This is a genomic window from Leuconostoc sp. C5 (assembly GCF_056530425.1).
In genome coordinates, this window is record NZ_CP134351.1 from 1897844 (window position 1) to 1955514 (window position 57671).

56 protein-coding genes (1 of these 56 cut by a window edge) are annotated in these 57671 nt (G+C 37.3%); 11 read left to right on the plus strand and 45 right to left on the minus strand.

What is annotated here, in order from left to right; all coding sequences use genetic code 11:
- Window positions 1-629: 629 nt before the first annotated feature.
- The 9 genes from RHP56_RS09645 to RHP56_RS09685 all read right to left on the minus strand — a co-directional run bounded on the left by RHP56_RS09645 (window position 630) and on the right by RHP56_RS09685 (window position 10253).
- Window positions 630-1769 (minus strand): S1C family serine protease, encoded by a 1140-nt coding sequence (locus RHP56_RS09645; protein ID WP_102753628.1) that lies wholly within the window; start codon window positions 1767-1769, stop codon window positions 630-632.
- A 60-nt stretch (window positions 1770-1829) separates the two neighbouring features.
- Window positions 1830-2633 (minus strand): two-component system regulatory protein YycI, encoded by an 804-nt coding sequence (gene yycI, locus RHP56_RS09650; RefSeq protein ID WP_010289058.1) that lies wholly within the window; start codon window positions 2631-2633, stop codon window positions 1830-1832.
- A 56-nt stretch (window positions 2634-2689) separates the two neighbouring features.
- The gene (locus RHP56_RS09655) at window positions 2690-3982 is read right to left on the minus strand and encodes a hypothetical protein (RefSeq protein ID WP_011680489.1); all 1293 of its coding nucleotides are present in this window, start codon (window positions 3980-3982) and stop codon (window positions 2690-2692) included.
- The gene (gene walK, locus RHP56_RS09660; RefSeq protein WP_041775208.1) at window positions 3972-5837 is read right to left on the minus strand and encodes a cell wall metabolism sensor histidine kinase WalK; all 1866 of its coding nucleotides are present in this window, start codon (window positions 5835-5837) and stop codon (window positions 3972-3974) included. The genes RHP56_RS09655 and walK overlap by 11 nt, the downstream gene beginning before the upstream one ends.
- A gap of 67 nt (window positions 5838-5904) precedes the next feature.
- Window positions 5905-6612, minus strand: coding sequence for a response regulator YycF (gene yycF, locus RHP56_RS09665; RefSeq protein WP_010281559.1), 708 nt, complete (start codon window positions 6610-6612; stop codon window positions 5905-5907).
- A 108-nt stretch (window positions 6613-6720) separates the two neighbouring features.
- Window positions 6721-7701, minus strand: coding sequence for a ribose-phosphate diphosphokinase (locus RHP56_RS09670; protein ID WP_011680491.1), 981 nt, complete (start codon window positions 7699-7701; stop codon window positions 6721-6723).
- A 104-nt stretch (window positions 7702-7805) separates the two neighbouring features.
- A complete protein-coding gene (gene tpx, locus RHP56_RS09675; protein ID WP_050884456.1) occupies window positions 7806-8303 on the minus strand; it encodes a thiol peroxidase in 498 nt (165 codons plus the stop codon).
- 100 nt (window positions 8304-8403) lie between these two features.
- A complete protein-coding gene (locus RHP56_RS09680; RefSeq protein WP_014325196.1) occupies window positions 8404-9216 on the minus strand; it encodes a Cof-type HAD-IIB family hydrolase in 813 nt (270 codons plus the stop codon).
- Between the two features lie 107 nt (window positions 9217-9323).
- Window positions 9324-10253, minus strand: coding sequence for an isocitrate/isopropylmalate family dehydrogenase (locus RHP56_RS09685; RefSeq protein ID WP_462794697.1), 930 nt, complete (start codon window positions 10251-10253; stop codon window positions 9324-9326).
- 99 nt (window positions 10254-10352) lie between these two features.
- On the opposite strand from RHP56_RS09685, the gene RHP56_RS09690 reads away from it, so the two are divergent.
- Entirely contained in the window at window positions 10353-10745 is a 393-nt protein-coding gene (locus RHP56_RS09690; RefSeq protein ID WP_002815709.1) for a RidA family protein, read from the plus strand.
- A 34-nt stretch (window positions 10746-10779) separates the two neighbouring features.
- Here the strand turns inward: RHP56_RS09690 and ilvA are convergent, their stop codons facing one another.
- From ilvA to ilvB, 4 genes are all read right to left on the minus strand, one after another.
- Entirely contained in the window at window positions 10780-12045 is a 1266-nt protein-coding gene (gene ilvA, locus RHP56_RS09695; protein WP_102753630.1) for a threonine ammonia-lyase IlvA, read from the minus strand.
- A 72-nt stretch (window positions 12046-12117) separates the two neighbouring features.
- A complete protein-coding gene (gene ilvC / locus RHP56_RS09700) occupies window positions 12118-13161 on the minus strand; it encodes a ketol-acid reductoisomerase (RefSeq protein ID WP_011680494.1) in 1044 nt (347 codons plus the stop codon).
- Window positions 13162-13197: 36 nt separating this feature from the next.
- Complete coding sequence (locus tag RHP56_RS09705) at window positions 13198-13443, minus strand: ACT domain-containing protein (protein WP_010296022.1); 246 nt, start codon at window positions 13441-13443, stop codon at window positions 13198-13200.
- Entirely contained in the window at window positions 13443-15155 is a 1713-nt protein-coding gene (ilvB, locus tag RHP56_RS09710; RefSeq protein WP_102753631.1) for a biosynthetic-type acetolactate synthase large subunit, read from the minus strand. The genes RHP56_RS09705 and ilvB overlap by 1 nt, the downstream gene beginning before the upstream one ends.
- 318 nt (window positions 15156-15473) lie before the next feature.
- On the opposite strand from ilvB, the gene RHP56_RS09715 reads away from it, so the two are divergent.
- On the plus strand, window positions 15474-16265 hold the full coding sequence (locus RHP56_RS09715) for an ABC transporter ATP-binding protein (RefSeq protein WP_102753546.1): 792 nt from the start codon (window positions 15474-15476) through the stop codon (window positions 16263-16265).
- A 412-nt stretch (window positions 16266-16677) separates the two neighbouring features.
- Here RHP56_RS09715 and RHP56_RS09720 read toward each other — a convergent pair whose 3' ends face one another.
- Together RHP56_RS09720 and RHP56_RS09725 are read right to left on the minus strand one after the other, a co-directional pair.
- Window positions 16678-19119, minus strand: coding sequence for a phosphoketolase family protein (locus tag RHP56_RS09720; RefSeq protein WP_014325202.1), 2442 nt, complete (start codon window positions 19117-19119; stop codon window positions 16678-16680).
- 186 nt (window positions 19120-19305) lie between these two features.
- Window positions 19306-20034 (minus strand): GntR family transcriptional regulator, encoded by a 729-nt coding sequence (locus tag RHP56_RS09725; protein ID WP_011680498.1) that lies wholly within the window; start codon window positions 20032-20034, stop codon window positions 19306-19308.
- 77 nt (window positions 20035-20111) lie between these two features.
- Here RHP56_RS09725 and RHP56_RS09730 point away from each other — a divergent pair, with 77 nt between their 5' ends.
- On the plus strand, window positions 20112-20612 hold the full coding sequence (locus RHP56_RS09730) for an aminoacyl-tRNA deacylase (RefSeq protein WP_179876312.1): 501 nt from the start codon (window positions 20112-20114) through the stop codon (window positions 20610-20612).
- On the plus strand, window positions 20605-21147 hold the full coding sequence (locus RHP56_RS09735) for a hypothetical protein (RefSeq protein WP_014325204.1): 543 nt from the start codon (window positions 20605-20607) through the stop codon (window positions 21145-21147). The genes RHP56_RS09730 and RHP56_RS09735 overlap by 8 nt, the downstream gene beginning before the upstream one ends.
- Window positions 21148-21285: 138 nt before the next feature.
- On the opposite strand, the gene dnaB is transcribed toward RHP56_RS09735, so the two are convergent.
- From dnaB to ulaG, 22 genes are all read right to left on the minus strand, one after another.
- Window positions 21286-22749, minus strand: a complete 1464-nt coding sequence (gene dnaB / locus RHP56_RS09740) for a replicative DNA helicase (RefSeq protein ID WP_462794698.1) — start codon at window positions 22747-22749, stop codon at window positions 21286-21288.
- A gap of 1 nt (window position 22750) precedes the next feature.
- Window positions 22751-23203, minus strand: a complete 453-nt coding sequence (gene rplI / locus RHP56_RS09745) for a 50S ribosomal protein L9 (RefSeq protein WP_042251058.1) — start codon at window positions 23201-23203, stop codon at window positions 22751-22753.
- Window positions 23204-23219: 16 nt separating this feature from the next.
- Window positions 23220-25247, minus strand: a complete 2028-nt coding sequence (locus RHP56_RS09750; RefSeq protein WP_011680502.1) for a DHH family phosphoesterase — start codon at window positions 25245-25247, stop codon at window positions 23220-23222.
- 169 nt (window positions 25248-25416) lie between these two features.
- Window positions 25417-25701 carry a 30S ribosomal protein S18 gene (rpsR, locus tag RHP56_RS09755; RefSeq protein WP_004911134.1) on the minus strand — a complete coding sequence of 95 codons (285 nt, stop codon included), beginning with the start codon at window positions 25699-25701 and terminating at the stop codon, window positions 25417-25419.
- Between the two features lie 32 nt (window positions 25702-25733).
- On the minus strand, window positions 25734-26300 hold the full coding sequence (ssb, locus tag RHP56_RS09760) for a single-stranded DNA-binding protein (RefSeq protein ID WP_002815494.1): 567 nt from the start codon (window positions 26298-26300) through the stop codon (window positions 25734-25736).
- A 33-nt stretch (window positions 26301-26333) separates the two neighbouring features.
- Window positions 26334-26630, minus strand: coding sequence for a 30S ribosomal protein S6 (gene rpsF, locus RHP56_RS09765; protein WP_011680503.1), 297 nt, complete (start codon window positions 26628-26630; stop codon window positions 26334-26336).
- A gap of 257 nt (window positions 26631-26887) precedes the next feature.
- Entirely contained in the window at window positions 26888-28318 is a 1431-nt protein-coding gene (gene pepV / locus RHP56_RS09770; protein WP_011680504.1) for a dipeptidase PepV, read from the minus strand.
- Window positions 28315-29142, minus strand: a complete 828-nt coding sequence (locus RHP56_RS09775) for an energy-coupling factor transporter transmembrane component T family protein (protein WP_011680505.1) — start codon at window positions 29140-29142, stop codon at window positions 28315-28317. The genes pepV and RHP56_RS09775 overlap by 4 nt, the downstream gene beginning before the upstream one ends.
- A gap of 1 nt (window position 29143) precedes the next feature.
- Complete coding sequence (locus RHP56_RS09780; RefSeq protein ID WP_462794699.1) at window positions 29144-30820, minus strand: ABC transporter ATP-binding protein; 1677 nt, start codon at window positions 30818-30820, stop codon at window positions 29144-29146.
- Between the two features lie 31 nt (window positions 30821-30851).
- Complete coding sequence (locus RHP56_RS09785; RefSeq protein WP_002815489.1) at window positions 30852-31415, minus strand: ECF-type riboflavin transporter substrate-binding protein; 564 nt, start codon at window positions 31413-31415, stop codon at window positions 30852-30854.
- Between the two features lie 25 nt (window positions 31416-31440).
- Window positions 31441-32301, minus strand: a complete 861-nt coding sequence (locus RHP56_RS09790; protein WP_014325209.1) for an SAM hydrolase/SAM-dependent halogenase family protein — start codon at window positions 32299-32301, stop codon at window positions 31441-31443.
- Between the two features lie 352 nt (window positions 32302-32653).
- The gene (gene recQ / locus RHP56_RS09795) at window positions 32654-34462 is read right to left on the minus strand and encodes a DNA helicase RecQ (protein WP_102753544.1); all 1809 of its coding nucleotides are present in this window, start codon (window positions 34460-34462) and stop codon (window positions 32654-32656) included.
- A gap of 46 nt (window positions 34463-34508) precedes the next feature.
- On the minus strand, window positions 34509-34967 hold the full coding sequence (locus RHP56_RS09800; protein ID WP_014325211.1) for a hypothetical protein: 459 nt from the start codon (window positions 34965-34967) through the stop codon (window positions 34509-34511).
- 394 nt (window positions 34968-35361) lie between these two features.
- Window positions 35362-35982, minus strand: a complete 621-nt coding sequence (locus RHP56_RS09805; RefSeq protein ID WP_462794700.1) for a helix-turn-helix transcriptional regulator — start codon at window positions 35980-35982, stop codon at window positions 35362-35364.
- Window positions 35983-36648: 666 nt separating this feature from the next.
- On the minus strand, window positions 36649-37017 hold the full coding sequence (locus tag RHP56_RS09810; protein WP_102753570.1) for a hypothetical protein: 369 nt from the start codon (window positions 37015-37017) through the stop codon (window positions 36649-36651).
- A gap of 345 nt (window positions 37018-37362) precedes the next feature.
- Entirely contained in the window at window positions 37363-38091 is a 729-nt protein-coding gene (locus RHP56_RS09815; RefSeq protein ID WP_102753569.1) for an L-ribulose-5-phosphate 4-epimerase, read from the minus strand.
- Window positions 38092-38093: 2 nt separating this feature from the next.
- On the minus strand, window positions 38094-38957 hold the full coding sequence (locus RHP56_RS09820) for an L-ribulose-5-phosphate 3-epimerase (protein ID WP_102753568.1): 864 nt from the start codon (window positions 38955-38957) through the stop codon (window positions 38094-38096).
- Window positions 38958-38959: 2 nt separating this feature from the next.
- The gene (locus RHP56_RS09825; RefSeq protein ID WP_011680517.1) at window positions 38960-39598 is read right to left on the minus strand and encodes a 3-keto-L-gulonate-6-phosphate decarboxylase UlaD; all 639 of its coding nucleotides are present in this window, start codon (window positions 39596-39598) and stop codon (window positions 38960-38962) included.
- 10 nt (window positions 39599-39608) lie between these two features.
- Window positions 39609-39914, minus strand: a complete 306-nt coding sequence (locus RHP56_RS09830; protein WP_102753567.1) for a PTS sugar transporter subunit IIB — start codon at window positions 39912-39914, stop codon at window positions 39609-39611.
- Window positions 39915-39950: 36 nt separating this feature from the next.
- The gene (locus RHP56_RS09835; protein ID WP_102753566.1) at window positions 39951-41462 is read right to left on the minus strand and encodes a PTS ascorbate transporter subunit IIC; all 1512 of its coding nucleotides are present in this window, start codon (window positions 41460-41462) and stop codon (window positions 39951-39953) included.
- A gap of 13 nt (window positions 41463-41475) precedes the next feature.
- Window positions 41476-41952, minus strand: a complete 477-nt coding sequence (locus tag RHP56_RS09840; RefSeq protein WP_011680520.1) for a PTS sugar transporter subunit IIA — start codon at window positions 41950-41952, stop codon at window positions 41476-41478.
- Between the two features lie 12 nt (window positions 41953-41964).
- Complete coding sequence (gene ulaG / locus RHP56_RS09845; RefSeq protein WP_102753565.1) at window positions 41965-43038, minus strand: L-ascorbate 6-phosphate lactonase; 1074 nt, start codon at window positions 43036-43038, stop codon at window positions 41965-41967.
- 220 nt (window positions 43039-43258) lie between these two features.
- On the opposite strand from ulaG, the gene RHP56_RS09850 reads away from it, so the two are divergent.
- The 3 genes from RHP56_RS09850 (at window position 43259) to RHP56_RS09860 (ending at window position 46677) form a co-directional block, all read left to right on the plus strand.
- Window positions 43259-44770 carry a BglG family transcription antiterminator gene (locus RHP56_RS09850; RefSeq protein WP_102753564.1) on the plus strand — a complete coding sequence of 504 codons (1512 nt, stop codon included), beginning with the start codon at window positions 43259-43261 and terminating at the stop codon, window positions 44768-44770.
- Window positions 44760-45581: a Cof-type HAD-IIB family hydrolase gene (locus RHP56_RS09855; RefSeq protein WP_102753563.1), complete on the plus strand. Its 822-nt coding sequence runs from the start codon at window positions 44760-44762 to the stop codon at window positions 45579-45581. The genes RHP56_RS09850 and RHP56_RS09855 overlap by 11 nt, the downstream gene beginning before the upstream one ends.
- A 139-nt stretch (window positions 45582-45720) precedes the next feature.
- Window positions 45721-46677 (plus strand): DMT family transporter, encoded by a 957-nt coding sequence (locus RHP56_RS09860; protein WP_084014679.1) that lies wholly within the window; start codon window positions 45721-45723, stop codon window positions 46675-46677.
- 123 nt (window positions 46678-46800) lie between these two features.
- Here RHP56_RS09860 and RHP56_RS09865 read toward each other — a convergent pair whose 3' ends face one another.
- The 3 genes from RHP56_RS09865 to RHP56_RS09875 all read right to left on the minus strand — a co-directional run bounded on the left by RHP56_RS09865 (window position 46801) and on the right by RHP56_RS09875 (window position 49638).
- Window positions 46801-48156: a PH domain-containing protein gene (locus RHP56_RS09865; protein ID WP_223317065.1), complete on the minus strand. Its 1356-nt coding sequence runs from the start codon at window positions 48154-48156 to the stop codon at window positions 46801-46803.
- 88 nt (window positions 48157-48244) lie between these two features.
- Window positions 48245-48736 carry a PH domain-containing protein gene (locus RHP56_RS09870; RefSeq protein WP_011680524.1) on the minus strand — a complete coding sequence of 164 codons (492 nt, stop codon included), beginning with the start codon at window positions 48734-48736 and terminating at the stop codon, window positions 48245-48247.
- A 473-nt stretch (window positions 48737-49209) separates the two neighbouring features.
- Window positions 49210-49638, minus strand: a complete 429-nt coding sequence (locus RHP56_RS09875; protein WP_011680525.1) for a MarR family winged helix-turn-helix transcriptional regulator — start codon at window positions 49636-49638, stop codon at window positions 49210-49212.
- A gap of 119 nt (window positions 49639-49757) precedes the next feature.
- Here RHP56_RS09875 and RHP56_RS09880 point away from each other — a divergent pair, with 119 nt between their 5' ends.
- Window positions 49758-50246 carry a GNAT family N-acetyltransferase gene (locus RHP56_RS09880; RefSeq protein ID WP_050884524.1) on the plus strand — a complete coding sequence of 163 codons (489 nt, stop codon included), beginning with the start codon at window positions 49758-49760 and terminating at the stop codon, window positions 50244-50246.
- A gap of 6 nt (window positions 50247-50252) precedes the next feature.
- On the opposite strand, the gene RHP56_RS09885 is transcribed toward RHP56_RS09880, so the two are convergent.
- The 3 genes from RHP56_RS09885 to RHP56_RS09895 all read right to left on the minus strand — a co-directional run bounded on the left by RHP56_RS09885 (window position 50253) and on the right by RHP56_RS09895 (window position 53555).
- Entirely contained in the window at window positions 50253-51608 is a 1356-nt protein-coding gene (locus tag RHP56_RS09885) for a Na+/H+ antiporter NhaC family protein (RefSeq protein WP_011680527.1), read from the minus strand.
- Between the two features lie 357 nt (window positions 51609-51965).
- Window positions 51966-52217 (minus strand): hypothetical protein, encoded by a 252-nt coding sequence (locus RHP56_RS09890; protein ID WP_011680528.1) that lies wholly within the window; start codon window positions 52215-52217, stop codon window positions 51966-51968.
- A 147-nt stretch (window positions 52218-52364) separates the two neighbouring features.
- Window positions 52365-53555, minus strand: a complete 1191-nt coding sequence (locus RHP56_RS09895) for an NADH-dependent flavin oxidoreductase (protein WP_010292669.1) — start codon at window positions 53553-53555, stop codon at window positions 52365-52367.
- A 141-nt stretch (window positions 53556-53696) separates the two neighbouring features.
- On the opposite strand from RHP56_RS09895, the gene RHP56_RS09900 reads away from it, so the two are divergent.
- Entirely contained in the window at window positions 53697-54077 is a 381-nt protein-coding gene (locus RHP56_RS09900; RefSeq protein WP_462794701.1) for a winged helix-turn-helix transcriptional regulator, read from the plus strand.
- 160 nt (window positions 54078-54237) lie between these two features.
- Here the strand turns inward: RHP56_RS09900 and RHP56_RS09905 are convergent, their stop codons facing one another.
- Entirely contained in the window at window positions 54238-55212 is a 975-nt protein-coding gene (locus RHP56_RS09905) for an aldo/keto reductase (RefSeq protein ID WP_462794702.1), read from the minus strand.
- Window positions 55213-55304: 92 nt separating this feature from the next.
- Between RHP56_RS09905 and RHP56_RS09910 the strand changes: the two genes are divergently transcribed.
- Window positions 55305-55775 (plus strand): MarR family winged helix-turn-helix transcriptional regulator, encoded by a 471-nt coding sequence (locus RHP56_RS09910; RefSeq protein ID WP_010285549.1) that lies wholly within the window; start codon window positions 55305-55307, stop codon window positions 55773-55775.
- 10 nt (window positions 55776-55785) lie between these two features.
- Here RHP56_RS09910 and RHP56_RS09915 read toward each other — a convergent pair whose 3' ends face one another.
- The gene (locus tag RHP56_RS09915) at window positions 55786-56763 is read right to left on the minus strand and encodes an aldo/keto reductase (RefSeq protein ID WP_011680531.1); all 978 of its coding nucleotides are present in this window, start codon (window positions 56761-56763) and stop codon (window positions 55786-55788) included.
- 543 nt (window positions 56764-57306) lie between these two features.
- On the opposite strand from RHP56_RS09915, the gene RHP56_RS09920 reads away from it, so the two are divergent.
- On the plus strand, window positions 57307-57671 hold the 5' portion of the coding sequence (locus tag RHP56_RS09920) for a phosphoribosylanthranilate isomerase (RefSeq protein WP_114665936.1). The gene runs 148 nt beyond the window's last position; only the first 365 of its 513 coding nucleotides appear in the window; the start codon lies at window positions 57307-57309; the stop codon falls past the right edge of the window.

Sequence of the window (57671 nt, forward strand, 5' to 3'; positions counted from 1 at the left end):
TCAAACCTACTCTTTACAATTTCTTAATATTTTTGGTTGATTACCTATATTCATTATATCCGATGTTATCCACACGAACAAAAAAAATATTTTTTTCTGAAAAAGCTTTTATACCAACTCTTTTCGCTGTTCGCTTTTTAAGTTATCCACTGTTTTTTTTAATTTCAAAAAAAATGTGGATAACTTTATAAACGTTATTTTACTCTTATTTAGACAAATTATAGATATTTTCCCGCAAGTTATCCACAGTTATCCACAAAGTTGTACACAATTGTGGATAAGCACACGCGTTCGACTAATGTTTAAAGTAAATTTTCTTTACATTGTTCGGAAAATATATTCTAAATAGCATTGCATCAGTGTTATTTCTTTAATCGCTTCAATACACGAACATTGCTGATATGCGTCTAAAAACTGCCCATTTTTCCCTAAATATTGCCTAAAATTACCAATATTTATTATTTCTTATAAAAACAAAGCACTTATCCACGTATTTAAACGTCTTTTCCACATTTTCTGGTATTTAGTCCACAAATTGTCAACATTTTCAGCTTGTTTTCAACATTTACAGAAAATACATATTTTTTAATAAAAGTCAAACAAGAGTAAAGAAAAAGCTAACATTTTTGTTAGCTTGCTAATTTCTGTGTTAATTTAACCTTGACGTTTTGCTTAGTATCCTGATGATAATAAGTCAATGTTATTGTGTCCCCAAGCGAATGCTTGTAGAGTTCTTCTCGCAGATCAGCCTGTGAGCTGACCTTTTTACCATTAATGCCAACAATAACGTCGTACTTCTTCAATCCAGCTTTATCTGCTGGGCCATTGTTAGTCAAACTCATTACAACAACACCACCAGTAACGCTATCTGGAATTTTCAATGTTGATTTTTGCTCAGAAGCTGTTACTTCTGACAAATTAATCAAACTAATGCCAATTGCTGGTCGTGTGACTTTACCATCTTTGACTAATTTGTTAACAATGTCAACGACTTGATCAGAAGGAATTGCAAAACCCATCCCCTCAACGCTCGTTCCAGAAGAAGATGTTGATAACTTCATTGAGTTAATACCAATAACTTGTCCTGCAAAGTTGATTAATGGTCCACCTGAGTTACCAGGATTAATAGCAGCATCCGTCTGAATAACCGTGGATCCACCATAATTTTGACCATTTTCAGATGTTGCCTCAACTAACCTTTTCTTGGCCGAAATGATGCCTTGCGTCACTGACGAAGCATACTCAGATCCCAGCGGCGAACCAATTGCCAAGACGTTTTCACCAACAGTTATTTTACTTGAATCGCCAAATTGTGCAGTTGTTGTAACGTCTGTGCCGCCGATTTTCAGAACAGCTAAGTCAGTCATCGCATCTTTGCCGACTAATGTAGCGGTCACTTTCTTCCCACTGTGCAGCATAACTTGAATTTTAGCCGCTCCAGTGATTACGTGATTATTGGTTACAATAAATGCCGATCCATCCGTTTTTTTATAGATCACGCCAGAACCTTCTGACGATTCTTGATAACTACCTTGACTGGATTTAGTAAAGTTCAATACAGATACAACTGCATCTGATACCTTATTATAAGCTGATGTAGCAGTTGCATTCTTGGCAATCGTTTTTGTACTTGTTGCTGTCGTACTCACTTTTTGATTTTGATTTTGTAACAATTGTACACCCTGCTGCCCATACAAAATTGCTCCTCCACCAACAACACCAGCAATGACGCCAGTTAACAACGTTTTTGTTAATGCTGATTGTACCATTAGTCACCTCTCGACTATATTTATTTTATTTTATCAATTTGAAGTTAAGCAAAAATTAAATTATTCTGATAAATTGTCGCTCGTAAAGGCATTGATTTTCAAAATCCCTGTGCTGCCATTTGCGTGTGTTACAACAAATACCCATACCGGTAAATAAATGTCATAGCCATTAACCTTTACCGATGTATCATATGATAGAGCGCCCTTTGATAATTTATCACCACTATTTAGCTCATTGAATTTATAGAGAGCGACAATTGCGGCTTCCTCTGTAATTGTTGCACGTTCATCGCGCAATACTGTAACCTTAGTTATTTTAGTTTGTGTAAAATCAGTTACCTTACGGTCTTTATCTTTGTTAAAGATCATCAGCCCTTGTTTAGCGATGACCGGCAAATTATCAATATACTGAGAATAGGTTACACGATTTTTCACATTAACTTTAGACAGAATAGGATTATATCGATATCCTGCATTACGTGCTATCTTTGACGCCTCAACGTCATCCGCCGCAGCTTTCTTACCACTACTGCTACTACTAGTATTCCCTCTACCTAGTTGCGATGTTTTATTGAAAGTCACGTAGAGCGTCTGATTATTAATATTTGCATTGAAGTTTGACAACTTATCAATCGTTGACATTAAACTATTTGATCGTTTACCAGCTAAATAACTAGCATAAGTAACCGAAGTACTAAAGTTAGCTACTTTTATTTTTTGATTTTTAATCTCACTAATGATATTCGCATTGGCGTCGGTTACTTTAATACTTGGTCTCTGATTACTACGCCACCAAAAAAAGAGAAACACGTCCAAAAAGATGAATAACATCGTCATTAATATTTTTAGTCGTCTAAATTGCATAAAAACGTATTTCTCCTTTCATAGTTTTCAGAACCCTGAATCATCCTGATTGGAAACTATTCTCGATTAGCTAGAAACGTATTGACGCTCATCCAACCCGTTGGCGTTTCAATCATCCATGTAGGATTCATGTTGACTGAAACGTTATTTTCTTTGTTAGCCAACCATTCATAGCCTGGTGCAATAGAATAATACTCACTACTTTTGACACCAGCTTGTTGTAACTTAGCCAAAACATCTGCTGCTTTTGGTAAAGTAACATCTTCTTGCGTATTAGGAACCGGCACACCCAACTCATTTAGCGAATAGGTACTTGTTAGGTTACCGTATTTATCTAACGTCATATGAATAGCACCAGTTTTTGATTGGTAATAAACTGGTAGCCCTTCAACAAACGTTCGATAAGTAATATCCTTCCCATTATCACGGCTCTGGTAAAAGCGCGTATCAGAGAGATCTAACTGTAACAAATTAATTTGCGAAAAACCGACATTCAACCGATTGTAATAGCTGCGCTGTAATGTACCAGTCGTTCGATTATCTGTAAAGGTCACTGTTTCTAAATCTGGATCATAAATGATTTGTTGATTACTGTATTTATTAGTATAAATTTTTTTATTGTTCTCAGTGGTCTGGGTTAACTGATTTGTAGTCCCTAAGAGTGCTGATACATAAGTCGTTGGATCACGATGATTCACTAAATAAGAGTACACAGGTAATTTAAACTCTTTTGGGTAGTTCAACATCACATGTCCGTTAACCACTTTAAAGTTTACCGTTAAAGCTTTGGGCAACCGAGCAGCGACCTTCCATGCCTCAGTTGTATCAATTTTGCTAATAGTAACTGTCGTAATCGTTTTAGACTGTGTATTCACAAAATATGCTTTTTTAGAATGGTTAAGTGGCACAACAACATAGTTAAAGTTAAAACTTTTATGCGTTGATACACGCTGAGAATAATAAGAATTAAAATATTCAATTGGCACAACGTCTGGATAGTGATACAAGGCAGTTTGCGTTTTATCCAGTAATTGACTAATCTGCTTATTAGTTGCTTTTCTTTGCGTAGGATTCGTCATTCTAGAATTTGCTAAATACTGATGAATACTTTTATATTGCGCATTCGTGGTGTGCATAACCATATGCTGTTTGCCACTTTTATCATTCACAATGTAGTTCGTAGGTCTAAACAACTCGGAAGCTTGTTGCGATTGTTGATCCGTTTGTGTCGGCGCCTCTTGACTGCCTGCTGAAATGAATATTAATGCAGTTAGTACAATAGAAACAATAATAGCAATCGTCAATAAAATATTGATCATAACACCTTGGACTGATCGATTATTCTGCATCCCAATCGTCCTCCGGTTCTTCGTCAACATAAGCTAACGAAATATAGAAGGTAGAGCCCTTATTTTCAACTGAATCAACCCAAATACGACCATTAAACTTTTCAACCACTTCCTTAGAAATAGCCAATCCTAGCCCTGTTCCACCCTGCGCACGGGACCTTGATTTATCAACTCGGAAGAAACGATTAAATATATTATCCAAGTCTTTTCTTGGAATGCCTAGCCCTTGATCAGAGATGCTTAAGATTGCACGTGTTTTTGTCTTAATCAGTCGGGCTGTTATGGTTCCGCCGTCTGGTGAATATTTCACCGCATTATTCATGATATTGTCTAATACCTGAGTAAACTTGTCCGGATCAACTTCAACCCAAACATCTTCCTTGGTAAATTCACGCAAAATATTATAGTTTTTAGTGATTGTGTTTTCGTTTTTAGCGTCACTTTCCAAAATCATATCAAAACGATTCAAAACAAAGTTAAACAAACTGTTTAAATTAATAACTTCTAGCTTGACCTCCATCGTGCCTTGATCTAGACGCGATAGCTCCAACAAATCATTAATCATTCGAATCATACGCTGTGTTTCATCTTGAACAACACCCAAAAAGTTTTGCGCCATTTCTGGGTCATCAATAGCGCCTTCTGCCAAAGCATCCACATAGGATCGAACTGAAGTCAAAGGTGTTCTTAATTCGTGCGATACATTGGAAACAAACATACGCCGTTCAGAATCTATACGTTGTTGCTCGGTAATATCATGTAGGACCACAACTAATCCAGAAATAAAACCAGATTGGCGTTTAATCAAAGAAACATAGGTCTGGACTAACAGTTCTTTACTATCATCTGATAAGTCTACTCTAAAATCATTTAGATTTTCCAATATATCACGTAATGTACGTTTGCCCTCCAAACGTAAGAGACTAACAACATTTTGTCCAAGGGCATCTTCCCGGTTAACCCCTACAAAATCTGCTGCAGCCTGATTAATAATGGTGACTTCACCACGGCGATTAGCCGCTAAAACACCATCCGCCATATGTGTCAAAACGGAATCCAAACGATTACGCTCCGCATTGACTGTTTCTGTTGACTCTTCGATACGCGTAGATAGATCATTAACCGATAATGCCAATTGGCTTAACTCATCAGAACCATAAATGTGATTCACCATCGAGTAATCACCTTCAGCAATTTTAGTCGTCTGTTCACTGATTTGTTCAATTGGTCTTGTTAAGGTTCTTGCTAAAAATAGGGCCAGCGCCACACTGGCAACTAGTGCAATCAAGCCAGCAATAATAAACAGTCGCATGACACTGTTAATATTCTTATATACTGGCAATAAACTGGCTTTTACAACAATAACACCGGAGACGTCTTTTAATCTCCCCGTAGTCACCCCTAGAGGTGTCGTCATGATTTCTTTACGCTCGCCGTTTTCATTGATCGTTCGAGTGGCAACATACGACTGGTCCCCAGCAAGCGCCTTTTGTGCATTAATGTCGGTCGTTTTTTGGCTGATCGTTTGCTGACCTGATACAGAAGTCGTTCCTCGAATTGTTCCAGTTTTATCAATAACTTGTACTTCTTCAATGTTGGTATTGTTTAATCCTGACAAAACGTCTTGGATTTCATGATTGCCTTCATCAGAGTTACTATTACGTAAAGCAGTGTTAATTGGATCAGTAACATATTTAGGTAAGGTGATCTGTTGTTGGAATGTCCTTAAGTTCTGACGTTCCATTTGGCGTACGAAAAAAGCACCCAAAAGTTCGAGTGCGATAATCATTAGCAGCACAAAAACAAGTGTGATGCGAAAACGAATAGATTGGAAAAATTTAGTAATTGACGTCATCTTCATTATGCTCAATGGCGAGCATTCTTCCCCTCATTATGTACGCGTAAACTTAAATTTCATTCATTTATTCTTCTGATGGGCGTAAATAATATCCGACGCCACGACGTGTTGCTAGCCAATTAGGATGGCTAGGATTGTCTTCAATTTTCTCACGTAATCGTCGAACCGTAACATCTACTGTACGTACGTCACCAAAATAATCATAGCCCCAAACTTGCTGTAACAAGTGTTCACGTGTCATCACCTGTCCAATATGTTGTGCTAAATAATATAATAATTCAAATTCACGATGCGTTAACTCAATATCAGCACCATCCTTTGAAACCATATAGGCTTGGGGATGGATTACTAAATCACCTAAGTGAATATCTTCTGTACTATTAAAAGTCTCTTCAGAAGTTTGCGAAACAGACTTTCGACTTCGCAAATTAGCCTTAACTCGTGCAACCAATTCACGATTAGAAAATGGTTTAGTTACATAATCATCGGCTCCCATTTCTAAACCAAGAACCTTATCAATCTCACTATCCTTAGCGGTCACCATGATGACAGGCACATCTGACTTAGAACGGATTTGACGCAAAACCTCGATACCATCTACTTCTGGTAACATCTGATCTAGTAAAACCAAATCAGGATTTTCATCATTATACATATCTAATGCTTCTTGCCCATCCGCAGCGGTGACTACATCGTAGCCTTCTTTGGTTAGGTTAAATTTAATAATATCAGAAATCGGTTTTTCATCGTCCACAACTAATACTTTACTCATGGCAGAACTCCTATCGTATATGTGTCGTTTCTTTTCATTATAACATTTCGGGTAAACGAAAAGAACAAGCAATGTCACTTGTTCTCATAAAAATGCAACAATATTTTATTAATGTCCACGTCGGTAGAAGCGATTTTTAAACAAAGAACTAATCGCCTCATTTTTGCTAATACGGGTAATTGCCTCACCAATCAGCTCTCCAACAGAAACAATTTCTAATTTCTCAAATTTCTTATCTTCTGGTAAATTGATTGAATCAGTTAGAATAACTTTTTTAAACACTGAATTCTGTAGACGTTCAATGGCTGGCCCGGAGAAAACAGCATGCGATGCTACTACATAAACCTCTTTGGCACCGTGTTCCATAACAAGTTGAGCACCTTGCGTTATCGTTCCAGCAGTGTCAATCATATCATCAATCATGATAGCCGTTTTACCTTCAACATCACCAACAATGCTGCCAACTTCAGCCACGTTTGGTTTTGGACGGCGCTTATCAATCACTGCAACTGGTGACTCAAGTTCTAACATATTATTCAAATTACGCGCGCGTGTCATCCCACCGTGGTCAGGGGAAACAACAACCGCATTTTTTTTATCAGCAATGCCTGATTCAATCAAATAATCTGCTAATAATGGGGCGCCTTGTAGGTGATCCATTGGAATATCAAAGAAACCTTGAATTTGAGCGGCATGAAGGTCTAATGCTAATACACGTGTAGCTCCGGCACGTTCTAACATATTAGCTACCAACTTAGCTGTGATTGGCTCACGAGAACGCGCTTTGCGATCTTGACGTGCGTAGCCATAATACGGCAGAACAACATTGATTTGATTTGCACTTGCACGACGCAATGCATCAATCATAATCAATAGCTCCATCAAATTATCATTCACGGGTGCTGAAGTCGATTGAATAACAAAAACATTATCGCCACGAATACTTTCCTCAATGTTAATTTGCACTTCACCATCAGCAAAGCGTTTAACGGAAATACGGCTCAACGGAACACCAACCGAATCGGCAATCTTTTGCGCAAGTGGTTCGTTTGAGCTGAGTGAAAAAAGTTTCAATTTAGGTTCTGGCATGTCTAACTCCGAGTTTTTATAGGTAGCTATTGTAGTATTACTGTATTCATTTTACCAAAAAAAACATTTAAATACAGGTCTTATTACAAGTTTTAAATAAGATATTATGCTATGACATTTGATAATGCTGTCAAAGCTGCATCATAATCAGGTTCATCAGAAATTTCTGGTACAATTTGCGAATAAAGGACCACGCCTGCCGCATCGATAATGTAAATCGATCGTGTGTCAAAACCAGTGTCTGGTACATATAACTTAGTTGCGTATCCAAATGATTCTTGCTCATCTGAAAGCATACGCATGTTGTGTACCCCTTCAGCTGCGCACCAATCACGTTGCTCTGCTGCTGTATTTGTGGAGATAGTCACAAAATTAACATCTGTATATTGATCCACAGCTTGGTTAAATCGACGTGTCTGTAATGAGCAAATATCTGTATTTAAATCCGGAACGACAGAAAGCAACATCACTTTTCCTAACAAATCGGCCGTCTTAACTTTTTCATTGTTTTGGTCAACTAATTTGAAATGAGGCACCTCATCACCAACTTTAAGGGGATCGCCTTCCAATGCAACTTTATTACCATTTAACAGAACGTTCATCTTTTTTTGCCTCCTTGGCTTATATATCGGAATATTTTAAATTAAGTAATCTACACAGATTATAACTGCAGCTGTGTCAAAACTAAAATATAACTGTCTTTTAAAGAACATATTCTTCTAAGACCCGCGCTACACCGGAATCATTGTTTGTTGCTGTCTCGATGTCAGCTATTGTTTTAATTTTTTCAATTGCATTACCCATGGCAACACCTAATCCTGCGCGCTCAATCATTGAATAATCATTTTCTTGATCACCAATTGCCATTGTGTTTTTAATATCAACATTTAATGCTTTTGCCAGAGCTTCAAGTGCATTGCCTTTCGAAGCATCTTTGTTGATAAACTCTAGGTTATTGGCAGTTGACCGAATCACTGACATTTTGTCAGAAATACTTGTTGGCACATTCGCTTGTACGTTATCCAAATCGTCAGATTCAGCGTTGGCAATGCCCTTAATAATTTCAACATGCTCCAGCTCATTGTCATTATTAACAATATGTAACGGCAAATTTACAAGAGAATTTTCAAAACTAGCCCAACGATGAATTAAACGATTGGTCGTATAAGCCGCGAACTGATCCTCAGCTTGAATATACGTCTTTTGCTCACGCATAAAGGTATTTAGCTCTTTATACTCTGCCAAATCTAGTGCAGCATGAAACAAAATTTGAGAGCCATCAGCAGTTTGCATTAAGCCACCATTATGTGTAATGACATACTGTTCGCTGCCTACAATGCCTAACTCGTCTAATATATTGCGAACACCAGGAAGTGGTCGACCGGTTGTAATAACAACTTTGACATCTTGTGCAAGTGCCTGTTGAACTGCAGATTTTACATCTAACGGAATTTGACGCTCATCGTTAATCAATGTGCCGTCAATATCGATAGACACAATTTTTATCTCTGACATGTTTTGACTCCATTTTTAGGGATACTATTATTATACCAAACAGCAGCGCATTCAAAACATTAATTTGTATATTATTAATTGCATTATAAACAACAAAAAATTGGTGATTAGACACCAATTTTTTGCAAATTATCATAATGATTAAAACATTCTTTTAAAATAAGCTTAGCCGTATCTTCTCCAACTGCCATCATCAAATTCTTATCATCTACATTGATTTGTGGTAACTGATATAGCATTTGCCCGCTATTATTTTTCATAGATACCGGCACTGTTTCAGGTAGACCCGTAATTTTTTGGCTTTCTTCATTTAAAATCTGGTCAACCCATTTAGGAGCAACAACAACATCTAAGCTAGTTGGTTGCTGAATAACAGTTGATATCACACATGATAATGATACGTAGTTTACAACAACATCGGGATATATTTTAGCAATTTTTTCAGCAGTTAGTGCCCATATTTTTGATGTATAAAACGAATCAAAAGGGGTGACGATTGTGACCGCCCTTTTTCGATTCATCGCTCGCTCAAACCCCGCCGTGATAACTTGCTCAACTTCACGTTGTTCATGCGTTATTGTGTCTTGTGCGAAATCATCGACCGAAATATTACCATCCACGTGATCATTAGCCCTCTTAGCACTTTGTACAATTATAAAATCCGTATCCCTGACTATTTGATTCTTGAGTGGTGAGGCATCAACATTATTATCAGAAATTTGAACTACTTTGCAAGCAAGTGTGATGTTTAAATATTTTCTCAATGCCACAAGCGATTCTTGTACGCTTAGTAAACTATCCGTCCCTACCTCTTGGTTCAGTGCGCCAACCAAAATGCCATCATAATTCTTCAATTCGCGAAGCGTCTGGTTTGGTAACGGTTCATTAAATGAAAGTGCTGCGTTGACACCAAAAGGAAGTTCCGTCACCTCGAATGCAGTTGAATCATTTACAGATGACTTAACGATTCCCAAGGCTCTGTCAATTACACTGCTAGATTCTTTATCGCCTTTTAATATTGCTAATTTATACATCATAATTTTTCCTTCTTATTCTCATCTTTTCGTTTTTTTATTCTACAAAGATTGCATAATATAGATTTTTAGATTAAAATATCAACCAGGAGGACATTATCCATGTCAAAGAAAGTCGTTTCAACAACTACAGCGCCCAAAGCACTCGGACCCTATTCGCAAGCTATTCTAAATGACAATACATTGTACATTTCTGGACAAATTGGTATTGATCCAGAAACCGACGAATTTGCTGGCGCTACGACAGCCGAACAAGCACATCAAATTTTTGATAACATTGATAACATCTTACACGAAGCTGAATTTTCACGAAATGATATCGTAAAAGCTGCATTATTTTTTGATGATATTGCAGACTTTGCATTAGTTAATGATATCTACGCACAATACTTCGATACAACTTCTGTTGAGGAATTTCCTGCCCGTTCAGCCGTTCAGGTAGCTGCTTTACCTAAAAATGCTAAATTAGAAATTGAAATTACCGCGATGAAATAAAAACTTGATTTAATAAATCAAGTTTTTTCTTTTCCTAAACTAACATATTGAAAAGCACAGTATTTTCTTGCAAATTGATATATTTTGGAAAAAAAGCTGCTAAACGGGCTGTTAAGTCATCTACTTTCGTAACAGGATCCAGCAGAATACCAACCATGACAGAGCCTGTTTCAGAGTTTATTTTTTTAGTATATTCAAAACGAGTAATATCGTCGTTTGGTCCTAAAACATCATTTACAAATTGCCGTAATGCCCCGGGTCGTTGCGGAAACTCAACTAAGTAAAACTGTTGGCGACCCTTATACATTAATGCCTTTTGTTCCATTTCTTGCATACGGCCGATATCATTGTTTCCACCAGAAACAACTAGAACGACGTTTTTCCCTACGATATCACTGGCCATAAAATCCAAACTAGCGATAGGCATCGCTCCAGCTGGTTCGGCAACTATCGCCTCATAAGTGTACAAGTCTAATACTGCTTGAGCAACCTTTCCTTCAGGGATAGCCAGCAGTTTGTCAACATACTGCTGTGCTTGATTATAGGTAAACTGACTGACACGCGCAACGGCAGCACCATCAACAAAGTGATCAATATTCTCGACGGTGGTAGGTTTTTGAGCTTGAAAAGCCGCTTTCATTGACTGTGCCGTTTCTGGTTCGACACCTACTACTGTGGTTTGTGGTGATACCTTTTTAGAATAGGTCGACAGACCACCGATTAAACCGCCACCACCAACAGAAGCAAGCAAATAATCAACATTAATATTTTGCTCTACAGCATCTTCAAATACCTCAACCGCCACCGTGCCTTGCCCAGCCATGGTACGCCGATCATCAAATGGTGCTACAAAGAACATATTATGTTTTTCAGTGTATTCAAACGCTGCACTTTGTGCTTCGTCAAAGGTATCACCGACTAGGATTACCGTAACATATTGACTACCAAAACGTTTAACCGCTTCTACTTTTTGATTTGGTGTAGTGACTGGCATAAAAATAGTTGCTTGTATCTTTAAATTATGACATGTATCGGCTACGCCTTGCGCGTGGTTTCCAGCTGAAGCAGCAACAACCCCATTATTGAGTTTTTCTTTCTCTGCCTTAATGATATTGTAGTAGGCACCACGAATTTTGAACGAACGAACCCGTTGCATATCTTCTCGTTTAAGATACACATTAGCTCTATATTTTTTTGATAGATAGTCATCATACGCCAATGGCGTATGCGTTACTACCTTTGACAAGACTCGATGCGCCTCATCTATTTCTTCAGCCGTTAGCTTTCCCTCAGTCGTCATGTATTCATCTCCAATTACTAATTTATTTTATGTACGAAAAGCACGCCATTTCGGTCAATGCTTCTCATTTTGTTACTTTGCTGCTGAGAATTGCTCAGTATCCGCTGCTGTCGAGTACTTATCTGCATCTGAAATCCATGGCATCATAGCACGAACCTTCTTACCTGTTTGCTCGTACAAACCGCTCTTATACTCTGTCCGCATCTTTTCCAAATCCTTCAAACCAGAATTGTATTCTGCCAACCACTTCTTAGCATAAGTACCATCTTGGATATCCTTCAAAACATCACGCATTCCTTGCTTTGATTCTTCAGTGATGATACGTGGTCCGTTCAACATTTCACCATATTCACAAGTATTTGAGCAATCGTGTCTCATCTTCTCGAAACCACCTTCAAAGATCAAATCAACAATCATCTTCATTTCATGAGATGTTTCGAAATAAGCCAATTCAGGTGAGTAACCTGCTTCCACCAATGTGTTAAATCCTGCCTCAATCAATTGTGTTAAGCCACCACAAAGTACAGCTTGTTCACCAAACAAGTCTTCTGTTGTTTCTTCTTCAAAAGTCGTTTCCAAGATACCTGCGCGACCTGAACCAATACCTTTCGCATAGGCCTTGGCCACTTCAGCTGTATCACCCGTAGGATCTTGATGAACACCATACAAAGAAGGAATCCCACCCCCTTCAACGAATTGGCGACGTTCAATGTTTCCTGGACCCTTTGGCGCAATGATCATGACATTAATATCAGCATTGGGCTTAATCAAACCATAAACAATGTTGAACCCATGAGAAAATCCAAGGTAAGAACCTGCCTTAAGGTTAGGCTCAACTTCTTTCTCCCAAACTGCCGCTTGTAATTCGTCAGGGGTTTCCATCATAACAACATCCGCTTGTGCCGTTGCTTCAGCAGCTGAGTAAACTTCGAACCCATCTTTTTTAGCACTATCAAAAGATTTTCCTGGGCGCAATCCCATGATGACATCAAATCCTGAGTCGCGTAGATTATTCGCTTGAGCATGCCCTTGTGCACCATAGCCAATAACTGCAATCTTTTTGTTTTCCAATGGTGTTGTATCAATATCTTTATCATAAAACATTTTTGTAGTCATAATAAAATCCTCCGTGATTTTAAATTCATTTTCTAATTAATAATGGCAAAAACCATCATTTACCGTTAATACATCTAATTGCTTCAATAAGTTACGTCGTACCGTTGCTGTTTGTTTGTCATTTTGAGATTCAAAGATAAATGAAATTGTCGAAATCTTTTGATCTTCATCTGGCGTCACCATTAGTGATTTAATGTTCAGATTTAACCGTGTCAACACACTCGCAAACCTTACTAACAATCCAGGACGATTGTACACACGTGTTATAAATGTTTTATCCATTAAGCATCCTCCTCGGTAATCATGTCACGATAAGGCGCACCCGCATTAACCATTGGCAAAACCTTTATATCATCAGGAATAATTATTTCAATTAGTACTGACTTGTCCGATTGAAAAGCTAATTGCAAATCTTCAAGCATTCGCTCAGGTTTCTCAATTCGAACATAATTAATACCATACGCCTGTGCTAACTGATTAAATTGTGGTTGTGATTTGAAAACTGTACTAGATAATCGACCATTATAAAATAGTGTTTGCCATTGTCTCACCATTCCTAATGAATGGTTGTTGAACAATATGATCTTAATATTTAAGTCATTATCGTTTAAAATTGCTAGCTCTTCTGACGTCATTTGAAAACCGCCATCACCAACAAAAAGTACCACCTCTTTGTCCCGTCTTGCAAACTTCGCCCCAATCGCTGCCGGAATACCGTACCCCATTGTCCCTAAACCACCAGAAGTCAACATCTGGTAATTATTCTGGAATGGATAATACTGTGCTACCCACATTTGATGTTGACCAACATCTGTGACCACAACCGCCTCACCTTTAGTAACTTTGCCAACCGCTTGAATCACTGCTTGTGGCATAATCGCTGTTTCTGACTTCTGATAGTAAAACATTGAATCTCTTTTCGCTTGACGAATACTTTCTTGCCATTTTGACGTATCTGTCATTTTGGCATTTTTAATTTCCGTCAAGATTGCATTTAACGCATCGTCAGCACTAGCATGTATAGCGTGAGCAGTTGGTAGCACTTTCCCTAATTCCGTTTCATCAATATCAATATGAGCGATGGTTGCATGTTTTGCAAAATCATCAACATTCGTAACAACACGATCATCAAATCTCGAACCAATATTTAAAACAAAGTCGGCCTGGTCAACAGCTTGATTGGCTGCTATGGATCCATGCATGCCCACCATTCCCAAAAATAGTGAGTTTTCTGATTCAACTGCTCCGAGTCCCAATAATGTTGAAACAGTCGGTATGTGGTAGTGCTGTATAAGTGTGCGTAGTAAGTCTTGTGCATTTGATTTCAAAACCCCTGCCCCAGTAATAATAAGTGGCTGACGAGCTTTAGACAAAGCCGCTACTAATTGATGAATCTGAACAGCATCAACATCCGGTTTTTGCGTATCAATTTGACGTAGCCAGATATCAGCTTGACTTTCTTCAGTGTCCTTTGCCAACATCACGCTCTTTGGCAAATCAATTAACACTGGGCCCGGACGACCAGAAACAGCCACCTTAAATGCTTCTTCAACAATTAACGGCAATTCGCCAACTGTTCTAACTTGGTAACTCATCTTAGTTATTGAACTTGTAATTGACAAAATGTCTAACTCTTGAAAAGCATCTGAACCAATAGCTGCCGATCCTACTTGGCCGGATATCACAACAAGCGGTACAGAGTCACAAAACGCATCTGCTATACCAGTGACGGTATTTGTCGCTCCCGGACCAGACGTGACTAGAACAACACCTGGTTTCCCTGTAGCTTTAGCATAGCCTTCCGCAGCGTGAGCAGCTGCTTGTTCATGTCGAACAAGTATGTGCTTGATGTGCGATGATTCATATAGTGCGTCATATAGCGGTATAACAGCTCCACCAGGGTATCCAAAGAGACTCTTAACACCTGCTTTCTCTAAAGAATCTAGTAGTATGTGTGCCCCATTTTTACCTTCGGTTAATACTACATTTTTCATAGCTTACTCCCTTCTTAAATTTATCAGCCACTTCGAAAATTAGTAAAATTAGATTTTGATTAACAAAGCAACAAGTGTATTGTGACAAATCGAATTAGTGCTGTCAACGTTAAAAACGGAAAAACCATGAAAAGAGAATGATATTAAAACTAATTATCACTTGGCACAACAGTATTTCTGAAATGAATATATAACTTTGGAATATTTAAGCCTATATAAAAACGGAATATTTTTAATAATCACAGCAACTAACTAATTATAAAAATGATATTCTGAATCTATAATTTCATTTATTTTTAATACAAAGGAGAGCAGTATATGACAAATAATGCTGTATTATCGATGAAAAATGTTTCGTTTGAACGAGACAAAATAATATTAAAAAATATTAATTGGTCTTTGCATAGCGGCGAAAATTGGGTGCTGATGGGGCTAAATGGTGCTGGAAAAACCACACTACTATCATTGATTTATGGTAATCATTGGGCAACAACCGGAAGCATAGAAGTTCTCGGAGAAACTTTTGGGAAGACAAATGTTTTAGCGTTGAAAAAACGCATTGGTCTCATTTCTACTGCCGTACAATCCCGATTTCCAGAACATCATCTAGCCCAATATATTGTATTGAGTGGAAAATTTGGTACCATTGGTATTCACAATGATTTTGAAAAAAATGACTTGAACGAAGCCATTGGACTATTAAAGAAACTAGGCGGGGATGAGTTAATTAATAAACCTTATCGTGTTCTATCCCAAGGCCAACGACAGTTGGTGCTAATTGCCAGGGCTTTGTTAGGAAAACCTGAACTGCTTATACTTGACGAACCATGTAATGGTTTAGATTTATTCTCCCGCGAATTATTGTTGGAACAAATTAATAAGCTCGCTCAATTGCCTAATCACCCAACCTTACTATTTGTCTCCCACTACACCGAGGAAATTTTACCGATCTTTAAAAACATTATGTTGCTTAAACAAGGTGAAATTTTTGCACAGGGAACGCGTGATAAGATATTAACAGAAAACGTACTTTCTAATTTTTATCCCAAACCCATCAAAATATTGCCCATAACTAATAATCGTTTCGCAGTATATCCAGCCGAATTATGAAATTTAAATGTGAAGTTGACATTATATTTCTTATATGATTTAATTTAAGTTAAATAAAACGTCGGAGAAAATGCTATGAATAAGATCATATCAGCAACTACAAAACTCATTCTCAGCGTCATCGTCATTATTACCTAATGACAATGAGCTGATGTTTGTGCTGCTTATTGTCGTCTAAGACTATGAGCGGCTGATATGGTGATTTACAAAACCCCCAATTAGCTAACTAATTGGGGGTTTTTATTATTCATATTACGCTTACAATTTTGCATTGCAAATCAAAAAATAAAAGGAACTTATTAAGTAAAACTATGTGGCACTTTTACATGGTTTCGTTTAGTATGTAGTCAATTTAGCCATAAAAAAACCAACTATTAAAAATAATAGTTGGTTTTGATAAAATAATTTTAAATTACTTAAGTGGTGACCATGTCCAGTCAGTGAATTCTTCGATATCACGACCTTCGTTACGAGTAACTTGGAAATGCTTTGCCAAAGTATCATCCATCTTAGCGATGAATGTATCAGCAGCAGCTTGATCAATCTTACCATTTGCAGACAAGATTTCAGCAGCTTCCTTAGCTTGATGGAAGCGATCCAAGTGTGAATATACACGCATATCATACGTCGTTGTGATGTCACCATCTTCACGATATCCATGAACGTATACATCACCCGTGAACTTACGTTCGAAGAAGAATGATTCAATCAAGTTTTCATAAGCATGGAAACCGAAGATAACTGGTGTATCAGCTTGGAAATACTTGTTGAATTCTTCGGCTGATAATTCACGTTCATCATTCATGTTAGGTTCTGACTTCTTTTGCAAACGTAGTAATTCAACAACGTTAACATAACGGAACTTAACATCTGGGAATGCTTGGTTAATCAACCACAAAGCAGCCAAAGTTTCAATTGTTGGTTCAGTACCAGCAGATGCGAATGTAATATCAACATCACCAGAAGGTGCAGTAGAAGCCCAATCAATGATCTTCAAACCTTCGTTAGCCAATACTTCAGCTTCTTCAACTGTAAACCATTGTTGACGTGGTTGCTTAGAAGCAATCAACAAGTTAACCTTATGACGTTCTGAGAAGGCACGTTCTTGAACAGCCAACAATGAGTTACCATCAGCTGGCAAATATTCACGAATAAAATTAGACTTCTTTTCAGCCAAGTGAGTCAACATACCTGGATCTTGGTGAGTATATCCATTGTGATCTTGTTGGAAAGCAGTTGAAGTTGCAATCAAGTTCAATGATGGATAGTCATTACGCCATGCTTGTTCTGAAGCGTGACGCAACCACTTGAAGTGTTGTGTAACCATTGTATCGACAACACGCAAGAATGATTCGTATGATGCAAAGATTCCAACACGACCAGTCAAAGTATATCCTTCAAGCCAACCTTCAGCTTGATGTTCAGACAATTGTGAATCAATAATGCGACCCGTAGGGCTCAACAATTGATCTTGTGGTTCCTTGATTTCTTCCATCCATTGACGTGGTGTAACATTGAACAATCCCCACAAACGGTTTGACATTGTTTCATCAGGACCGAAGAAGCGGAAACGAGTTGGGTTCAATTGTGAAACAGCACCCAAGTAGTTTGACAATGTTGCCATGTCCATATTGCGCTTGCTATCAGCGAATTCCTTACCACGTGTATCATCATTGATATCGTTAGCGAATTCTCTCCAGTTAGGCAACTTCAAGTCTGAACGATCAGCACCACCATTTGTAATAGGGTTAGCTGACATACGCTTGTCACCCTTAGGAGCGATAGCTTTCAATTCATCCTTCAAAGAACCATCAGCATTGAATAATTCTTCAGGCTTGTATGAGTTCATCCAGTCTTCGAATTCAGGCAATGTTGCAAGATCGTGTTGTTCAAGAGGCAATGGCACTTGGTGCGCACGGAATGAGTTTTCAATAGGATTGTTACTTGCATCGTGCGTTGGTCCACCCCAGCCCTTTGGCAAGCGAGCAATAATTACTGGCCATGCAGGGATTTCACCATCTTGATACTTACCATTTTCACGTGCATCATTTTGAATAGCTTGAATATCTTCAATAGCTTGATCCAAAATGTTTGCTGCAAGTTGGTGGTATGTTGCGTAGTCATGAATATCATCGTTTTCGATGAAGCGAGGTGAATAACCCAAACCTTCAAAGAACTTTGTGATTTCTTCATCACTCATACGTGAGAAGATAGTTGGGTTTGAAATCTTGAATCCGTTCAAATCCAAGACAGGCAAAACGGCACCATCATTCTTAGCATTCAAAAACTTAATTGAGTGCCATGAAGCCATTGAAGGACCTGTTTCAGCTTCACCATCACCAACAACTGCGAAAGCAACTTGGTCAGGATTGTCCAAAACGGCACCAAAAGCGTGGCTCAATGAATAGCCCAATTCACCACCTTCGTGTAATGAACCAGGTGTTTGAGCTGTCATGTGTGATCCAATACCGCCAGGGAATGAGAAACGCTTGAACAAGTGGCTCATACCTTCGATATCTTGAGTAATTTCAGGATAATCTTCAGTATATGCGCCGTCTAAGTAAGCGTTAGTAACCATAACTTGGCCACCGTGACCAGGACCACCAACGTAAAACATGTTCAAACCATACTTGTTGATCAAACGGTTAGCATGTGCATACAAGAATGTCTGACCTGAGATAGTACCCCAGTGTCCGATTGGCTTAACTTTTACATCTTCAGCCTTGATAGGTGTATTAGTAACTGAGAACAATGGGTTGCTCTTCAAAAAGATCATCCCAGCTGACAAATAGTTAGTTGCGCGCCACCACTTATCAACAAGTTCCAAGTACTCTTTTGAATCGAAATCTGCCATGAGATTAAGTACTCCTTATTTTTTGCAAGAATCATAAACACCGTAAACCACGAACTTCTTCCGTTATTTACTCTTACAGTATAACCGATTACAGATTTTTCTTCAAGGGAAAAGGTTCAATTGGGTCAGGTTTTTAAAAAATGTGGTTGGCTTTTTAATTATATTGGAACGTACCAATGCTGTAACTTATTCGGAGTCTAAACTCACGAAGGCATTATAGCGAAGATACTTATAATGTAAACGCATTGTCGAAAATTCTAGCGGTGTTCCATCATCCATGAAGAAAATGCCTTCCATGATGCCGACTGGTTCGTTAGCAGTTAATTCTAGCAACTCTTGGTCCTCATCATTAGAAGGCTCAGCCATAATGGTCATAAACGACTTAGTTACCGTGCGGTGCTTTGTTTTTTCGATATATTCATAAACGGATCCGGAAACTATCGTTCTGTTCAGCCCAGGCAAAACATTGATAGGTACATAGCCTCGTTCAATCATAAATGGTACCCCTTCTAGTCGGCGTAACCGTTTAATTTCATAGACAAAATCTCCCTCGTTTAAAAAAAGGGCCTGTTGTTGTTCGGTTGTAGCCGGAATGACTTGAAAATCCAACAATTCAATGCTTGGCGCTTTTCCATCAACACGAAACGAATCAGAAACACCTAGGTTAGATCCTTCATGTTGGAAAATTGCATGGTTTTTTAGATAAAGCGGATTAACAAAGGTGCCACTGCCACGCTTTTTAAAGATAACACCTTGTTGTACCAGTACATTAAGTGCCCGTTTGATTGATGAGCGTGACACACCATATTGCTCAGCCAAAGAACGTTCGTCTGGTAATTTTAAGTTGGGAAATTCGCCCTGGTAAATTTTTTGTTTTAGATCCGCTTGTACGGTAACATAGATAGATTCTGACATAGTAATTATTAGTATACCACACATTGGTCAGACCAGTCATTGTATTGGTGGACCCAATTTGTGATAAAATATTACTTATGAGTAAAAAGAAAATGAAAAAAACGTTGCCCGAACAAGTCATGGATAAACACAAAGTGAAATATGAACCACTTGAACTAAATATCTTGGATAAAACGCCAGTTCAGCGTGATGCAATCTTGGAAACGTTTCACGTGAAACATGATGACATTTATAAAACACTCGCCGCACATGGGGATAAAACTGGGCCCATTGTAGCAGTGTTACCTATCACAAAACATCTGTCACTAAAAAAGTTAGCAGCTGCATCAGGTAATAAAAAAGTGGCCATGTTACCTCTTAAAGAATTACAAAGGACGACTGGTTATATTCACGGCGCTAATAACCCTGTTGGAATCTGGCAGAACAAGCATTTCCCTATTTATTTTGATCTCAGCGCTGCTGAACAACCTTTCATTCTTGTCAGTGGCGGCGAGTTAAGTCGTTCAGATAAAATCAATCCGCGTGATGTTGCATCATTAGTTGGTGCCGACTTTGTAGATTTATTAGAGCATGACTGAATTTTTACTTCAATTTGCGCAAAATATTGGTTACTTTTTGATTTTACCTATCATAATTGCTTGGTCAATTAGTTTTTTGTCTAGCTTATTATCGCAGTGGCTGACAATTCACACATCTTATACGATAACTGCTATTCTAAGTTTTTTTGGTGTGGTAATACACGAATTGAGTCATCTAATTGTTGCCATTATTTTTCGCCATCATATTACTGAGTTTCGTTTGTGGCAAATTAGTGACGATGGTGTGCTAGGTTATGTCAACCGCGAATATAATCCCAGTAGTTTTTATCAAAAACTTGGCAATATCTTTATCAGCATCGCGCCAATAGTAGGTGTAACAGCTGCTATTTGCTCACTCATAAAATTTATATGGGTACCAGGTTTATATATTAGAAACACATTCGTTATTTTAATTATCGGTAGCCTGTTACTTGGGTTTAACCTATCAGCTGCAGATTGGCAAAATTTCAGGCGTGGTATACCATTATACTTGATCGTCATTTTGTTCATCTCAACACTACAATATCTATTTTAAAAAGCACTAGTACTTGTTCTGCTGTTTAAGCGAGCATCTCATACTAGTGCTTTTTTAATTTACTGTGTATTTTACTATCTAACGTAAACTAAGATAGTTTATAAATGGATCTTATATAGTTACTTGACTGTTATCTACCTACCACCCTGGACTAACATCAGGCGCTCCAGCGTTCATATCATTCCGATATAGCGGTGCCATAGCATTAAATTTGAATGTCGGTTTATTAAACATCAAGGTAGCTGTACCACGAGCGCCGGCTCGGTTTTTTTCAAATATAATTTCAATCGGTACCGCTTCTTGTTCTTCACGCGGATCCCCGTCACCATCTTCAGAATCGCCACGTGAATAATCATCTCGATACAAAAACGCGACAACATCAGCATCTTGTTCAATCGAACCCGAATCACGTAAGTCTGACAAAACTGGGCGCTTGTCAGTACGTTGCTCCACACCTCGACTCAATTGTGCCAGTGCGATAATTGGTGTATTTAATTCTTTTGACATTTTTTTAATCGCTCGTGAAACTTCAGAAACAGCTTGTTGACGGCTTTCAGAGTTATTGGACTCAATTAGGCCCAAATAATCAATTACGACCATACCGATTGGATGAGGATTTTGAATACGCTCTTCTTGAGTCATATCACTTAATAAATCACGTTCTAGTTGGTGTAGCTTGGCACTAATCTGGTTAATTTTAATACCAGCAGTATCATCCATGTAAATTTTCATTTGCGCCAATGATTGCATAGCAAGTGTTAACGCCTGCCAATCTTCTTGCGTCATCTGCCCTGTGGTTAAATGATTAGAATCAATTGACCCCTCACCCGCAAGCAATCGACCAACAATATCTGTCGCACTCATCTCCATTTCAAAAATAACGACAGGCACTTTTTCATTTTTGGCTACATTACGAGCGATATTCAACACGAAAGCTGTTTTACCAACGGCTGGGCGAGCACCAAAAACAATCATCTGATCATTTCGAAAGCCATGTGTAATTTTGTCCATTTCAGGATATCCTGTTGATAAACCAACAACATCACTATCATTTTTAACCGCTTCGTCTAGATTAGCTTGATATTCCTGCAGTACATCTTTAATTTTCCTAAAGTTTTCATCACCACGATTTTCAGCAATGGTATCGATACTACGTGATAATTGCGCTAATAAATCTTCACTTGGTTCTGCAGCATCATAGGCCAACGACATTGTTCTCGTTAACGTATCAATCATTTTTCGTAAAACTGATTTTTCTCGAACAATGTTTGCATAATGCTTCAAATTGGCAGATGAAGCTGTTGACTCTGATATTTCTGCCAGATAAGCCATGCCACCAACGTTTTCAAGTTGATGCATACTATTCAGTTTATCTTGCACTGTCAGCATATCAATTGGACGGTTTTCATCCACTAATGCCTGCATGGCTTTAAAAATAGTTTGGTTCGCTAACTTATTAAAATCCTCAGGTACCAAGATTGCACTGGCTTCAACCATCGCATTTTCTGACTTAACAGCAAAAAAGATGGATCCGAGAACTGCGCGTTCAGCATCACCATCTTGCGGCACTTGCCGATATTCATTTGATACCGGATTATCCATATTAACCCTCGCTTACATGAACACGCAATTGCGCTGTCACTTCTCGGTGTAATTTAACTGGTACATCTGTATAACCAAGTGCGTGTATTGGTTGATTGAGTTCCATTTTTCGCTTATCAATTTTGATTTGATATTGTTTTTCTAAGGCAGCCGCAATTTGTTTTGTTGAAACAGCACCGAATAAACGTCCATCTGTTCCTGATTTGCCAGTTAGCTCAACAACTGTCTTCTCGTTAGCAAAAAAATCTGCTAATTTTTTCGCTTCAGCTAGTTCCTCGGCTGCCGCTTTTTCTTCAGCCTTTTGACGCCCCTTAACTGCGCCCAAGTTTTTGCCTGTAGCCGGCTCCGCTTTCTTATTTTTAATTAGAAAATTATTGGCATACCCATCAGGTACTTCCTTAATTTCTCCTTTTTTTCCGCGACCTTTAACGTCTTCTAAAAATACTACTTTCATTTTTTAATCCCCTATGTTAATCTTCTGATTGTTCCGCAATTATATTTAATAATTGTTGTTTGGCTTCTTCGGTTGTTACATTAGCAATTTGGGTGGCTGCGTTAGATAAATGCCCGCCGCCGCCAAGGGCCTCCATTGTACGTTGAACATTACGTTCCCCAGTTGATCGAGCTGAAATACCAACCCGTCCATCCTGACGTTTAGTGATCACAAATGAGGCATACACACCGCTAATCTGCAAAAGTTCGTCCGCAGCTTGTGCAGTAAGCAAACCAGAATAGATATCCTTGTTATCACCAACAGCAATAGCATTTCCTTCATGAATCTCTGCTAAATTAACCAAATGACTTCGCGATTTAAAATCCGAAAACTTCTCTTTCATAAATGACTGAATCAAGTTGCTATCAGCTCCGTTAGCACGCAAATAGCTAGCAGCATCAAACGTACGTGATCCCGTACGCAAAGTGAAGTTTTTAGTATCAATCTGTATGCCACCTAGCATCGCCGTCGATTCTAGCTTTGTAATTGGTGCATGTGACTGATCTTGATATTGCAGCAACTCAACAACTAGTTCTGATGTCGATGATGCATATGGCTCTATATAAGACATCAATGGTTTTTCATCTAAACCTTGCTCGGCTAGACGATGATGATCAATCACAACTACACGGTTGGCTAACCTCTCGAGTAACTGTGGTGCGCCAGAAATACTTGCTTTGGCATGATCAACTAATACCAATAAAGTATTATCACGTACTAGCTTCAATGCTCGCGCTTCATCTACGATAGAATCATCAATATTTGATCCTGGTGCCACAAATTCTGCTGGCTTTTTGCGAAGTTCAGCTAACAGTAGCTGGATATCGCTGTACACATGTTTTTCGTCCAACACAAGAAAAGCTGGTTTATTTTTTGTCTGGGCCATACGCCAGACACCCAATCCAGAGCCAACTGCATCTAAATCCGGCATTGCATGTCCGACAATCATAATATTATCAGCCTGCTCCATTAGTTCAGCAATAGTTTGTGATACCATGCGAGCCCGGACACGGGTACGCTTTTCCATCGGATTGCTTGCACCACCATAAAAACGTGCCGCTGCCTTTTCAGATTTCACAACCACCTGATCACCACCACGACCCAAGGCCAAATCTAAGTTCGTCTGGGCCATTTTAGCAAGCTTATTAATATCTGTGTCATCATATGCTATTCCGACCGACAATGTCACAGGTGAGTTCTGTTGTACCGTTGCTTCTCGAATGTCCTTTAGGACACTGAACTTATCTTCCTCAGCTTCTTGAAGGGCTGACTGATAACCAAACATGACATAATGCAGTGTATTCAAACGGCGGATATAAATATGATGTTCGAGTGCCCAATCAGACAATGCGCGTGTCACGTATGTCCGTAAAGTAGACGTTTCGGACTCGCTCATACCATCAGTGACTTCCTCGTAGTTGTCAACCGATATTAACCCACTGAACAGCTGATGATCTTCATATTTTTTAGTAATCGCGGCATACTCACTGATATCCATCAAATAAATGACCCGTAAGTTTTGTTGAACAAATAACGAAAACTGCCTACCCTGCCAGGTGATTGTATTCGTCTCGGAAGCATCGGCATAATTATCAATCTCTAGAGCCAATTTATTATCTAGCTCCGACAATTCTAATCCAAGCACATCTCTTTTGTCTAGATATGCTTGCATATATGGATTAATCCAATCAATTTTTTTATCTTGATTAAGCAGAATAATGCCAATCGGCATTCGAATTAAAGCTTCTTGTTCACTACGTGCAATTCGATACCCCAATCCAGACAAGTACTCTTGTGCATCTTCACTAACCTCTTTGAAAGCTTGTGCACTAAATACTAATCCAATAATAACTATTGCCAACCAAATAAGTCCAAATGTTATATTAAAAAGCATAGCAAAAATAACACTCATTACACTTGATACAAGTAACAGAAATGCCACTGTACTTAGTTTAGTGTTTTGAAAGAATATTGGTAAATTTTTAAAACTAAAAAATCGTTTCACGTGCTACTTCCTTCTGATTATCATATCTTCTATTTTACCACAGGGTGTCATGATTAATATGATAATACTTCAGACAAGCCATAACATGGTGCGTTAGATACAGCTATATCCCGAATTTATACAAAATATACAAAAAAGCCTGAGGCAAACCGCCTCAGGCTTTTAGGAATTAATCTTCCGTAACGAATGGCAACAAAGCCATGATACGTGCACGCTTGATAGCAGTAGTTACCTTGCGTTGGTTTTTTGCAGAAGTACCAGTCACACGACGTGGTAAAATCTTACCACGTTCTGAGATGAAACGTTCTAATAATTCAGTGTTCTTATAGTCAATATATTCGATGTGGTTAGCAGCGATAAAATCAACCTTACGACGACGACGTGGACCGCCTTGTGGGCGACGTGAACGTTGTGGACGTTCTGAATTTTGTGGACGTGAGTTTTGTTCTGACATAATAAAGCTCCTTTCGTAGTGTTTAATTTATTTTAGAATGGTAAATCATCATCTGATATATCAATTTCTGTATTGCCACTAGCCGCAAATGGGTTAGGGGCACTATTTGACGAAGCTGATGATTGCGTATTTGAGTTTGAACTCGCACTTGCAAAAGGATCAACACCGTTAAATGAGTTGTCATTACCGCCAAACGAATGATCGTTTGATCCGCTGAAGTTGTCAGCACCATTATTAGATGCCGATGATCCGTTCTGAGAACGACGCTTTTCACTTTCAGCGCGAGATTCAAGTAATGAGAAATTATCAACAACAACTTCCGTCACGTAAACGCGTTGGCCAGCATTATTTTCATAATTTCTTGTTTGCAAACGACCTTCAACGGCCACAAGTGCACCTTTTCCAGTGAAGTTTGCAAAGTTTTCAGCTGCTTTTCGCCAAATAACGGCGTTAATAAAGTCAGCTTCACGTTCACCACTTGCGTTGGTGAACTGACGGTTAACCGCCAAGCTAAACGTACCGACTGCTACACCTGATTGTGTGTAACGTAATTCAACATCACGGGTCAATCGCCCAATTAATACTACTCGATTAATCATAATTAACGCTCCTTTCCCAGTGAAAATTCAAATTTATTCTGCGTCGCGCTTAACAATCATGTGACGTAAGATGTCTTGAGAAATCTTTGCCAAACGATCAAATTCATTGATAGCCTTATCGTCTTCTGCAGTAAAATTGATAATGTGGTATGTACCTTCACGGTAACCAGCAATTTCGTATGCAAAACGACGAGTAGCCCAGTCGGCTGACTTTTGAATTGTTGCACCATTATCTGTCAAGATTGCATCAAAGCGCTCAACAAGAGTCTTCTTAGCATCCGCATCCAAATCAGGGCGAACAATATAAGTCATTTCGTATGATGTAGCCATTTTATTTCCTCCTTTTGGTCTCTGGCAGCCTTGGCTGCAAGGAGTGATCGCACAAATTGTGCATTCACAACTACTAATTGTACTACAATATAGCCTTACTTTTCAAGTGTTTATCAGAATTATTTCCACTGGTAACTTATAATACGATTTTTTTGTCTGTCTTACTTATATAGATATGCTGTCGAATTACATTAACTACCTATCTGCTTATGCAAAAAAAGCCCGCATTGTTAAGTTTGCGAACTCATTTATCTTCGTTATCGAGTCATTTCATACATTACTTGCGCGAAGATAGCTTGTGTCTTAGGGATGTTATCTACCAATACATATTCGTTTGGCTGATGACTCATGACTGGTACATCAGGAAATTGCCCACCAAAAGCTACACCACGTTTCAATAAGCGTGCATACGAGCCGCCATTAGAAATTTTATATGTCTTTTGCGTATGCGTGTGCTGAGCATAAATATCCGCAAGTACTGTCACAATTGGATCACTGAGGTCTACCATGTGCGGATGTGTACCAAAAGCTTCCTGCTTAAATATTTTGGCGTTTAAGCTCCCCATATGTCGCTGAACTTGTGTCAAAATAGCAGTTTCCGTTATGCCCATTGGATAACGGAAATTGATCCGAATCTCACTATCAGCATTAGCTTGGAATAAAATCTTACCCACATTTACTGTTAAGTCACCCATAATATCATCATGATAAATCAATCCGAGCTTTTCACCGAAAACGTTTTTATGATTTGTCAAACCAAGAAACTCTAAGAATCCATGCGCTTGATCATCGAAATTATAGTTTAATAAAAAATTAGCCAAATACGTTGCCGCATTCAAACCATCTTCTGGGTAAGCGCCATGAACAGATTTCCCATACAGTGTTAATATAATATGACCATCATCATATTGACCTATACCCGAAATCATTAGTGTATCTTTGAGATAACGCTCATACGCAGCTAAAAACCCATTGATATCCACACCATCAGGCAGCTCAACATCAGCAGTTGCAGTCCCTGGTACAACATTATCTCGTTCCCCAGACTGAAATCGATGTAGTTTCCACTCACCCAATGTTGTGCCTTTAAACTGAATTGATAAGGTTAGAACACCTTTTTCACCAGGAACAACCGGGAAGGCTCCGTCAGGTGAAAAACCAAACGTCGGTTCACCTACTTGATCCAAATAGGCCCGCATATCACGCCAATCAGATTCTTCATCACTACCAAAAATCAAACGTATTTTTTTTCGTGGTTGAAAACCAGCATCTTTTAATTGCTTCAAAGCGTAATAACTAGCTATTAAATCAGCTTTCATATCGTGTGAACCACGTCCATACAAGCGATTGCCTATAACTTTAGGGCTAAATGGCAACGTTATCGTCCATGCATCCCCACCAGGAACAACATCAACGTGTGACAAGACCCCAAAGGTTTCCGTTGCATCCTCTGGTCCATAGTCAATAACAACAACCATATTATCCGCGACACGCTCAACTTTAAACCCGTCACGTCTGCCCATATCAACTAGAAATTGTAGTGCTGTTTCAATACCTGCTCCAAAAGGTTGTTGAACATTAGCTGTTGTTTTATCTAACACAGATGGTATTGATAAAAACTGTAACAAGTCAGTCAATAATTCTGATTTGTACAATTGCGACTTTTGTTGCCACTGTTCAGCTGTCATTTGAAAGGATTCCACATCCGACCTCCATTAGTTATAAATAGCAAGACGCCAATCACGACAATCAATGTCGACCATAGAATCATAGCCACATCACGCATGGAAAAACGTTGTTCTTGATACCATGAACGTTTATTATAGCGCCCAAATCGACGCAATTCCATAGCTTGACTAATCGTATCAATCCGACCTAAACTTGAAAATACTAATGGTAGAATAATTTGTACAGTCCCCTTCATCCGTTGGATTAAACTAGATTTTTTTGATATTTCGTAGCCACGTGCCTGTTGGGCCAAACTAATCGTTCGATAATCACTCTGTACATCAGGAATATAGCGCAAGGTAATTGCAACGGCATACGCTACTTTGTAGGGTACGCCAATTTTATTTAACCCAGCAGCAAACTCACTAGGATTAGTGGTGAAAAGCAATACAATTGACAGCGGGAATGAGAATAAATACTTTAGTAGAAGATTAAATTCGTAAAACAACTGTTCTTGCGTAATTGTAAACCAACCGCTACCAAACATCACATGTTTCGTACCATATAATTGTTCACCATATTGAGGGGCCAAAACGGTAATCATCACAAGGTTAATCAAACCAATGAATAATACCAACTTTAAAAGTAGCGCGTATTCCTGATATTTAATATGAGCCATTTTAATTAAAACAAATGACAATATTGTTAAAGCAATTAAAAAACGCGTATCATAAGAAATCATGCCAATCGTTGTTAATGCTAAAAAGCCAACTAATTTGGCGGTACCCGTAGCATGATTAATCCAAGTATTTCTTGCTTTATATCCGAAAAGTGAGTTATCCATCTTATTTCCTTATAGCTGCATTTAATTCTTCTGGATGCACAATGCTAAGACGCTGGGCTAAACGATAAATACTGGTAGTTCGCAAACTAGCAGCGTCAACTAATGCTTCATTTGCAAGTAACTCCGCTGGTGTTGTATCCGCCAATATTTGCCCATCAACAACAACCAGAGCCCGTTGAACAAAGTTTGCTAATAAATGCATATCATGAGTAATGATTATAATAGTCGTATGGTTCGTAATGTTAATATTCTGTAAGAAACTGAGTAACTGAGACGTGTGCGTTGCATCTTGTCCAGCTGTTGGTTCATCTAATATTAGAATTTCTGGTTTCAAAACCAAAACAGCCGCAATTGTAAGCCGTTTCTTTTGCCCAAAGCTTAATGCAGAAATGGGCCAATTACGCATACCATCAAGATCGACAAGTTGTAACATTTCACGCACACGTTCCGTTACTTGTTCTTCATCAATGTTACGCAATCGCAGCCCACTGGCAACTTCATCAAATACTGTTGCTTTCGTAATCATATGATTAGGATTCTGCAAAACATAGCCTATGTGGTCGGCCCGTTCTTTAATAGAATCGCTTAGCAGCGAACGTCCATCTAATTGAATATCTCCCCCACTGGGTGTCAAAAAGCCAGTTAATAGGTGGGACAAAGTTGTTTTACCTGATCCATTTTTGCCCACAATACCAAGAATTTCACCTTCATGAATTGATGTCGACAAATTTTCAAACAATGGTTCTTGCTGGTCGTACGCAAAGGTCAAATTTTGGACCAACAACTGCTTGTCATCATGAGTGACTGTCTGCACTGGTTCTGCCAAAGTTTCAATTTGGTCCCTAAAGTTTGAAACGTCCACTTTTTCAACATCTGCTACGTGAGGTATTTTATTCACTGGAACGCCTGCTCGGCGTAATAGTTGTATGTATAGTGGTTCGTCTAAGCCATTTGCAGACAACACGCCTGCTTGGATAATGGCAGTAGGCGTGTCATTAGCGACAATTCTACCATGTGCCATGACAATTACACGATCAACATGAGCACGTAACACATCTTCTATCCGATGTTCAATCACAACCACTGTCATATTACGTTCTTGTTGAAGTTCATCAATCAGTGCCATTGCAGCCGCACCAGCAGCTGGATCAAGACTAGCCAATGGTTCGTCAAATAACAATAGATCCCCTTCATCAACCAAAACACCTGCCATAGCAGTACGTTGTTTTTGGCCACCAGACAATGATTGCGGTGCCAACGTCAAACGTTTTCCTAACCCAAATCGATTGGCCCATTTAGCGACTTTTTCTCTGACAATTTTTATCGGCTGATTATCATTTTCAAGAGAAAAAGCTATATCTTCGGCGACCGTCATGCCCACAAATTGCGCATCAGAATCCTGAAGAACAGTACCAGCTTGCAAAGATAGGCCAAACAACGACTGATTTAGGATCTTTTTACCATTAATTGTCAGTTCACCAGTAATATCCCCTTGATAGGCTTGCGGAATTAAACCATTCAGTAAACGCAGTAATGTTGTTTTACCCGAACCAGATGCACCGGCTATTAAAACTTTTTCACCAGGATAAATTTGAAAACTCACATCATGTAACGTCGGTTCAGATTGCGCGTGATATTTAAATGTCACATGTTGAAAATCAATAAATGGTTCTACCATGTTTTCCCCTATGTACGTAGCCCGTGGCTACTTATTCACTACGCAATGAGCTCTTCTTAGGACGTGACTTGACATAGGCCACTAGTAAAATAGAGCCAATAATAGCGACAGACAAAATGTTAACAATTGTTGCCGCTGCGCCCTGTAAGAATACCTTACTAGCTGGCTGTTTGTATATTAATATATCGCCGATTGGCGCAACAATCAACCATGCAATAACGTTAGCAATTATTTGCCAAACATTAAACTGAACTAACTTTTTTGTTGAAAGATCCCCGCCCTCGAGGTCCAAGAATCTTTTACTCAAACCAAGTAATAGTCCAAACACACCATCAGCTAAGACCCATGACCACCAAGGGGCACCATAAGTCGCGTCAGTAATTGTGTGTCCAATAACACCAACTAAAAAGCCAACAACTGGACCAAATAAACCAGCAATCAATGCTAACCAGCCTTCAGCGACGTTAACATTAGTATTTGGCACACCAGTTGGAATAGCAATGTACTTCATTAAAATGAAAAACACAGCAGCGCCGATACCAGTTGCAACGACTGAACGCACCGATAATCCTGTTTTTTTGTTATTTTCTTTCATTTTTCTCTCCTTTTCTTTGAGACTATCATATTTCTTTGGTTAATGAAACAGCCCATCCTTGGCCAGCACCCACATGGTACGTTTGTTCAAAACTACCAGTATGCAAACCAAACGCAACTGTATACACTGAATCAATATAAATTAACGGTTCGCCAGGATTGACATCGGTAAATGTGTGCACATATGGTAGCACCTCATCAAATAACAAACTACCATCACATTTAATTTGAACACGCAAGGTATCACCATATTGCAAATTCATCTTTTCAAATTCGCGTAGGGGAATATTTGACCACAACGAACCAAAATTGACATCAGTGATATCAATATTACCCACTAATTGTGGTTGCCCATAAACCGTTTCTTGATAAACACCAGGTGTAATTGGTAAACGTACCAAATCGCTAACTGATAGTTCTTCTGTGTAGTCTTCAAATACTACTTGTCCACTAGCTAATTTAGCCCCATTATAAGCATAAATATCACGCCCATGAAATGTTGATGATTTTTCTGAACCAGGAAGGCGTTGTGTTGTTTCATCAATCACACGTACACTTTCGATTAAATCATTAGATAATAGATGCGATAAAGTGCCGTTATCTGGTGTCACAATATAGTGGCCAGCTGTCGTCTTGGCAATTACTGACAAACGTTTTGAGCCAACCCCAGGGTCGACAACAGATACAAAAACTGTGCCCGGTTGCCAATAGTCAAAAGTTTGAAACAAGCGAAACGACCCTTCAAAGATATTAAATGGCGTGATACCATGTGTTAAATCACTAACAACAATGTTATCGGCAACATTGTAGGCAACACCTCTCATGGAGCTTACCGCACCATCCTGTAATCCAAAATCTGTTTGTAACACTAAATGATTGTTTGTCATTTTCAATTCCTCGGTCATCTTATTAATGGCTTTCTAGTAGGTTATAAAAATCGTAAGAAATACAAAAAATCCCTGTTAATCATACAGATTAACAGGGACGTAAAAAACGTGGTACCACCCAGATTTAGCATAATACATGCTCTCATACTGTAACGGCGCTAACCGACCGCGAAACTTAACAACTTAAATCTCACGATATCATCCACGTTCATCTTCAATAAACTGCTTCATGTCAGCTTCCACTATCCTGACTCGCTTGAATTTCCGCTCGTTATCTACTCTTCGCTTCAACGATTTTAATATCCTAATAATACCTTAAGATAATTATGAATATTTGTCAATACGTTTATGATTAAACTACAATAAAATCATTAATAACCTTTGCAAAATCATTATGATAAATTTCAAACTTCTTTTCACCCACACCAGAGATTGCTAAGAACTCTGTATCAGTTTGCGGACGCGCCTGTGCCATACTCATTAACGTTTTGTCTGAGAATATTAAGAAAGGTGGCAAACCAGCGGCCCGAGCTAATTCTAAACGTTTTTCCTTTAACTTTGCAAACAGACGATTATCTTCGTCGGAAAGTTTCAAATCATCAGTAGTCACTTTCTGACTGACAATACGTACCTTCTCAAGACGTTTTTTAATCTCAATTTCACCTTTTAATACTTCGGCCCCTAACGATGTTACTTTTAACACGGGAAACTCTGCTCCCTCGAAACGTAAATATCCTTCAGCCGTTAAGTAGTCAATAAAGCGCGTCAGCTCTTTTAGCGTTCGCTCTTTCATCAAACCAAACGTTGGTAAATCATGTAAAAACTCATACTTACGCACACTAGCATCATTTGATCCTTTTAAAACCTTAGCGACCATCGTTTTACCAAAGCGTTGATTCATACGCATCACATTAGCCAGCACTTTTTGCGCATCTACCGTAACATCAACCCACTCACGCGTATCCAAACAATTCGAGCAATGACCACAATCTTCTGTCACCGTTTCACCGAAGTATTGCAATAAATAGCGTGCTAAGCAAGTTTGCGTATTAGCAAAAGCGTTCATTTCTCGAATTTTGTCATATTCATTTTGCTTGTGTTCTTCTGAACCTTCTGACTTTTGAACAAAGAATTCTTGCAGATGCATATCCTGTGGTGCATATAATAATATAGCTTCGGCGGGTAACCCATCACGACCCGCACGGCCAATTTCCTGATAATATGCCTCAATGTTTCCCGGGACGGAGTAATGGATTACGTAGCGCACATTTGGTTTATTAATACCCATCCCAAAAGCGTTTGTAGCCACAATAACTGGATTTTCATCATATAGAAACGCTTCTTGCTGTCTTTGACGTTCCTTTTCAGATAATCCAGCATGGTAACGACCTGCATTAATGCCTATTTTATTCAAATAAGTGGTCAGTTCATCAACTTGCTTACGCGTTGCTGCATAAATAATACCAGTTTGTTCACGATTTTTTTGTAAATATTCAACCACATACTTTCGTTTGTCCTGATTATGTACAATATTCAAAGCCAGATTATCTCGCGCAAAGCCGGTCAAGACCGTATCATCATTGTCTACTTGTAACAATTGTTGTAGGTTTTCACGAACACGCTCTGTTGCGGTGGCCGTCAAACCAAGAACTGCTGGATGTCCAGAAATTTGTTCCAACAAAGGTAGAATATTCAGATAACTCGGACGAAAGTCATGTCCCCATTGTGATAAAACGTGGGCTTCGTCAACAGCAATTAACTCAATATTGAGACTTTGAACAAAACTAAAAAAGCTAGGGACCTCTAGTCGTTCAGGCGCAACATACAACATTTTGTAAAGCCCATGTCTTAGGTCCGACATGCGTTGTGCTTGTTCTTGCCCATCAACTGTCGAATTCAAGAACGTCGCAGGAATGCCCATGGTGTTCAACCCGTCAACTTGGTCTTTCATTAACGAAATTAATGGGGAAATGACTAAGGTAATGCCTTCAAACATCATTGCTGGTAGCTGATAGGTAATTGATTTTCCACCACCAGTTGGCATAATAGCTAAAGCATGTTTATGTGCGAGTACTTTATTAATAACATCTAGCTGACCAGCTCGAAAGTTATCGTACCCAAATTTTTCTTTTAAAATTGTTTGTGGATTCGCAGTTTGCATATTTTCTATTATAGCATGTGCCCTCTAACTAAAAAGCAGACGACGATTAGTTGTCATCTGCTCCCATTGGATTTAATTGAAACTTTATTGGCGTTATACGTCTTAGCAACCAGTTCATAATTGCTAAGATGCCTGACACAAGCGTTAACAACCAAAATTGCTTTACTTGAAAATTACTAAACAACTGTAATAGAACAAAACCAATTGCAAACCAGCCAAAGTACGCAGCCATCGTATTGCCACCAATTCGCAATACTTTATCTAACAAGTTTTCCGATTCATTCTGAAAAAACTTAACATGTAACCAATCGAAAAAAAGCATGATAAATACAAAACTAACCAGATCCATAGAAACAAACTTCAATATCGTTATATAATCTCGCATGGGATTAAAACGTGTTGATCCTTGATATAACAACAAACCATATGTCATCATAATATCCGAACCAAATATGAATAATAACCAACTAATTGGCTTAGTTCGTACCATATCCCGAATTAACATATATCCCCCAAGAATTGATTCAACATCATGATTATCTTAAATTATTATATCATTTATCGGGTTCTTTAAATGGTTCCGGAACAAAACAAAAGACCATTTTTGATTGCATATGGTGTTTCTTATAGCAGTTTGGTTTCGTTGACTACTAGTGACAAATAGAGACACAGTGAAAAGCCAAATGAGGTCACGATTATTATGTAAAGGACGTAAACAATATGAACATTTCATTTTATATAATTTTCGATAACATCCTTTTTTTAACTAGAACTCGTTTACCTAATAATAAAAAGTTCATTCGTGACATATTCTTACGTTAAGTCCATGTCTAGCTCGTACATACTTAGTATTTAAACATAGTTTGAATACTAAGTATAGAAATAAAGCATAGTTAAATTTACTTAGCACTTTTAACATTTCTTGGCCAAATGGGTTTAGTCATGATAATTATTACGAGACCAACTAACATCGTTACGTAACAAGCAATATTTTTCGGATAATTGACTATCAACCAAAAAGACCCTATTGTTATTGCTAGACCTAAAACCATAAATAGTATTACAAAGGTATATCTAATTATTGGTGATATAGAATCAAAAGGATTTTCTTTTTGATTCTTATCAGGTTTTATCATAGAATAAAAAAGAAAGCCAAGGAACAACCATATCAAAAAAACAATATTACGAAGAAATGATTGTATATTTAAAATCCATACTAATGCTAACATACCAGTTAATGAAGAATATAATGTCACTACTATAGCCATCACAGTATCACGAAAACTATTATGACCGTCTTTGATAAGTTTAGCTTCTAACTGATTATTTCCGACAATTAGCTCATCTATTGTTACATCTAATATTCTAGCTATTTTGATAACCAATTCAATATCTGGTAAATTTCTTTCATTTTCCCAATTTGAAATGGTTTTAGGTGAAACATTTAATCTTTTAGCTAATTGTGTTTGTGACAGATTATGGGACAACCGCAATTGTTTTAAACTACTCGAAAATAACATGACATACCTCTGAACTTATTTTTACTAGTATGAATGAAATAATGGACGTTCAGCAAGTACTTTAACTAAAATTAGTATCTCGTCATTCGAGATATATTGATTTTGATGACTTTACATAGATTATACAAAAAATAATATACGTTCATATGTTATAGGTATTATAAATTCTGTAAAGCTAAAATTTATAACTATACAAATATTTAGAACGCTTGAATAAAAAAAGCCCACAAGTTAATGCGAGCTCACCAATAAATGGCATTTATTTATCATTTTTTCTGAAATATTTATCACTAATAAAATTAACTATAGGCGATAAAATTACAAAACCAACCACCATGTAAACAATATCCCAAAACCAAAACGGTGTGCCTAACATATCAGGGAACTTTTTTAAGATATATGACAATATAGATATCACAATAAAATTTTCGAATAAATGATTTTTCAAAATGATATACCCCTATTTATTGAGTCATATAAACAGAATCACCCGTTCTATCCGTTTTTGAATATACTCCAACCCAACCATTTCCATTTTCATGGATAATATTTTTATAAGCATGTACTATTGAAACATTAATGATAAACGTGTGTCAACATTTTTTGTAAAATTAATCACTTTTGTATACATAAAAAGCACCCAAGGGATCATAGAGATTTTTTGAATTAGATTCCAGGTAATTTATTATCTAGTTGATATGTTAGTGCTATATTTTTGGCAACTGGGTATAAATCTTCAATATACATACTTAACAAACCATTTAATACCTTAATAATAATTACATCATTAACATTTTTAAATATTTCTGGCTCTATTTTCTGATAGAATGCTTTAAAATCAGCTATAGTATATTGACTAATGTCATTATTATGTACTAACTGATGTGTTTTTGTTAAAACATTAGAAAAAGTTTCCTCAGTGCCTCCAAGGTCTTGTATAACAAGAGCAATTGAGACTGACCTCATATAAGAATCCCCTAGAAATGTTGCCATTTCCCCCAATATTTGTCCTTGTAATCTAACATCTTCAAACATTTATATACCCCAAATTAATAAGCTAATATTACACTCTAACCCACTTGCAATACCGCGATGCTTGTTATCTTCCATACTTCCTTGCAAACCTCTAAATTTTGCACTCTAAAGGCTGTATTTTGCGCTATGTTCATAATATCTTCACATAATTCATTTTTTATAAACATGAATACTATTAAACCTTAATGTTAAACGTTCGTTAATGCTTTTCAAAATTAATCATTACTTCTTTGGAAGGTAATCTATTTTACGAAACCTAAAATGAACCCGCTAACTTTACAAACATTTAATTTGTTCAAGTTAGCGGGTTCATTTTATTGATTTACGTAGGCCTTTTTTATTATATTAGGCGTGCGTAATGTGATTTCTTGATTGTGTTGATGACTGACCATAATAGGCATTATCGCCGTGCTTCCTATAATAATGTTTATCTAACAAGTATTGCGGAACATGAATTTCTGATCTTGTTGACTGCAAAGCATGGTAACTAATTTCTGCCGATACTTCGAGCACTTTAGCGTTGTATACGGATTTCTCTGGGGTCGTGCCCCATGTAAATGGGCCATGTTGACTGACCAAGGCAGCAGGCGTCGCGTCTGGGTCAAGCCCACGATGCTCAAACTCTGATACAATAACTTTCCCAGTATTTAGTTCGTAGGCCGTCTTAATTTCCTCTTCACTTAGGGCCGGTGCACAAGGAATATTCCCATAAAATGTATCGGCGTGCGTTGTACTGACAGCTGGGATATCCATTTTTGCCGCAGCAAACGAAACGCCCCAAGGTGAATGAGTATGCGTGATACCACCTATATTTAAAAAGTGTTGGTAGAGATAGGCGTGTGTAGGCGTGTCACTAGATGGATTGAGATTACCTTCTACAACTTCTCCGTCCAAATTAACCACAACCATATCGGAAGGTTTTAATTGGTCATACTCAATGCCAGAGGGTTTTATTACAAATAGCCCTTTTTCACGATCAATGCCTGAGACATTTCCCCATGTAAATGTTACTAATCCTAATTTAGGCAACGCCATATTAGCCTTATAAACTTCATTTTTAAGCTTTTCTAACATGATTACACCTCGATTAAAATTCCAGATTCGGTTAGTAAATCAACTATAAAATCATGAGCGTTCTCAATTTTATTAATGCAATCGCTCTCCTTTTCAGACCACATTTCAATTGTAAATGTACCCTGATAATCTAGTCGTCTTAACGTCTTAAATAATCCTAAGAATCCAACATTTCCTGTTCCAAAAGGTACGTTTTTAAATTTTCCTGGTGTATTTGACGTAACAGCTAGCGTATCTTTAACATGTATAGCAATAATACTGTCTAATCCTTCTGTCAAATCCTCTCCTGGATTATTTTCAGGCCAAGCTGAAATATTGCCTAAATCTGGATATGCCTGAAGCCAAGGTGAAACAACGGATTTCTTAATCTTCTTCACCTTAGCAATCGAATTAATAAAAGTGTCATCCATTGTCTCAATGGAAATCATAACCTGGTTTTCAGCTGCAAAATCAACTACCCGCTGCAAGTTTTCAATGAAATTTTCACGTGTTAACACTGTCTTAGAACCATAATACTCATCATATCCAGCAATCTGTATGTTCCTGATTCCTAGGTCTTTAGCCAAGATAATTGCTTTCTTACACATGTTATATGCTTGAGTGTATATTTTTGGGTTCTCAGATCCGAGAGGATATTTTCTAAGCGCGGACAGCATCATTGTATCAATTGGTATGCCTGTTTCATACACATCTCGAACTAACTGAAACCGTTGTTCCTTATTCCAATCTAAGCGTTCAATACGTTCATCTGTCTCATCAATTGAGATTTCTACAAAAGAGAATCCATGTTTTTTTGCTAAATTGAGTTTATCTCGCCAAGACATCTGAAAAGGTAATGACTTCTCGTTAATTCCAAGTTTTGCCATCGTTACGCCCAATACTTTTTAATCTCATTTTGAAAATCTTGGGCTGTCTTAGCAGGATCCTTTTGCCCTGTAATTGCACGACCAGCAATAAATGTGTATACGGGAACGCCTTTGAATAATTTAATCGTATCGATATTTAGTCCACCTGTAACAGATACTTTGAACCCCATATCCACAAAACGTTTTACAATGTCCAAATCTTTTTTACCCCAAACCTCTCCTGCTAATAATGCGTCTCGGCTTTGATGATAAATGACTTGTTCGATACCAATTTTTTGCCATTCTTTAGCCCGGTCCCAGTTCCATGCTGAATAGAGCTCAACTTGAATGCCATCCAACACAGATTTTGCTGATTTCATTGTTGCAATTGTAGCTGAATCAATTACTGTCATCAGGTCAGCCCCAGCATCCTTAGAATTTTGTGCGACTGTCGACCCCGCGTCAGCACATTTTGTATCAGAGGCAATAATCTTATCTGGAAACATCTCTCGCAGTACGCGAATGGCTTGCTGGCCTGCTTGTAATTCTAGAATTGTCCCAACTTCTACAATATCGACAATTGGTCCTGCTAGATGAGCAATTCTTGCTGCATCTGCCAATGTATTTTGATCTAAGGCTATTTGTAAATTAGGTTTTGTCATTATCATATCCTCACTTTTTATATTTTTCTTCAAAATCTGTTTCATCAATGATACGTTGGGTGATTTCTTTATCGCTCATAACATTCTTCACACCAACGATCGTCACACCTTTTTTACTGGCATCTTCAAACATACTGACAAAGTTTAAAGGTGTGAAAACTGCGTCATACTGACTTGCTGTCGACTTTCCTTCAGCAATACTTGTATGATTAATCTTACTGATTGGAATACCTAGTTTTTTCATTGATTTTTCAACACTCTTCATCATCATCAAACTGGTACCCGATCCATTGGCACAAGATACTAAAATATTCATAATAATTTCTCCATTTCTTTTTAATTACAAATTGTTTTATTCAATTCCCTTATTTTCTTTATATGCATCGTAATCCTCAACCATTAAGAAATAGTTTTTTGGATCTTTACGATATTCTAGTTGAGGAATCAAGAGTAAGATTGCCGCTACCAGCACTACTCCAAAGTAACCTAAGTATTTCAAAATAACTGTAAACACTGGCCAAACCGTATCCCAATCAAACATACCCAAGTAACCACCAAACTTAGACATACCAATCCATGTTGAAATTAGCGCAGCGCCAACTACTTGAATAATGCCTGAGAAGAAGGGTAATATCATCGCCGCTTTTGCACCCGCACGATTATTGGCAATAACACCAAAGACCGCATTATCGAAGAAGAGGGGGATAAAACCAGCAATTATAATTGTTGGTGAATGAAAGATCATCAATGCACCAATAGCTAAGAATTGACCCAATGCACCAAACAAGAAACCGATTGTTACTGCGTTTTGTTCTCCAAAAGCAAATGTTGCTGCCACATCAATTCCAGGCACAGAATTTGGCAAGATTGTGTCACTGATACCTGTAAAGCTTTCAGTTAATTCGCCAACGAAGGTACGAACCCCTAGTTGTAAAATTGCCAAATTGACAGCAAATCCCAATGATGTAGTCAAAATGTAGAAGAAGAAACTAGTTCCTTGGGCTAATCCTGAAGTCCCCTTACTAGTAATAAACAATTGATGAAAATAGTTTTCTCCTAACACAACCATGATGATTCCAAAGAACAAGAACATCAGGATAGCCGTTGCTACCATGTTTTCATTGAATATTCTCAAAAACCCAGGAAGCGTTATATCTTCTAAACGTTTTGCTGATTTAGTCTTGCTTTTATCAGAAGACTTTTTCATTTTGTCGGAAATCCACGCAACCAAAGCAATTCCAAACATTTGCTGATGCGCAATGGCAAATCCGCCACCATCTGTAAGTTGTTGTGTTGCTTTGATGGTCATATTCGATCCAACCGCCCAATATAAACCGAGTAACACGCCCATCACCAGCAGCACTTCAATTCGTCCTAAGCTAGGAATGGCAAAGAGTAGAATCCAGAATGCTGTCGCAGCTTGTTGCACTTGAACATTTCCTGTTGTAAACACTGCTCGTAATTTTGTATATTTTGAAAATCGAACGAGTAAAATGTTAAAAACAAATGCAATCAACAACAGAATCATCACATCACCAAACGAACGACCAAATGTTTTCTCTAATCCATCCGTAACAGCATTTTGACCAAAATACGGATCAATTACTGTCGCTGTAAGATGAAAACGATCTTTCAAACCTGTTAAAATCGGACGAAAACTGGTTACTAATCCGTTTGACCCCACTATCAAAATCACATAACCAATCGTGGCTTTTAAAAACCCAGCCAAACTTTCATACCAAGGTTTCTTTTCCAACATATACCCAATCAATACAATGAAACCAATCATGTATGCTGGCTGAGTTAAAATATTATCAGCAAAGAATTCCCAAATTTTTAATATTCCTGCTAGTATGCTATCCATTTTATTCTCCTCATTATTCTGCAGGGATACTCTCAAAATGATTCATAACTTGATTAAAATCATCTAGTGTTTCGATATTAGATAACGCTTCAATCATGCCATCGGTCATTAATAAAGCCATCAAATTTTGAATATTTTCTAAGTGTTGTTCTTCGTTTTTAGCAGCCAGTGTGAAAAATAGTTTTCCTTGTTTTTCTGGATTCCCTTCTTCAAAAGACACCATCTCACTGAATTTAGCGAAGCCAATACCTGTACCTAAAACACCGGGTCCAGTAGCCAATGCATGTGGCATTACAACTCCTGGAACTATCACAATATACGCACCATTGACTTCGACGTTTTTGATGATTTCATTTATATAAGCGTCAGTGATAATTTCTTTTTCCTTTAAATTTTCACTGGCAATACGTAGTGCTTCACGCCAATCTTGCGGTGTCTCATCATAAATACGTACCAAATCATTATCATGAAAATATTTAAGCATCGTCATTTTATTGCTCCTTTAGAGGAATGATGGGAATGGCACATCATTGTCCGTTGAAAAGACATCTGAAAATCCTCGATCATAATGGTATTGGATTTCATCCCTATCTTGTGGAAATGTATAGCTCCCGCCAACCTTCCATACAAATGGATGGAACTGATAATTAAGCGTGTCCTTCTTCATTTGCCAAAGTTTTACAATTTCTTGTGGATCAGCATCAAAGTTAGACCAAATATCATAGTGAACTGGAATAACCACCTTTGCCTTTAGATCTTCTGCTGAACGAAGTACATCAATTGACGTAACCTTATCAGTAATTCCTCTTGGGTTTTCGCCATAATTAATAATTTCAACATCTATATCATTTTCATTACCATGCTTAGCAAACATATTAGACATATGGGAATCAGCCGCATGATACAAATTACCACCAGATGTTTTAAGTAAGTAGTTCACTGCAATTTCGTCCATATCCTGTGGTAAAGCACCTTTAATTTTCACATCTGGATCTACCGTTAATAAAGCTGTGCGATCGAAGGCTTCTAAAGCTTTAATCGTTACCGATTTTACCGTGACCTCATCCCCTGGATGAACTACAACAGTACGATCAGCTGGCACACCCCAACTTTCCCAGATATCAACGACTGCCTGAGGCCCAATAAACTTTGTTTCGGGGCTACTATTTTGTAGCACAGCTGCTGCTGTATTAATATCTAAGTGATCTGAGTGGATATGTGTTACTAGGAGTGCATCTACGTTCTTTATAGCATATGGGTCAATAACAAATGGTTGCAAACGTAGATTGGGTTGCATTTTTTGAACACCACTCATTCGCATCATCTGGTGCCCTTTTTTCATTAAACCGGACCCATGCGATTGTTTTCCAGTACCGTTCCACAAATCTACTAAAATGTTGGTATTTTCGTGTGTTTTAAGCCAAACACCATTATTGGCCAGCCACCACATTCGGAAATTATTTTCCGGTACTTGTGATGCTTCAATTTCTTCGTTTAACCAAGTTCCCCACTCTGGAAATGTATTCTCTATCCAGTTTTCACGTGTTGCTTCTTGAACATTCTTTGCTTTTACCATAGTATTTAAACCCTTTCTATAAATAACTAAACTTTAAATGTATGCGCTTACATTATTTGCTACAACTCTATTATTAAACATGATAAAATAAAAAAACAGTCCCATTCCGCCACAAAAAGAGCGCTCTAATGAGACTGTTTACCTTCTCTTCCACATTGTAAAATAAACATAAACTAGGGATGATATTATTTGTTCACATATAGGAGAGGAACGATTAAAAATGCAAGTGTCAAACATGAATTATGCGAAATTTATTAATTATATAGCCACACAAGAACTATTACCAAACGTACAGACCATGGCAAATCGTTTGAACTTGTCTAGCCGTAAAATTTATTATCTACTTCAGGCAGCGAATTCCGATTTACGTTCATCAAACCAACCTTTTCTTGTTCCAAGCACAAAAATTTCAGATTCTCAAATTTCTGTATTAAAAAATAAGCTATCACACGCGCCATCCGATGAATACCTTACTTCGTATGAACGGCAGCAGATCATGGATATTTGTATTGCCCTCCCCTTAAAAAAATGGACTCTATCTGCATTTCAATCTTTATTTGATGTATCCAGAAATACCGTATTACGCGATATCGCAGATTTAAAAAAGAGAAAAAAATTTCGTCCTGAATTTTCTAAGAAAAATGGTTTTGAGTTTAAGGAACCTCGCTATGATTTATTAGTCCATGCATATAACAGTCTGATGCTACTGCAAAGTCACAGAAACCCGCTTAACTACTTTATTCACTCACTAGATGGAGAACCCTCTCACTCCAAATTTTTACTAGTCAGTGAAAAATTGAAAAATATGTACAAAGATTCTTTGGAAAAAAGTATCTCTATTTCTAATGCATTGACACTCACTATTTTTTCTGTTGTTTCTTCAATGTATAGTAGCCATCATCCTATTACTGAAGAAATCCTGTTCAATGATTCTGATATTACATCATTTACAAATCGGCGAGAACATAATATCATTCAAGACTATGCTCTTGTAGCAGAAACTAATTTTTCGATTCACATACCAACTTCTGTGAAACTATTTTTAACACTACAACTTCTTAGTGTTACCAAAGAGCAGGATGATCACTTTAGCTCACACTCGTTTCAAGACCTCTTGATTCTAAGTGAGCACATTGTTGATGCTTTTATGACTATTTCTCACATCACCAGTAAAAATACTGAAAGAAAAATACTGATCCGAGAAATACAGACTCAACTCAAACCGTTTTGGTACGCTGTTCGTTATCAGAATATTACTGTCTACGAATATTTATATCACGAACCACTTTTTGAAAAGTATGTTGTAGAATCCCTAAATCAATTAACTGATAGCGCTTTATATAACCATTTATTTCCTTACGGTTTGCTTCCGGATCAAATCAGTGTTCTAGCCATGATATTCTACAATTTCAGCCTATCTCAGCAAAAAGAGACCAAACTGAACATATTGATGGTTACATCCCTGCCAATATACAGCCAGAACTTATTTAAAACTGTCATTGAAAAAAACAGTACTGTCCCATGCGCACTGACTATTCATGCGCTAAATAGTTTTGATAATTCATCAAGCAATGTCAATCAATCTGATTTAATTATTACTGAATCTACCGAAATCAGTACCAAACAACCAACATTTCTAATCGACAGTGAATTGAAAGAAAGTGAGTTCGATCGTCTTAAGACTGTTATATCACAAATCAATCCTATGGAGAAAATAACAAATGACAAATAAAATAAAAATGATTGCCCTAGATATGGATAATACACTGCTTATGCCAAATAAAACCTTATCCGAAAGGAACACAAAAGTTCTACAAAGTTTACACACTATGGGAAAAAGCATAGTGCTGACCACTGGTCGCCCATTCCCCAACGTACAGCCTTTCCTTTCACAACTGCAATTGAATCAAAATAATGATTACGCCATTCTATTTAACGGAGCAATTATCAAAAACATATATACAAATCAAAATCTAATCAATCATGTCTTTACTCTTTCAGACGTTGATGAAGTGTTTAACTTAATACATAATATTCGTTTGCCAATTGACCTTGTTACGCAAGACAGCGTATATTCTATTAAAGATTTTGGAAAATCTGGGTATGTTGAATTAGTAGGGAAACTTATTCCTTATTCAGAAAAACTTTTATCTGAATTAACTCCAGATCTGATGTTTAATAAGTTTGTCGTCTGCGCCACGGACGCAGAGTTAAATTATTTAGAAAACGTTCTCCAACACACGCCCATACTAACTAAAAATATAAATTTTGTCAGATCAAGAAGAAATTTATTAGAGTTTGTTCCAAATAAGGTTACTAAGGGCGCTGCATTATCAAAACTACTCAAACAGTTGTCATTGACTCCAGATAATTTAATGGCCTTTGGTGATGAAGCAAATGATTACTCTATGTTGAGCTTAGCCAGAGTTTCAGTAGCTATGGATAATGCCATCCCATCGATTAAAAAAGTATCAACAAACATTACTAAGAGCAATGCAGAAGACGGCGTAGCTGAATTTTTGGAAAGTTATTTTTCATTGTAGTAGTTATAAAATAAATCAATTTTCTCTCTCAATCGAAATTCTTGACAAAACCATACGATTTTCCTAGGATAATACCTATGTTGATTAAATCATATATATCTTATGATTCAGATATTTCTCAGAAAGTGGTGAAACTGTCATGCCTTTATTTATTCTTGGATTAGTCATTGGTTTTGGCTTGCCTATACAAACCGCAGTTAATTCCAAACTTCGCAGTGTGCTTGGTTCTGCATTTAATTCTTCGTTAGTTTCATTTGGTGTTGGAACACTTTTTCTAATAGCTGTAACACTAGTAACTACTCATTCTCTCACGATTAGTGGTTCCTTTTTTTCAACTGAACCTTGGTGGATTTGGATTGGTGGTGCGCTAGGTGTCATCTATTTAACCGGTAATATTGTCTTATTCCCCAAATTAGGTAGTGTCCAAACTGTCATTATGCCAATTCTTGGTCAAATTGTCATGAGTATGCTCATTGATAATTTTGGTTGGTTTTACTCTAAGCAACATGATTTTACTTGGTTTAGAGGAGTAGGCGCCCTACTAGTTTTAGCCGGCGTCTTTCTTTCTGTTTCATTAACACAACTAGTATTAAAGCAAAAGAACAGTCCAAAAGAAGCAACTTCACAAAATAATGAGTCAAACTACATAAGATTACCTTGGCAATTTCTGGGATTTGTAACCGGTATGCTTAGCGCTCTCCAAACAGCTATTAACGGTCATTTAGGTAAAGTAATTAACTCCTCACTTAAGGCAGCTCTTATTTCATTCTTAGTCGGATTCGTAACACTGCTTATTATTGTCTTAATAAATCACTATGCTCATAAAGCAAAACAAGCTATCCAACTTTCACAACAGCCTTGGTGGATTTGGGTCGGCGGTATCATTGGGGCTCTATTTGTCTTAGGAAATGTTTATCTAGTGCCTTTACTAGGTACTGGATTGGTAGTTGTCATTGTCTTAGTTGGCCAAATTGCTGGCAGTTTATTCGTAGACCAATTTGGGTGGTTTGGAGCTAAGAAAAATCCCATTTCAGTCATTCAACTTCTGGGTTTATTTTTCATGGTTGGTGGCGTTATGTTAATTAAATTCTTTTAAAAAGTAAATACAATTATTCACCAACTTAAAATAAAAAATATAAAAACGTAAAACACCTATAAGTGTTTTACGTTTTTTATTAAGTGTCGACAAAATACATTCTGACATTGTCTATTGCAAAGTTCAAAGTCCCGTATTCATCCACTGTTTAAAATGATTAACCGTACTTTGTGGTACATATCGCAAATGAATAATATGATGCCCATTGCCATCCCTTACAATGACATCAAGGTGTAGTGCTTTTTTTCTAAAAACTGTTATGAACCCGCTTTCTCGCACCCCTTGAATTTTATCACGACGAATATAATAACCTTCCTTGCTAAAACCATTGCTTCGCTGTATATACACTAATTCTTGATTAAAACCAAGCTTTTGCTCGGTAATCGTCAGTGTGTTCTTCAGAATTAGTATGGCTGTTATCACCATCATGATGATGAAGAATAGCAACATATATGATCTTTGCAACATACTTGGAAAATAAAACATGACAACCGAAATTACCAAAGTCATTATAAAAATGTTGCGCAAAACACTGAAACGAACCTGATACCAAGCCGCTTTATCAATATTACTCACTTGCCAATGATCTACATCAAAATCAATAGACGTTAAGACCTTTTTTAAAGTGGTCATGATTTTATCTATTGACGCCACAGGAATCAGAACCGTTTGGGCATCTTTTTCATCCTGACTCGCCGAAAGCAACACATTAACACTCACTAATCTTACCAAACGCCTTAACATTGTTTGACGAAGTTGTATCGTTTGTATTCTATTAAGTTTTAGTTGCATCGTTTTATGCGCTAAAAACCCACGTGAGATATCTAAATGATTGTTCTGATGTTCAATTTTAAAATTAAAATATCGATTAAATATTCTGAAAAAACCGATAAATATACCAACAATCACGGTTAAGACAAAAAGAATACAAAGTCCTGTCACAGATTGATGATTAAAGAAATCTTCAAAACTCGATTTTAAATTCTTTGGTAACATCTCATCAACTTGAGACCAAATCGTGAATAATACGACAACGCCACCTAACCCACCCAAGGATGTCAACGCATAGACGATCAATTCCTTTGTGGTCACCTGATATTGAAGCTTCGTTGTTTCAATTGTCTCAAATTCTTTCTGAATACTATTTTGAGCAACCCGACGTTTTTGTTCAATTAGGTTAGCTTGTTTTATAGTTAATGCATCAAAAATCACATCTGGTTTTCCTTGACCTGACGTATCAATTTGCATGCGCACAACATGAAAAGGTTGATAGTAAAAAGGTATCGTACGCGTTATCGTTTGAATTCGTTCAAATGGAATGTGCAGCTGATTTTTATTGAAAATACCTTTTTTTACAGTTAATTCGTGTTCATCAAACTCAAAGATAAAGAAAAACCACTGTACCCAAGCGCTTAGCAACAGAAGTAATAAGGTAACAATCACAATGATAGGAAAATATGTGAATCGGCTCTCATTCATATTGAATAGCCCCAAAAGAGCCGGCCATATAATCAATTTTATATTAGTTAACAAATTTATAAAAACAGCAAATAGACTTTGGTGTTGTTTAATCATCGGAAGCTACCTCACGTGCATGTAAAGCAGCTATTACCAATTGACCTCGCATTTTTTTTGCGGTCAATTCCTCAATTTCTCTAATCTTAAAACCATGTGCAGCAGTTTTGATTGACAAGTCCATTAATTTGAACTGGCGTAAAATAGGTCCTTGTGTTGTATCAACATTTTGAATACGATTTAAGGGAATAGTTTCTACTTTTCTAAATACAAATCCTCGATAAATATAAACCGCATGGTCATCTATGTAGTAACGCCTAAAATGGTAAAAATAATTAATCAACGCCATATGAATAAGCGGTATCGACACAACTATTAACATGAAGACTAAAGCAATATTTGTATAAATATCCCTTTTCGATTGTAAAAAAAGGATATAGACAGTGGCTAGTCCTATAAATGTAAACAAAAACCAAATGACATCATGGATCAACCAAACGAATTTGGCTGTTTTGGGTAATTGCACGGCATCTTCTGGTATCATATTCTTCCCTCGATCACTCTAAAATTATAATATTTAGTTTATCAAAGCAATTTACCGAATGCAAAAAAGTGACATCAATTTGAGACTTCAAATCATTGAATTACATCGGTTTACGATACTCGTTCATCAACATTTAAACCATCCTTGCATGATTATACGTTTTTCCTCTATATCTTGTATAACCTTGTTGGAACTCTGATAACATCAGTTCTCACAAATCATGGCTCATTCAGAATGGTACTGTCCACCATTTAGTATAATCTGTGTCGTTAAAAATATGTTCTTCATAACATTACCATCCACAATATATACGTGACAATGTTCCCATACACCTATTTCACATAAACATTAATACTGTTTCACGTTTACTTCATTAGAAAATACGCAAAAAACCGCTAGTAAAAATTTATTAGCGGTTTTGCTACTGTTCATCTTATTTTTCTGGTAACACTCACAAGCACATACAAAACAGCCTATTTATCAAGATATTGCTGTATCTTATACATATCATCTCTGATTTCTAGCACTTCATCCTTTGTTAAACCATTAAAAAGTTTCAATATTTGCGCGTCTGTTGAATCATTAACATGTTCTAACACTTTAATGCCGTCATCAGTGATACTTAGAGAGTTTTTCCTGCTATCATTTAAAGACCTTGTCTTTTCAATCAATTCATCTTTCTTTAATTTACGAAGAATTCTACTCATATAGCTTCTATCAATATTTAATTTAGCGACTAGATCATTAGCTATGTATTCACCGTTTTTTTCCCTTATCTCAAATAAGACTCGTGCCTCCGTGATAGAGTATTCTGTATTTGAAATTTTGCTGTCCAACATACCTATAACAGTTGCATAGAAGCGGTTAAACCGTCTGATATCATCAATAATTTCTTTATCCATAATCCCTCATTTAGTTGACTAAGTCCACAAATAGTGATACTATATCCTCAAATATGGACATAAGCAACAATTTCGTTGTTTAATATCTATTATATATCATTGATAGGAGCATGCTTGTTATGATTATTAGAACAATAAAAAAAGAGGATAATTTGATTGTGAAAAAAATTATCCAAGAATCTCTAGAATCTTTAAACTTTGCTATTGAAGGGACTGCATACTTTGATCCCCAATTGGGCCGCCTCAATGAATACTATGATAATTTAGATAACGCAAAATATTGGGTAGTCGAATTAGATAATAAAATAGTTGGCGGTATCGGGATTGCACCATTTGACAATGAACAAGGAATTTGTGAGCTTCAAAAGTTATATCTAATTCCTGAAGCACAAGGATTAGGAATCTCCAAAAAATTGATGGAAACCGCGTTATCCTTTGCCAGCACTCATTATAAGTCCTGTTATCTGGAAACAAATCATGATCTTAAAGTTGCTTGTATTTTATACGAAAAATTTGGCTTTAAATTATTAAATTCTCCAATTTCTGGTTCTGGGCATTTTGCAATGAATGCTTGGTATTTGAAGGATCTAGAGGTAGTAAACCAATAGCATTTTTCAATCTTTTATTTGTTTCAACCCAATACCAGTTAGCGCAGAAGCAATTGACATCACAGGCGACAACAATGCAAACAGCGTGAATGGTGCGAAAGCTAATACCGATACACCTAGTGTTTGCGCTGCAAAGGCACCAGCGACACCCCACGGTACTAAGTAATTTGTTACTGTACCACTATCTTCAATTGTTCTTCCCAACGCCAGCCCAGATAAGTTCACACGTGTAAAGCTATCTTTAAATAACTGCCCAGGTAAAATAGTCGCTAGATATTGTTCCCCAACCAAAAAGTTGGCGCCAATACCTGTTAATAGCGTTGCTAAAACTACTGATCCTTGGGATTGCAAATGTCCTACAACAGGTGCCATTACAGCTTTCAATATACCCAAACCATCTAATAGACCACCAAGCGCTAAGGCTAACATAATCATCATTACGGTATCCATCATTGAAGACATACCGCCACGATTCAGTAAAAGAATTAAGGTAGGATTGTTACTTGTCGTCTTGAAACCATGAACTAATAAGTCAGAAAAATCAGATACACTGTGTTGTGCTAAAAAAGCCACACTGGAAACCAAAATGTTAATCATTAAGGCCGCAATAGCTGGGATTTTAAACCAAGCGGTGACTACCAGCACAGAGAGTGGCACAATAGCCCACCACGTTGGTTGCAATAATGGTAATAATGAAGCAATTTTTTGTGTTGTTCCCGCACCCGAACGGTGGCCGAGACCAAGCATAATTGTCACAAGAAATGTTATCCCGAAAGCAGGTAATGTTGTCCACATTAAATTTTTGATATGCGCAAATAAATCCGTCTCTGAAATGGCACTTGCTAGGTTAGTTGAATCAGACAAGGGAGAACTTTTGTCCCCAAAAATAGCGCCAGAAAGGATAGTTCCAGCGACTAACGCTGGATTTAAGCCCATTAACGTTCCTACACCCATTAACGCCACACCCACAGTTGATAACGTTGTAAACGCACTACCAATTAACGTTCCTACTACGGCGGAAGTTAACAAAGCAGTTGGTAAAAAGAACTGGGGATTTAGCATTTTAAATCCAACCCAAACCATCGTAGGGATTACACCGGTAGCAAGCCAAAGTGCTATCAGGGCGCCTATTAGTAAAAATAAAAACAACGGTGCTATACCTGAAGTGATTCCCTTAATCAAAGCTGCTTGACTTTCTTGCCAACTCACACCTCGTAACCGAGCGACTAGGACAATCATACTAATCACTAGCAAAATCGGCACACTCGGCGATAGTCCAAAGACAATAACAGCAGTAGCTAAAATAATAATTACAACAATCAACAATGTCGTCGATAACTTGGTAGTTAGTTTGTTTTCCATGTTTATCTCCCGCGAATAAGAACTATATTTCTGCAATAAAAAACGTCCCTGCTGTTATAAAACAGAAGGGACGAATCGACATTTACAGAAATCCGTGGTACCACCCAGCTTACGCGTCAAAAACGCATCACTTTAACATTTGATAACATGGTGTTGCCACGCTTAAATATTAATAGCTGTATTTCAGATAACGACACCTGCGCAGTTTTCACCAACCACTGCTTCTCTTCACCCCGAATGTCAATCTTACTTAGTATTTATGCTATTCACAGAAATTTTATTCTACTATGAAATTCTTTTTCTGTCAACTTAATCTCATATGTTACAAAATTTTCTCAAATCCATGTACAAAAATGCTTATTTATTAATAAGTTCAAGACCATATTCTGCTAACAATTTTTTGTCAGAAACACTATTTAATGAAACTCCTTTCGCTCTAAAGGAATCTAACAAAGTGGTTGTAATTTTTTTACTGTCCAATAGATCTTCGTGTTTTGTGTTGGTAAACTTGTACAAGGCATCAGTATCAACTATTCTGAAGACATGCTCTTTGCTTTCATAAATCACCGTTATATATTGTTGTAACCATTCACTTTTATTCTTAATCATAATTGAAGCCCACCTTTCTTAACCACATTGTACACCTAGCAAAGAAACTTTATCTAGAAAAGACATGTGTCTGCTTAAATGAGTTCAATATAATTAACCAAGTTTCTTATTGTGACTAATTTAACTTTATTAGTACAGTCGAGTCTATTAGCTTAGCTTCTTTTCTAACCCTTCCATTGGTGCTAATGCGTTTTGGTAGTCGCTTTGCGTTTCGATGTCATCAGTAAAATGCATGACAGAATAAAAGGACTCTCTTAAATAAACTTGCATGACAGATGGAATAGCCAATTCTGCCATATCGGACGGACTAATCAAAGTACGAATACTTTCCAAATCGTTTCTTTCAATCTTTTGAACCCATTGCGGCTCTCTAATGAATTCTCGACCAATAGCTACTAAATCTGCACCATCAGACATGACAGCATTAACATCATCTGGTGTTTCCACTGATCCTATACCAATAAGCGGTACTATATTCTTCGTATGTTGAGAAAACTGAGAAATTAACGTTTCCTTGTTCGCCTTATTGTTTAGAGATGTCCGTTTATAACTGCCCATAGATAGATGGATATAGTCTACTTTGTGCTTAATCTGATCAACGAAGAAGAGAGAATCTTCTAATCGAATACCGGGCTCCTCAATTTCTTCTGGGGAGATTCGATAACCGACTATGAATGGTTTTTTTGAATATTTTTTTACCGTTTTATTAACAGTTTCAATCACAGCTAATGGGAACTTTAGGCGCTTTCCTCTAGAACCACCCCACTCATCACTTCTTTGATTGGAATTTTCAGAATAAAATTGTTGCAACAAATAAGTGTTGGCGCCGTGTAGCTCGACGCCATCAAAACCTGCTTCAATCGCTCGCCTAGTTGCTTCGCCAAATTCAGTAATAATTTGGTGAACTTCTGAATCGTTTAATGCCCGTGGAGTCTCAGAATCAGCTGGATAACTAGCAGCAATCGCACTAGCACTAACAGGGCGTTCCCCACGAAGGATAGCACTATTGGCTTTTCGACCTGCATGAAATATTTGCAAAATTGCTTTGGTACCGTCTTTATGAATAACCTTAGCTAATTTAATTAATCCTGGTAGCATTGCGTCATGAGCAACTGATAATTCGCCTTCAAACCCTTTACCATTATCACTAACATTAGCAACACCAGTGATGATAATCCCCGGGCCGCCAGCACGAGCTGCATAATAATTAAGTTCATCGGTGGTTATCATGCCATTATAAAAACTAGTCATTGTTGTCATAGGTGACATCACAATATGATTTTTAATTACTAAGCCGTTATCAAATTTAAAACGAGACAAAAACTTTCGTTTTTCCATTGTATTATCCTTTCGGTCAATTGTTTCTTATTCCTGTACATGTAGTATACTGTTTACAGATATTGAAACAAGTACGCACTAATATGTACCATAGGAACTAAAAGGTACTCGTAGAATATATAAGGAGTCACGTAATTACTGATGGAAAGAATATATCATATCGGTGTAGAAGCAACTTTAGACGTGATTGGCGGCAAATGGAAACCAATCATATTATGTCATCTAGGCAATGGCCCTATTCGTACTGGCGAGCTCCGCCGTCGAATACCTAATATCGCCCAAAAAACGTTGACACAACAGCTACGCGAATTAGAAGAAGATGAAATTATTATACGCAAAGTCTATAATCAAGTGCCACCAAAAGTAGAATATTACCTATCTGAGGAAGGTAAGACTTTGCGAGAAGTATTAATAGCAATGTCTATTTGGGGTGAAAAACGAGTCAGAAAATTGCAAAGTAATATGCAACCAGTCAATTTATTGAATAATAATCACAATGGCTATTTGAAATTCGATGATTAATATTAAACCTTTCTCGCTAATTATCTGGCATGTGATTAAAACTATTATCATCAAATTCATTTATATAGTCAATATTTTATGCTCCACTTATTTTACATTTACCAATACCATTGTCAGTGGCCATTTTGATTCAAAAAGTTAATATAACAAATTTAAAGCATTATAAACCTGCTGAAATACGGTTCAACCGTTCAATGTCGCTGTTAGACAAATCGAAATTCAAAGCCTCTACGTTATCTTGCGCCTGTTGTATTTTAGATGCTCCTGGGATCGCTAAAACTGTATCCCCTTGAGCATTAATTAACCAGTTTAAAGAAATCTGAGAAATTGTCACACCATAGTTTAGTGATAACCTCTTTAGTTCTTGATAAAGTGGTTCAGTCCTTTGCAAGGTTTTGGTAGTCATATTCGACTGTAGCTTTCTAAAACGACTCACCTTTGATAAAGATTCAGGTTGTTCATGAAATCGCCCTGTTAATAATCCTTGTTGCAAAGGCGAGTAAGCAATTATTGTTATCCCTAATTCTTTAGCAGCCTCTAGTGTGCCATTTTTCTCAGGACTACGGTGTAGTAAATTATATTTAACTTGATTGGAAGCAAGTGTCATCCCATACTCTTGCAGTAAATGATGGGCTTTGACCATTTGTTTAGCAGAAAAGTTGCTCACCCCAATCTGTTTCACTTTGTGTTGTTCTGCAAGCGATACCATGGCTTCAATCTGCTTTCTTAAAGATGACCGAGATGTCGGTTGATGAATTTGATATAAATCAATGGTCGGTATTTGTAGGTATTCTAAACGGTCATCAATCGTTTTAGTAATTGATGACGCCGAACGAGCCAAAGGAAACCATTTACTCGCGATGAAAGGATTGGTTGCTAAGGCTTCTTCTCTTTGCAAGCGCTGCGTTACTTCCCCAATAAATGTTTCAGAGGTTCCATTGCCATAAATTTCAGCTGTGTCTATCCAATTCATCCCATTCTGTAAGGAATGCTTGATAATTTCATAAACTGTCTCCGTCTCGGTATTTCCCCACATTGAGGTTCCGCTGCTATTTTTTGTGCTATATTGCCAGGTACCTAGTCCCAGTGGAGATAAATACAGGTCAGTCTGTCCTAATTGTCTACTTTTATTCATGGTTATTTTATTTCCTTTTTTATTTTCAATCGTACGATGTTTGTGTAGTATGCTATTATAGATAAAAATACTTTTACTATAGGATGAAGAAAATGAATGATGCTGATTTATTAAGATATCTTATCAACGCTGTCCAAAAAGAAGGACAGAAAAAATATGCTGAGTTCTTAGCTCCTCTTGGTATAACACCTAATCAAAGTGAGGTGTTACAAGTTTTGTCAAAAAAAGAACCTCTATCATTAAAAGAATTAGGTAATCTACTAATTTGTGAAAGTAAGAGTCCTAGTCGATTAGTGCAACGATTGGTGCAAAATGGTTTCATCTATAAAAGTAAAGCCATTGATGATAATCGAAAATCAGTCCTACATTTGACCTCTAAGGGCCGTGAGTTAATACCTAGTATCAAGGAGAAAGAAAACCTATTTAATGCATATAATCTCTCCTCTCTATCTGACACGATTGATATTAAAACCTTTATTTCTGTTTTGAGATACCAAATAACTGGTACAGAGAGTGAACAAAAAATTGAAAAAAGAATGAAAATAGATTCATCATTAACTTGATGAATCTATTTTACTTTTCCAATTCGTCCATTAACATACTAGGATAACGACTGCCATGTGTATTAGATTCATCAAATATTTTATCTAAAATATGAATTATTTTATCATCAAGATCAATATGACTTGATGCAATATTTTCGTTAATGTGCTGAATTGACTTACTTCCTGGGATAGCTATTAAGTTACTGTTTTTTTGCAATAACCATGCCAAGGCTAGTTGTGAAGATGTCATTCCTAACTTTTGTGATAAATTACGAATTACTTTAAATACTTCCTGATTAGCAGTGAGATTGTCACCCTGAAACCTAGGCAAATATTGGCGTACGTCTTCTTTCGACGCATCCAAACTAAAGTCATCTGCAAAAAATCCTCTGCCCAATGGACTGTATGCTACAAATCCAATTTCATTTGCTTGTAAATAAGGCATTATTTCTTTCTCAACACCACGACTCCACAATGAATATTCGCTTTGAACCGCCGTTATAGGATGTGTTTGATGAGCTCTTTTAATCGTTGACAAAGAGGCTTCTGATATCCCAATGTATTTAACTTTACCCTCTTCAACTAGTCGAGACATTTCACCAATGCTTTCTTCAATTGGTACATCTGGGTCTACTCGATGCAGGTAGTACAAATCAATATACTCTCTATCTAAACGAATCAAAGACTTTTCAACTTCAGATCTAATATAATCAGGACGACCGTTGATTCTCTTTTGGTTCAATTGCATTTCTTGAATGCCCACTTTTGTGGCCACTGTTACTTGCTTGTCCACGCCTTTAAGTGCTTTTCCTAATAATTTTTCATTATGTCCGTTACCATAAACATTTGCAGTATCAAACAATGAAACGCCATTAACGACCGCCTGCCTAATTGACGCAATTGATTCCTTGTCATCAGCGCGACCGTACGTGCTACTCATACCCATGCACCCCAACCCGACTGATGAAACTTTTAACCCTTGCGACCCTAAATTTCTTTGTAGCATTTTCTTTTCCTTTTTTTGTAATAATTTGATAAATACATGATATATCATCTATTGTTTATAAACAACATATAATTAATAAAATTTATAGTTTTATATAAATAAAATGACTAGTCATTTTTAACTATAAAAAATGTCGACTATATTCATAATATATAAAAAGAGTGCAAAGTACCTGCACTCATAAAAACAGTTTATTAGACCCCTATCTACCAACCACAACAAAAAACAGCCTGCTCTCAGGTGACAAACATAAGACCCATACATCTTATGCGTCACCATCGACCCTAATTACCAGCCACATGTACGTTTTCACACGTCCATCACTTTCCAACTAGAGTACTGAGCAAACTGTCCTGGATTAAAGAAAATCCGCTTAAGCTATCATTCGTATAGCTTACACAACTTGAATTGTTTTAGGACTCTCTCCTAATCTATACTTAAATTGTAACATGGTTCTTGTTTTTTTGCAAGCGCTTACACCGAAAATATTTGTCTGTTCGGTATAATTAAAAAGAGCAACATTTTTATAAAGGAGAAAAAGTAATGAAAAAAATAGATGCCTTTCTGATCATCGCAAAGGAATTGAATAAGGTAGCAATTACTCCTGTCCTGATGGGTTCTGTTGGTCTAGAATATTTAACAAAAATAGATTGGCAGGCTAATGATATAGACATTCATGTACCCGGAAATCCTAACGGTTGGGATGCACCAGACCGTCTAAGAATCTACCAATGGGACTTGATTCTAAACATCATGCTTGGTTTGGGTTTTCAACTAACGAATTTGCATGAACATGAATTCCAAAAAGGGGATTTATCAGTGGCATTTGGTAGTATAGATTGTTTACCACAATTCGCAAATGTTGATTTACAGGATTTAGTTGAAAATAACCTCGGCAGTATTAAATT

Coding starts and splice junctions, on each gene's coding strand:
- RHP56_RS09645 (WP_102753628.1), bottom strand. CDS start 1,769: ATGGTACAATCAGCATTAACAAAAACGTTGTTAACTGGCGTCATTGCT.
- yycI (WP_010289058.1), bottom strand. CDS start 2,633: ATGCAATTTAGACGACTAAAAATATTAATGACGATGTTATTCATCTTT.
- RHP56_RS09655 (WP_011680489.1), bottom strand. CDS start 3,982: ATGCAGAATAATCGATCAGTCCAAGGTGTTATGATCAATATTTTATTG.
- walK (WP_041775208.1), bottom strand. CDS start 5,837: ATGACGTCAATTACTAAATTTTTCCAATCTATTCGTTTTCGCATCACA.
- yycF (WP_010281559.1), bottom strand. CDS start 6,612: ATGAGTAAAGTATTAGTTGTGGACGATGAAAAACCGATTTCTGATATT.
- RHP56_RS09670 (WP_011680491.1), bottom strand. CDS start 7,701: ATGCCAGAACCTAAATTGAAACTTTTTTCACTCAGCTCAAACGAACCA.
- tpx (WP_050884456.1), bottom strand. CDS start 8,303: ATGAACGTTCTGTTAAATGGTAATAAAGTTGCATTGGAAGGCGATCCC.
- RHP56_RS09680 (WP_014325196.1), bottom strand. CDS start 9,216: ATGTCAGAGATAAAAATTGTGTCTATCGATATTGACGGCACATTGATT.
- RHP56_RS09685 (WP_462794697.1), bottom strand. CDS start 10,253: ATGATGTATAAATTAGCAATATTAAAAGGCGATAAAGAATCTAGCAGT.
- RHP56_RS09690 (WP_002815709.1), top strand. CDS start 10,353: ATGTCAAAGAAAGTCGTTTCAACAACTACAGCGCCCAAAGCACTCGGA.
- ilvA (WP_102753630.1), bottom strand. CDS start 12,045: ATGACGACTGAGGGAAAGCTAACGGCTGAAGAAATAGATGAGGCGCAT.
- ilvC (WP_011680494.1), bottom strand. CDS start 13,161: ATGACTACAAAAATGTTTTATGATAAAGATATTGATACAACACCATTG.
- RHP56_RS09705 (WP_010296022.1), bottom strand. CDS start 13,443: ATGGATAAAACATTTATAACACGTGTGTACAATCGTCCTGGATTGTTA.
- ilvB (WP_102753631.1), bottom strand. CDS start 15,155: ATGAAAAATGTAGTATTAACCGAAGGTAAAAATGGGGCACACATACTA.
- RHP56_RS09715 (WP_102753546.1), top strand. CDS start 15,474: ATGACAAATAATGCTGTATTATCGATGAAAAATGTTTCGTTTGAACGA.
- RHP56_RS09720 (WP_014325202.1), bottom strand. CDS start 19,119: ATGGCAGATTTCGATTCAAAAGAGTACTTGGAACTTGTTGATAAGTGG.
- RHP56_RS09725 (WP_011680498.1), bottom strand. CDS start 20,034: ATGTCAGAATCTATCTATGTTACCGTACAAGCGGATCTAAAACAAAAA.
- RHP56_RS09730 (WP_179876312.1), top strand. CDS start 20,112: ATGAGTAAAAAGAAAATGAAAAAAACGTTGCCCGAACAAGTCATGGAT.
- RHP56_RS09735 (WP_014325204.1), top strand. CDS start 20,605: ATGACTGAATTTTTACTTCAATTTGCGCAAAATATTGGTTACTTTTTG.
- dnaB (WP_462794698.1), bottom strand. CDS start 22,749: ATGGATAATCCGGTATCAAATGAATATCGGCAAGTGCCGCAAGATGGT.
- rplI (WP_042251058.1), bottom strand. CDS start 23,203: ATGAAAGTAGTATTTTTAGAAGACGTTAAAGGTCGCGGAAAAAAAGGA.
- rpsR (WP_004911134.1), bottom strand. CDS start 25,701: ATGTCAGAACAAAACTCACGTCCACAAAATTCAGAACGTCCACAACGT.
- ssb (WP_002815494.1), bottom strand. CDS start 26,300: ATGATTAATCGAGTAGTATTAATTGGGCGATTGACCCGTGATGTTGAA.
- rpsF (WP_011680503.1), bottom strand. CDS start 26,630: ATGGCTACATCATACGAAATGACTTATATTGTTCGCCCTGATTTGGAT.
- pepV (WP_011680504.1), bottom strand. CDS start 28,318: ATGACAGCTGAACAGTGGCAACAAAAGTCGCAATTGTACAAATCAGAA.
- RHP56_RS09775 (WP_011680505.1), bottom strand. CDS start 29,142: ATGGATAACTCACTTTTCGGATATAAAGCAAGAAATACTTGGATTAAT.
- RHP56_RS09780 (WP_462794699.1), bottom strand. CDS start 30,820: ATGGTAGAACCATTTATTGATTTTCAACATGTGACATTTAAATATCAC.
- RHP56_RS09785 (WP_002815489.1), bottom strand. CDS start 31,415: ATGAAAGAAAATAACAAAAAAACAGGATTATCGGTGCGTTCAGTCGTT.
- RHP56_RS09790 (WP_014325209.1), bottom strand. CDS start 32,301: ATGACAAACAATCATTTAGTGTTACAAACAGATTTTGGATTACAGGAT.
- recQ (WP_102753544.1), bottom strand. CDS start 34,462: ATGCAAACTGCGAATCCACAAACAATTTTAAAAGAAAAATTTGGGTAC.
- RHP56_RS09800 (WP_014325211.1), bottom strand. CDS start 34,967: ATGTTAATTCGGGATATGGTACGAACTAAGCCAATTAGTTGGTTATTA.
- RHP56_RS09805 (WP_462794700.1), bottom strand. CDS start 35,982: ATGTTATTTTCGAGTAGTTTAAAACAATTGCGGTTGTCCCATAATCTG.
- RHP56_RS09810 (WP_102753570.1), bottom strand. CDS start 37,017: ATGTTTGAAGATGTTAGATTACAAGGACAAATATTGGGGGAAATGGCA.
- RHP56_RS09815 (WP_102753569.1), bottom strand. CDS start 38,091: ATGTTAGAAAAGCTTAAAAATGAAGTTTATAAGGCTAATATGGCGTTG.
- RHP56_RS09820 (WP_102753568.1), bottom strand. CDS start 38,957: ATGGCAAAACTTGGAATTAACGAGAAGTCATTACCTTTTCAGATGTCT.
- RHP56_RS09825 (WP_011680517.1), bottom strand. CDS start 39,598: ATGACAAAACCTAATTTACAAATAGCCTTAGATCAAAATACATTGGCA.
- RHP56_RS09830 (WP_102753567.1), bottom strand. CDS start 39,914: ATGAATATTTTAGTATCTTGTGCCAATGGATCGGGTACCAGTTTGATG.
- RHP56_RS09835 (WP_102753566.1), bottom strand. CDS start 41,462: ATGGATAGCATACTAGCAGGAATATTAAAAATTTGGGAATTCTTTGCT.
- RHP56_RS09840 (WP_011680520.1), bottom strand. CDS start 41,952: ATGACGATGCTTAAATATTTTCATGATAATGATTTGGTACGTATTTAT.
- ulaG (WP_102753565.1), bottom strand. CDS start 43,038: ATGGTAAAAGCAAAGAATGTTCAAGAAGCAACACGTGAAAACTGGATA.
- RHP56_RS09850 (WP_102753564.1), top strand. CDS start 43,259: ATGCAAGTGTCAAACATGAATTATGCGAAATTTATTAATTATATAGCC.
- RHP56_RS09855 (WP_102753563.1), top strand. CDS start 44,760: ATGACAAATAAAATAAAAATGATTGCCCTAGATATGGATAATACACTG.
- RHP56_RS09860 (WP_084014679.1), top strand. CDS start 45,721: ATGCCTTTATTTATTCTTGGATTAGTCATTGGTTTTGGCTTGCCTATA.
- RHP56_RS09865 (WP_223317065.1), bottom strand. CDS start 48,156: ATGAATGAGAGCCGATTCACATATTTTCCTATCATTGTGATTGTTACC.
- RHP56_RS09870 (WP_011680524.1), bottom strand. CDS start 48,736: ATGATACCAGAAGATGCCGTGCAATTACCCAAAACAGCCAAATTCGTT.
- RHP56_RS09875 (WP_011680525.1), bottom strand. CDS start 49,638: ATGGATAAAGAAATTATTGATGATATCAGACGGTTTAACCGCTTCTAT.
- RHP56_RS09880 (WP_050884524.1), top strand. CDS start 49,758: ATGATTATTAGAACAATAAAAAAAGAGGATAATTTGATTGTGAAAAAA.
- RHP56_RS09885 (WP_011680527.1), bottom strand. CDS start 51,608: ATGGAAAACAAACTAACTACCAAGTTATCGACGACATTGTTGATTGTT.
- RHP56_RS09890 (WP_011680528.1), bottom strand. CDS start 52,217: ATGATTAAGAATAAAAGTGAATGGTTACAACAATATATAACGGTGATT.
- RHP56_RS09895 (WP_010292669.1), bottom strand. CDS start 53,555: ATGGAAAAACGAAAGTTTTTGTCTCGTTTTAAATTTGATAACGGCTTA.
- RHP56_RS09900 (WP_462794701.1), top strand. CDS start 53,697: ATGGAAAGAATATATCATATCGGTGTAGAAGCAACTTTAGACGTGATT.
- RHP56_RS09905 (WP_462794702.1), bottom strand. CDS start 55,212: ATGAATAAAAGTAGACAATTAGGACAGACTGACCTGTATTTATCTCCA.
- RHP56_RS09910 (WP_010285549.1), top strand. CDS start 55,305: ATGAATGATGCTGATTTATTAAGATATCTTATCAACGCTGTCCAAAAA.
- RHP56_RS09915 (WP_011680531.1), bottom strand. CDS start 56,763: ATGCTACAAAGAAATTTAGGGTCGCAAGGGTTAAAAGTTTCATCAGTC.